46 protein-coding genes and 1 pseudogene (1 of these 47 running past the window's edge) are annotated in these 56702 nt (G+C 71.8%); 25 read left to right on the top strand and 22 right to left on the bottom strand.

What is annotated here, in order from left to right:
* Positions 1-1134, top strand: partial view of a putative bifunctional diguanylate cyclase/phosphodiesterase gene (locus ACFWBY_RS35875; protein ID WP_385341531.1) — the 3' portion only. Its footprint begins 1062 nt before the window's first position; 1134 of the gene's 2196 nt are visible here — the last part of the coding sequence; its start codon lies off the left edge, out of view; its stop codon occupies positions 1132-1134.
* Positions 1135-1242: 108 nt separating this feature from the next.
* On the opposite strand, the gene ACFWBY_RS35870 is transcribed toward ACFWBY_RS35875, so the two are convergent.
* Positions 1243-2310: an FAD-dependent monooxygenase gene (locus ACFWBY_RS35870; RefSeq protein ID WP_385341528.1), complete on the bottom strand. Its 1068-nt coding sequence runs from the start codon at positions 2308-2310 to the stop codon at positions 1243-1245.
* 106 nt (positions 2311-2416) lie between these two features.
* Here ACFWBY_RS35870 and ACFWBY_RS35865 point away from each other — a divergent pair, with 106 nt between their 5' ends.
* Positions 2417-3061, top strand: coding sequence for a TetR/AcrR family transcriptional regulator (locus ACFWBY_RS35865; RefSeq protein ID WP_385341525.1), 645 nt, complete (start codon positions 2417-2419; stop codon positions 3059-3061).
* 102 nt (positions 3062-3163) lie between these two features.
* Here the strand turns inward: ACFWBY_RS35865 and ACFWBY_RS35860 are convergent, their stop codons facing one another.
* On the bottom strand, positions 3164-4042 hold the full coding sequence (locus tag ACFWBY_RS35860; protein WP_385341522.1) for a LysR family transcriptional regulator: 879 nt from the start codon (positions 4040-4042) through the stop codon (positions 3164-3166).
* 95 nt (positions 4043-4137) lie between these two features.
* Between ACFWBY_RS35860 and ACFWBY_RS35855 the strand changes: the two genes are divergently transcribed.
* The 5 genes from ACFWBY_RS35855 to ACFWBY_RS35835 all read left to right on the top strand — a co-directional run bounded on the left by ACFWBY_RS35855 (position 4138) and on the right by ACFWBY_RS35835 (position 8990).
* Entirely contained in the window at positions 4138-4842 is a 705-nt protein-coding gene (locus tag ACFWBY_RS35855; protein WP_385341519.1) for a succinate dehydrogenase cytochrome b subunit, read from the top strand.
* A gap of 2 nt (positions 4843-4844) precedes the next feature.
* Entirely contained in the window at positions 4845-6899 is a 2055-nt protein-coding gene (locus ACFWBY_RS35850) for a fumarate reductase/succinate dehydrogenase flavoprotein subunit (RefSeq protein WP_385341517.1), read from the top strand.
* Positions 6896-7642: a succinate dehydrogenase/fumarate reductase iron-sulfur subunit gene (locus tag ACFWBY_RS35845; protein WP_385341515.1), complete on the top strand. Its 747-nt coding sequence runs from the start codon at positions 6896-6898 to the stop codon at positions 7640-7642. The genes ACFWBY_RS35850 and ACFWBY_RS35845 overlap by 4 nt, the downstream gene beginning before the upstream one ends.
* 247 nt (positions 7643-7889) lie before the next feature.
* Positions 7890-8540: a hypothetical protein gene (locus ACFWBY_RS35840; protein WP_385341513.1), complete on the top strand. Its 651-nt coding sequence runs from the start codon at positions 7890-7892 to the stop codon at positions 8538-8540.
* 78 nt (positions 8541-8618) lie between these two features.
* Positions 8619-8990 carry a cupin domain-containing protein gene (locus ACFWBY_RS35835; RefSeq protein WP_385341511.1) on the top strand — a complete coding sequence of 124 codons (372 nt, stop codon included), beginning with the start codon at positions 8619-8621 and terminating at the stop codon, positions 8988-8990.
* Positions 8991-8992: 2 nt separating this feature from the next.
* On the opposite strand, the gene ACFWBY_RS35830 is transcribed toward ACFWBY_RS35835, so the two are convergent.
* Together ACFWBY_RS35830 and ACFWBY_RS35825 are read right to left on the bottom strand one after the other, a co-directional pair.
* Positions 8993-11392, bottom strand: a complete 2400-nt coding sequence (locus ACFWBY_RS35830) for an ABC transporter (protein WP_385341509.1) — start codon at positions 11390-11392, stop codon at positions 8993-8995.
* A gap of 5 nt (positions 11393-11397) precedes the next feature.
* Positions 11398-12411 (bottom strand): MsnO8 family LLM class oxidoreductase, encoded by a 1014-nt coding sequence (locus ACFWBY_RS35825; protein WP_385341507.1) that lies wholly within the window; start codon positions 12409-12411, stop codon positions 11398-11400.
* Between the two features lie 86 nt (positions 12412-12497).
* Here ACFWBY_RS35825 and ACFWBY_RS35820 point away from each other — a divergent pair, with 86 nt between their 5' ends.
* On the top strand, positions 12498-12992 hold the full coding sequence (locus ACFWBY_RS35820) for a hypothetical protein (RefSeq protein WP_385341505.1): 495 nt from the start codon (positions 12498-12500) through the stop codon (positions 12990-12992).
* A 28-nt stretch (positions 12993-13020) separates the two neighbouring features.
* On the opposite strand, the gene ACFWBY_RS35815 is transcribed toward ACFWBY_RS35820, so the two are convergent.
* The gene (locus ACFWBY_RS35815; RefSeq protein WP_385341503.1) at positions 13021-13236 is read right to left on the bottom strand and encodes a dodecin; all 216 of its coding nucleotides are present in this window, start codon (positions 13234-13236) and stop codon (positions 13021-13023) included.
* Between the two features lie 165 nt (positions 13237-13401).
* On the opposite strand from ACFWBY_RS35815, the gene ACFWBY_RS35810 reads away from it, so the two are divergent.
* The 3 genes from ACFWBY_RS35810 to ACFWBY_RS35800 all read left to right on the top strand — a co-directional run bounded on the left by ACFWBY_RS35810 (position 13402) and on the right by ACFWBY_RS35800 (position 16685).
* Positions 13402-14661, top strand: a complete 1260-nt coding sequence (locus ACFWBY_RS35810) for an extracellular solute-binding protein (protein ID WP_385341501.1) — start codon at positions 13402-13404, stop codon at positions 14659-14661.
* A gap of 153 nt (positions 14662-14814) precedes the next feature.
* On the top strand, positions 14815-15648 hold the full coding sequence (locus tag ACFWBY_RS35805; RefSeq protein ID WP_385341499.1) for a GNAT family N-acetyltransferase: 834 nt from the start codon (positions 14815-14817) through the stop codon (positions 15646-15648).
* The gene (locus tag ACFWBY_RS35800) at positions 15645-16685 is read left to right on the top strand and encodes a lysophospholipid acyltransferase family protein (RefSeq protein WP_385341497.1); all 1041 of its coding nucleotides are present in this window, start codon (positions 15645-15647) and stop codon (positions 16683-16685) included. The genes ACFWBY_RS35805 and ACFWBY_RS35800 overlap by 4 nt, the downstream gene beginning before the upstream one ends.
* On the opposite strand, the pseudogene egtD reads toward ACFWBY_RS35800, so the two are convergent.
* The 4 genes and pseudogenes from egtD to egtA all read right to left on the bottom strand — a co-directional run.
* Positions 16583-17542 (bottom strand): annotated as a pseudogene (egtD, locus tag ACFWBY_RS35795) (L-histidine N(alpha)-methyltransferase); the annotation flags it as partial. The gene ACFWBY_RS35800 and the pseudogene egtD sit on opposite strands and share 103 nt — an antisense overlap.
* Positions 17539-18342, bottom strand: a complete 804-nt coding sequence (gene egtC / locus ACFWBY_RS35790; protein ID WP_385341495.1) for an ergothioneine biosynthesis protein EgtC — start codon at positions 18340-18342, stop codon at positions 17539-17541. The gene egtC and the pseudogene egtD, both read right to left, overlap by 4 nt.
* On the bottom strand, positions 18342-19664 hold the full coding sequence (gene egtB, locus ACFWBY_RS35785; protein WP_385341493.1) for an ergothioneine biosynthesis protein EgtB: 1323 nt from the start codon (positions 19662-19664) through the stop codon (positions 18342-18344). The genes egtC and egtB overlap by 1 nt, the downstream gene beginning before the upstream one ends.
* Complete coding sequence (egtA, locus tag ACFWBY_RS35780) at positions 19661-20974, bottom strand: ergothioneine biosynthesis glutamate--cysteine ligase EgtA (RefSeq protein ID WP_385341491.1); 1314 nt, start codon at positions 20972-20974, stop codon at positions 19661-19663. Before egtA ends, egtB begins: the two co-directional genes overlap by 4 nt.
* A gap of 108 nt (positions 20975-21082) precedes the next feature.
* Between egtA and ACFWBY_RS35775 the strand changes: the two genes are divergently transcribed.
* Entirely contained in the window at positions 21083-21913 is an 831-nt protein-coding gene (locus tag ACFWBY_RS35775; RefSeq protein ID WP_385341489.1) for a TIGR02452 family protein, read from the top strand.
* A 228-nt stretch (positions 21914-22141) separates the two neighbouring features.
* A complete protein-coding gene (locus tag ACFWBY_RS35770; protein ID WP_385341487.1) occupies positions 22142-22480 on the top strand; it encodes a hypothetical protein in 339 nt (112 codons plus the stop codon).
* 50 nt (positions 22481-22530) lie between these two features.
* On the opposite strand, the gene ACFWBY_RS35765 is transcribed toward ACFWBY_RS35770, so the two are convergent.
* The gene (locus ACFWBY_RS35765) at positions 22531-22992 is read right to left on the bottom strand and encodes a type II toxin-antitoxin system PemK/MazF family toxin (protein ID WP_385341485.1); all 462 of its coding nucleotides are present in this window, start codon (positions 22990-22992) and stop codon (positions 22531-22533) included.
* 301 nt (positions 22993-23293) lie between these two features.
* Between ACFWBY_RS35765 and ACFWBY_RS35760 the strand changes: the two genes are divergently transcribed.
* The 6 genes from ACFWBY_RS35760 (at position 23294) to ACFWBY_RS35735 (ending at position 30345) form a co-directional block, all read left to right on the top strand.
* On the top strand, positions 23294-24337 hold the full coding sequence (locus tag ACFWBY_RS35760) for a LacI family DNA-binding transcriptional regulator (protein ID WP_385341482.1): 1044 nt from the start codon (positions 23294-23296) through the stop codon (positions 24335-24337).
* Positions 24338-24495: 158 nt separating this feature from the next.
* A complete protein-coding gene (locus ACFWBY_RS35755) occupies positions 24496-25695 on the top strand; it encodes a thiolase family protein (protein ID WP_385341480.1) in 1200 nt (399 codons plus the stop codon).
* A 189-nt stretch (positions 25696-25884) separates the two neighbouring features.
* Complete coding sequence (locus ACFWBY_RS35750) at positions 25885-27324, top strand: aldehyde dehydrogenase family protein (protein WP_385341478.1); 1440 nt, start codon at positions 25885-25887, stop codon at positions 27322-27324.
* 131 nt (positions 27325-27455) lie between these two features.
* Positions 27456-27965 carry a thioredoxin family protein gene (locus ACFWBY_RS35745; RefSeq protein ID WP_385341476.1) on the top strand — a complete coding sequence of 170 codons (510 nt, stop codon included), beginning with the start codon at positions 27456-27458 and terminating at the stop codon, positions 27963-27965.
* Between the two features lie 40 nt (positions 27966-28005).
* Positions 28006-29433: a dihydrolipoyl dehydrogenase family protein gene (locus ACFWBY_RS35740; protein WP_385341474.1), complete on the top strand. Its 1428-nt coding sequence runs from the start codon at positions 28006-28008 to the stop codon at positions 29431-29433.
* Positions 29434-29580: 147 nt separating this feature from the next.
* Complete coding sequence (locus ACFWBY_RS35735; protein ID WP_385341472.1) at positions 29581-30345, top strand: phosphodiesterase; 765 nt, start codon at positions 29581-29583, stop codon at positions 30343-30345.
* Here ACFWBY_RS35735 and ACFWBY_RS35730 read toward each other — a convergent pair.
* On the bottom strand, positions 30318-30617 hold the full coding sequence (locus ACFWBY_RS35730; RefSeq protein WP_385341470.1) for a DUF2087 domain-containing protein: 300 nt from the start codon (positions 30615-30617) through the stop codon (positions 30318-30320). The genes ACFWBY_RS35735 and ACFWBY_RS35730 overlap by 28 nt on opposite strands.
* A gap of 144 nt (positions 30618-30761) precedes the next feature.
* Here ACFWBY_RS35730 and ACFWBY_RS35725 point away from each other — a divergent pair, with 144 nt between their 5' ends.
* Positions 30762-33512, top strand: a complete 2751-nt coding sequence (locus ACFWBY_RS35725) for a penicillin acylase family protein (protein WP_385341468.1) — start codon at positions 30762-30764, stop codon at positions 33510-33512.
* Between the two features lie 82 nt (positions 33513-33594).
* Here ACFWBY_RS35725 and ACFWBY_RS35720 read toward each other — a convergent pair whose 3' ends face one another.
* From ACFWBY_RS35720 to ACFWBY_RS35695, 6 genes are all read right to left on the bottom strand, one after another.
* Entirely contained in the window at positions 33595-34248 is a 654-nt protein-coding gene (locus ACFWBY_RS35720; protein ID WP_385344114.1) for a hypothetical protein, read from the bottom strand.
* Positions 34245-34763 carry a DUF6114 domain-containing protein gene (locus ACFWBY_RS35715; RefSeq protein ID WP_385344111.1) on the bottom strand — a complete coding sequence of 173 codons (519 nt, stop codon included), beginning with the start codon at positions 34761-34763 and terminating at the stop codon, positions 34245-34247. Before ACFWBY_RS35715 ends, ACFWBY_RS35720 begins: the two co-directional genes overlap by 4 nt.
* Complete coding sequence (locus tag ACFWBY_RS35710; protein WP_385344108.1) at positions 34754-35407, bottom strand: DUF6230 family protein; 654 nt, start codon at positions 35405-35407, stop codon at positions 34754-34756. The genes ACFWBY_RS35715 and ACFWBY_RS35710 overlap by 10 nt, the downstream gene beginning before the upstream one ends.
* A 119-nt stretch (positions 35408-35526) precedes the next feature.
* Positions 35527-36354 carry a MerR family transcriptional regulator gene (locus ACFWBY_RS35705; RefSeq protein ID WP_385344106.1) on the bottom strand — a complete coding sequence of 276 codons (828 nt, stop codon included), beginning with the start codon at positions 36352-36354 and terminating at the stop codon, positions 35527-35529.
* A 128-nt stretch (positions 36355-36482) separates the two neighbouring features.
* On the bottom strand, positions 36483-37733 hold the full coding sequence (locus tag ACFWBY_RS35700) for a methyltransferase (RefSeq protein ID WP_385344117.1): 1251 nt from the start codon (positions 37731-37733) through the stop codon (positions 36483-36485).
* Positions 37734-37858: 125 nt separating this feature from the next.
* Positions 37859-38209 (bottom strand): tetratricopeptide repeat protein, encoded by a 351-nt coding sequence (locus ACFWBY_RS35695; protein WP_385344103.1) that lies wholly within the window; start codon positions 38207-38209, stop codon positions 37859-37861.
* Between the two features lie 106 nt (positions 38210-38315).
* Here ACFWBY_RS35695 and ACFWBY_RS35690 point away from each other — a divergent pair, with 106 nt between their 5' ends.
* The gene (locus tag ACFWBY_RS35690; RefSeq protein WP_385344100.1) at positions 38316-39281 is read left to right on the top strand and encodes a pirin family protein; all 966 of its coding nucleotides are present in this window, start codon (positions 38316-38318) and stop codon (positions 39279-39281) included.
* A 154-nt stretch (positions 39282-39435) separates the two neighbouring features.
* On the opposite strand, the gene ACFWBY_RS35685 is transcribed toward ACFWBY_RS35690, so the two are convergent.
* The gene (locus ACFWBY_RS35685; RefSeq protein WP_385344097.1) at positions 39436-41892 is read right to left on the bottom strand and encodes a hypothetical protein; all 2457 of its coding nucleotides are present in this window, start codon (positions 41890-41892) and stop codon (positions 39436-39438) included.
* Between the two features lie 211 nt (positions 41893-42103).
* On the bottom strand, positions 42104-42820 hold the full coding sequence (locus tag ACFWBY_RS35680) for a DUF6333 family protein (protein ID WP_385344093.1): 717 nt from the start codon (positions 42818-42820) through the stop codon (positions 42104-42106).
* A 451-nt stretch (positions 42821-43271) separates the two neighbouring features.
* Here ACFWBY_RS35680 and ACFWBY_RS35675 point away from each other — a divergent pair, with 451 nt between their 5' ends.
* Complete coding sequence (locus ACFWBY_RS35675) at positions 43272-44888, top strand: MFS transporter (RefSeq protein ID WP_385344091.1); 1617 nt, start codon at positions 43272-43274, stop codon at positions 44886-44888.
* A gap of 155 nt (positions 44889-45043) precedes the next feature.
* Here ACFWBY_RS35675 and ACFWBY_RS35670 read toward each other — a convergent pair whose 3' ends face one another.
* Together ACFWBY_RS35670 and ACFWBY_RS35665 are read right to left on the bottom strand one after the other, a co-directional pair.
* Positions 45044-46459, bottom strand: coding sequence for a serine hydrolase domain-containing protein (locus ACFWBY_RS35670; protein WP_385344088.1), 1416 nt, complete (start codon positions 46457-46459; stop codon positions 45044-45046).
* Between the two features lie 172 nt (positions 46460-46631).
* On the bottom strand, positions 46632-46814 hold the full coding sequence (locus ACFWBY_RS35665; protein ID WP_385344085.1) for a hypothetical protein: 183 nt from the start codon (positions 46812-46814) through the stop codon (positions 46632-46634).
* 675 nt (positions 46815-47489) lie between these two features.
* Here ACFWBY_RS35665 and ACFWBY_RS35660 point away from each other — a divergent pair.
* The 3 genes from ACFWBY_RS35660 to ACFWBY_RS35650 are packed head-to-tail and all read left to right on the top strand — an operon-like array spanning position 47490 to position 51455.
* Entirely contained in the window at positions 47490-48902 is a 1413-nt protein-coding gene (locus ACFWBY_RS35660; RefSeq protein ID WP_385344082.1) for an alpha/beta hydrolase, read from the top strand.
* A 12-nt stretch (positions 48903-48914) separates the two neighbouring features.
* Positions 48915-50519 (top strand): alpha/beta fold hydrolase, encoded by a 1605-nt coding sequence (locus ACFWBY_RS35655; RefSeq protein WP_385344080.1) that lies wholly within the window; start codon positions 48915-48917, stop codon positions 50517-50519.
* 39 nt (positions 50520-50558) lie between these two features.
* Positions 50559-51455, top strand: a complete 897-nt coding sequence (locus ACFWBY_RS35650; RefSeq protein WP_385344077.1) for a DUF4436 family protein — start codon at positions 50559-50561, stop codon at positions 51453-51455.
* 126 nt (positions 51456-51581) lie between these two features.
* Here ACFWBY_RS35650 and ACFWBY_RS35645 read toward each other — a convergent pair whose 3' ends face one another.
* Positions 51582-56675: an amino acid adenylation domain-containing protein gene (locus ACFWBY_RS35645; RefSeq protein WP_385409751.1), complete on the bottom strand. Its 5094-nt coding sequence runs from the start codon at positions 56673-56675 to the stop codon at positions 51582-51584.
* Between the last annotated feature and the right edge of the window lie 27 nt (positions 56676-56702).

The following is a 56702-nucleotide window of genomic DNA, read 5'->3' as shown; positions in this document are numbered from 1 at the left end:
GAAGTCGCCGACCGGCTGCAGAGCTGCGCGACGGGCCCCGGCGAGGTGGTCGCCCGGCTCGGCGGTGACGAGTTCGTGGCGCTGACCACCGGGCCCGAAACCGAGGAGAAGGCCACCGAGCTCGCCGTCCGGATCTTGTCCGCCCTCTCGGTCCCGATCCGGCTGGAGGGGCGTGAGCTGACGGTCCGGGGCAGCATCGGCATCGTCGAGGGTGCGGCGCGCGAGCGGACCCCGGCCGAGGTACTGCGCAGCGCCGACATCACCATGTACCGGGCCAAGGCGGCCGGCGGCAACCGCTTCGAGTTCGCCGACGCGGAGGCCGACGCCCGCGCCATCACCCGGCACGGGCTGACCAACGCCCTGCCGGCGGCGCTGGAACGCGGCGAGTTCTTCATCGAGTACCAGCCGCTCGTGCACATGCACGACGGCAGCGTGCACGGAGCGGAGGCGCTCGTGCGCTGGTCGCATCCGCAGCACGGGGTGCTCGGACCGGACCGCTTCATCCCGCTCGCCGAACGCACCGGACTGATCGTGCCGCTCGGCCGGTGGGTACTGGAGGAGTCCGTGCGCCAGGCCCGCAACTGGCAGCACCAGCACGGCGGCGCCACCCTGCGGATCAACGTCAACCTGTCGCCCACCCAGCTCCACCACCCCGGCCTGGTCGCCGACACGATCCGAGTCCTGGAATCCTCGGGCCTGGCCCCGAGCACGCTGTGCCTGGAGGTCACGGAGTCGGCCCTGATCGGCGCCGACGACGAACTCCTCGAGCCGCTGCGCCGGCTCGCCGCCCTGGGCGTGGACATCGCCCTGGACGACTTCGGCACGGGCTACTCGAACCTCGCCAACCTGCGCCGACTGCCCGTCAGCGTCCTCAAACTGGATCGCTCCTTCACCAAGGGGATGCAGCAGGAGCCGGCCAACCCGGTCGACGTCAAGATCGTGGAGGGAATCGTGGCCCTGGCACACAGCCTCGAACTCGCCGTCACGGTCGAGGGCGTGGAAACCGGCGCCCAGGCCGCCCAGCTCCGCGCCCTGGGCTGCGACACGGCCCAGGGCTGGTACTACGCGCGCCCCGGAGCCCCCGACCGCATCCATACCCTGTCCCTCTCCGACGCGGTCCCGACGGGCACCTGACGGCCGGGCCGGCCGGGCCCCCCGACTGCGCCGACCGCCTCCGGCCGTGCGGGGGCCCGCCCCCGGCCGGGCAGGACCGAGTCCGCGCGCCCCGCCGCGCCGGGCCCGTCACCCCCGGCCCGCCTCCGTCCCGCGACCGGGCGTGCGCACGGCCGCCATGACCCGCTCGTGCCGCTGCTCGGTGTCAGCCAGCACCGCCGCGGCCGCCGGCAGCCGCTCGGCCTCGTAGGCGTCGAGGACATCGTCCCCGGCCGACCCGGCCAGTGCGGCGGCCAGCGTCCGGGCGAGCGCGGTGGCGTCCTCGACGCCGGTGTTCATCCCCAGCCCGCCGGCTATGGGGTGGACGTGCGCTGCGTCCCCGGCGAGGAAGACCCGGCCCTCGCGCATCCGCTCGGCCATGCGGACATTGACCCGCCAGAAGGAGAGCCAGCCGGCTTCCGCGAGCCGGATCCCCGGCATCCGAGCGTGGCGGTCGAAGAGCCGCTGGAAGCTCTCCACCGAGGGCGGCAGGGACTCACCCCGCTCGTCCTGCTCGGGCGAGGCCTGGAGCTGGAAGGTGTCCGTCCCCGGCATCGGGCACAGCAGGATCCCGCCGCCCTCCGAGGTGAACCACTGGTGCCAGAAGTCCCGGCTCAGCCCCGGCGCCCGCACGTCTCCGAGCACCATCGCCTGCTCCGGCGCCGTGTAACCCGCGAAGGGGATGCCGAGCAGCCCGCGGGTCGTGCTGCGGCCGCCGTCGCATCCCGCGAGGTGGCGGGCCCGGATCACGGTGCCGTCCGCGAGCTCCGCGTCGACCCCGGCGTCGTCCTGCGCGAGGGATGCGAGCCGTGCGCCGTGCTCGACCCGTACGCCAAGCAGGGCGAGCCGGTCGCGCAGCGCCTCCTCGACCTGCCACTGCCCTATGAGCAGCCCGTCGCTCACCGCGGTGTCGCTCACGTGCGCACCGTCGAAGTACTTGCGCAGGACCGTCTCCCGGCGGCCGACGGCCGTCAGGCGCTCGGCCGCCCCGAGTTCCTCGAAGATCTCCAAGCTGCCCGGGGTGAGCCCCTTGCCGCGGGATTCACGGTGTGGTGCGGACCGCTCGTCCATGACCCGCACGCCGATGCCGCGGCGGGCCAGGTCACAGGCGAGGGTCAGTCCGGTGGGGCCGGCTCCCGCGATCAGTACGTCGGTCATCGGAGGTCCTCTCGTCGTCGGTGTCTCAAGGAAAGCGCCTCCGACAAGAAAAAGCAACCCGGTCACGAAATTGACCGAGTCACTCATTCGTGCCAGGCTGTAGACCATGGAGAACATGACGGGTTTGCGCGAGAGCAAGAAGCTGCGTACGCGCCGCCAGCTGGCGGCCACGGCGCTGGAGCTGTTCCTGGAGCGGGGCTTCGATGCCGTGTCCGTGGCGGACGTCGCCGCCGCGGCGGAGGTCTCCAAGCCCACTCTCTTCCGGTACTTCCCGAGCAAGGAGGACCTCGTCCTCGACCGCTTCGCCGACCATCAGGACGAGGCGGCGCGCATCGTGCGGGAGCGGTCCGCCGGGCAGGGCCCGGTGGGGGCGCTCCGCGCGCACTTCCTGGCGGCCCTCGACGCGCGCGATCCGATCACCGGCCTGTGCGACCACCCGAACGTGCTCGCGTTCCAGCGACTGCTCTACACCACGGCAGGCCTCGCATCGCGAATGCAGCACTACACCGCCCGCGAGGTGGAGCTGCTCGCCGCCGTGCTGGAGGCGGAGGCGGTCCCCGCGCTGTCCGCGCGCCTGGCCGCCGCACACCTGGTGACGGTCCGGCACGAACTGGGCCGGGAGAACTGGCGGCGGATGGACTCCGGCCAGAGCGCGGACGAAGCCCACCCGGCCGCGGTGGCCGATGCCGGCGAGGCCTTCGCGATGCTGGCCGACGGGCTCGACAAGGCCCTGCCCATACGCCCGGCTTGACGGCCTGACGGATCGCGGGCCGGTCGAGGCGGCCGGGGCGCCCCCGCCGATGTGACGGCCGATGGGACGGCCGCGCGTCGAGGCCGGCCGGTCCCGGAGCGTTCAGCCCAGGAGCATGCGCTTGAGTTCGCGGGCCGCGCGCGGGGGTGCGACGTCCGTGCGGTGGGCCAGGGCGACCGTGCGGCGCAGGGGGGAGCCCGCCAGCGGGGTCGCTCGCAGGCCCGGGCCCGCGTGGTCGACCACCATCGCCGGGACCACCGCGATGCCCAGGCCCGCGCGGACGAAGCCGAGAACCGCGTCCATCTCGCCGCCCTCCACGGTGAACACCGGCTCGAAGCCCTCCGCCCGGCACGCCGCCACCGTGAGGTCCCGGAGGTCGTAGCCGTGCCGGAACATCACCATCGGCTCGTTGCGCAGCGCCCGTACGCTGAGCGGACCGCCGCCCGCGGGGGCCGGCAGGGCCGCGGAGGAGACCACCACCAGGTCCTCGGTCAGCAGCTCCACCGTGGTCAGCGCCGGAGCCGAGGGGGGCAGCGGCAGGGCGATCAGCGCGAGGTCCAGGGCCCCGCGCGCGAGCTCCCGTACGAGGTCCAGCGAGCCGCTCTCCTCGATCAGCAGCTCGATCCCGGGATGCGCGGCGTGGAAGGCCCGCAACACGCCCGGCAGCAAGCCCGTGCACACGCTGGGCGTGGCCCCCAGCCGGACCCGGCCGCGCCGCAGCTGCACCAGCTCCTGCACCTCCAGGCGCGCGGTGTCGGCGTCCGCGAGGATCCGGCGGGCCAGTGGCAGCAGGGTCTCGCCCGCGTCGGTGAGGGCGATGTTCCCGCGCGCCCGGCTGAACAGCTCGGCGCCGAGCTCGCGCTCCAGTGCCTTGATCTGCTGGGACAGGGACGGCTGGGCCACGTGTTCACGCTCTGCGGCGCGGGTGAAGTGCCGGGTCTCGGCGACGGCGACGAAGTACACGAGCTGCTGGAACTGCATCGTCCCAGCGTAGCGGTGTGCATAGGCTGCACCTATCGACTTGAGCTCCACCATGTCTTGGACCTTTCGGCATCCTCGTCCGTACGGTCGGTGCCATGGCTCTGGCAACGCGGACGGGTCGACGGCCGTCCACCACGCGAACGCTCTGGGACTCCTCCGTCGGCAAGAAGTCCGTCATGGCCGTCTCCGGCCTGATCATGCTCGGCTACCTCGTCGCGCACATGCTCGGCAACCTCAAGATCTTCTTCGGAGCCGAGGAGTTCAACGGCTACGCCCACTGGCTGCGCACCCTCGGTGCCCCCGTCCTCCACCACGAGTGGGCCCTGTGGATCGTCCGCGCGGCTCTGGTCGCCGCCGTCCTCGCACACGCAATCTGCGCCTACCAGCTCAGCCGCCGCGACATCAAGGCGCGCCCGGTCGCGTACGCCCGCAAGCGCCGGCGGGCCGGCTACGCCACCCGCACCATGCGCTGGGGCGGCGTCATCCTCGCCCTCTTCATCGTCTGGCACCTGCTCGACCTCACCACGCTCACCGTCAACGAGCGCGCCTGGGCAGGGCATCCGTACGAGAACGTCCTGGCCACCTTCTCCACCTGGTACGGCAACACCATCTACCTGGTGGCCATGGCCGCCCTCGGCCTCCACGTCCGCCACGGCTTCTGGAGCGCCGCCCAAACCCTCGGAGCGGGCAGCGCCCGGCGCGAGCGGACCCTGAAGTTCCTGGCCAACGCCCTCGCCCTCGTCCTCTTCGCGGGCTTCGTGTCCGTACCCGTCGCCGTCATGACCGGAGTGGTGAGCTGACCATGAGCGAGAACACGAACAAGCACACGCACACGAACGCGACCGGGAGCACGGACACGAGCGGGCACACGGACACGAGCGGGATCACGCACACGGGAGAGGACACGGGAGTCTCCTACGCCGACTACACCACCGGTGAGCCGATCGCCGACACGAAGGCCCCCGAAGGCCCCATCGCCGAACGCTGGGACCGCCGCCGCTTCGAGGCCAAGCTCGTGAACCCGGCCAACCGGCGCGGGCACACCGTCATCGTCGTCGGCACCGGTCTGGCCGGCGGCGCGGCAGGCGCCACGCTCGCCGAACAGGGCTACCACGTCGTCCAGTTCTGCTTCTCCGACTCCCCCCGTCGCGCCCACTCCATCGCCGCCCAGGGCGGCATCAACGCGGCCAAGAACTACCGCAACGACGGCGACTCCGTACACCGCCTCTTTTACGACACGGTCAAGGGCGGGGACTTCCGCGCCCGCGAGTCCAACGTCCACCGCCTCGCCCAGATCTCCGTCGAGATCATCGACCAGTGCGTCGCGCAGGGCGTCCCCTTCGCCCGCGAGTACGGCGGCCTCCTCGACACGCGTTCCTTCGGCGGCGTCCAGGTCTCCCGCACCTTCTACGCCCGCGGCCAGACCGGACAGCAGCTTCTGCTCGGCGCCTACCAGGCACTGTCGCGCCAGATAGCCGCGGGCAACGTGGAGATGCACGCCCGCACCGAGATGCTCGACCTGATCACCGTCGACGGCGTGGCCCGCGGCATCGTCGCCCGCGACCTCGTGACGGGCACGATCGAGACGTACTACGCGGACGCGGTCGTCCTCGCGAGCGGCGGCTACGGCAACGTCTTCTACCTCTCCACCAACGCCATGAACTCCAACGCGACCGCCGTCTGGCGGGCGCACCGGCGCGGCGCCTACTTCGCCAACCCCTGCTTCACCCAGATCCACCCCACCTGCATCCCGCGCACCGGCGACCACCAGTCCAAGCTCACGCTGATGAGCGAGTCGCTGCGCAACGACGGCCGCATCTGGGTCCCCAAGGCCAAGGGCGACACCCGCCCCGCCGCCGACATCCCCGAGGCGGAGCGCGACTACTACCTGGAGCGGATCTATCCCTCCTTCGGCAACCTCGTGCCCCGCGACATCGCCTCCCGCGCCGCCAAGAACGTGTGCGACGAGGGCCGCGGCGTCGGTCCCGGCGGCGAGGGCGTCTACCTCGACTTCGCGGACGCCATCCGGCGCATGGGCAAGGAGAATGTCGCCGAGAAGTACGGCAACCTCTTCGACATGTACGAGCGGATCACCGCGGAGAACCCGTACGAGGTCCCCATGCGGATCTACCCCGCCGTGCACTACACGATGGGCGGCCTGTGGGTCGACTACGACCTCCAGACCACGGTCCCGGGCCTGTTCGCGATCGGCGAGGCCAACTTCTCCGACCACGGGGCCAACCGCCTCGGCGCCTCCGCCCTGATGCAGGGCCTCGGCGACGGCTACTTCGTCCTCCCTTCCACCATCAACGACTACCTGGCCCGTCACCCGCACCGGGAGGCGGTCGGCGACACCCACCCCGAGGCCGCGGCCGCCGTGCGCGAGACCCGCGACTGCCTCGCGAAGCTGCTCGCCGTCGACGGGGACCGCACCCCCGACTCCTTCCACCGGGAGATCGGCGCACTGATGTGGGAGTACTGCGGGATGGCCCGGACCGAGGAAGGGCTGCGCAAGGCCCTCGCCCGGATCCCCGAGATCCGCGAGGAGTTCTGGAGGCGGATCAAGGTCCCGGGCAGCGGCGAGGAGTTCAACCAGTCGCTGGAGAAGGCCAACCGCGTCGTCGACTACCTGGAGCTCGCCGAGCTGATGTGCCTCGACGCCCTCCACCGCGCCGAGTCCTGCGGAGGACACTTCCGCGAGGAGTCCCAGACCCCGGACGGCGAAGCCGCCCGCCGCGACGAGGAGTTCGCTTACGCCGCCGCCTGGCAGTACACCGGAACCGGCGCCGCCCCCGTCCTGCACAAGGAAGACCTCGTGTTCGAGTACGTCCACCCCACCCAGCGGAGCTACGCATGAAGCTCACCCTGCGCGTCTGGCGCCAGCGGAACGCCGACGCCCCCGGCGCGATGGCCTCGTACGAGGTCGACGGCATCTCCACGGACATGTCGTTCCTCGAAATGCTCGACACGCTCAACGAGGACCTGATCCTGCGCGGCGAGGACCCGGTCGCCTTCGACCACGACTGCCGCGAGGGCATCTGCGGCGCGTGCAGCCTCGTCATCAACGGAGACGCCCACGGGCCGGAGCGCACCACGACCTGCCAGCTCCACATGCGCTCCTTCTCGGACGGCGACACGATCGACGTCGAACCGTGGAGGGCCTCCGCCTTCCCCGTCGTCAAGGACCTCGTGGTCGACCGGGGCGCCTTCGACCGGATCATCCAAGCCGGCGGCTACATCACCGCGCCGACCGGCGCCGCCCCGGAGGCGCACGCCACCGCCGTGCCCAAGCCGGTCGCCGACCACGCCTTCGAGCACGCGGAGTGCATCGGCTGCGGGGCGTGCGTGGCGGCCTGCCCCAACGGGTCCGCGATGCTCTTCACCTCCGCCAAGGTCAATCACCTCAACGTGCTGCCGCAGGGCTCGCCGGAGCGCGAGACCCGCGTGCTGGACATGGTGGCGACCATGGACGCGGAAGGCTTCGGCGGGTGCACCCTGGCAGGCGAGTGCGCGACCGCCTGCCCCAAGGGGATCCCGCTGCCGTCGATCGCGGCCATGAACAGGGAGTGGCTGAGGGCGGTGCGCAAGGGACCGCGCTGACCTGCGGTTCTCAGGCTCAGGGGCCCTTGGAGGAGGCCGCGCTCGTCTTGCGGGCCCTCCGGCGGCCTCCTCGCCGGATCCGGTGATCACGGGCCTCGACCGCCGCCTCCCCGACGAGACCCGCCTTCCCCTCGGCGTTCCCCCACCCGCGCACACGGCCGTGCGGCGTCCGCCGATCGGATGATCGGGGCGGGGCCCGTCGTGCCGTGACCGGCCGCCCTTCCGTACATGGGCGACAGTGGGCCCCATGCCCCCAGCCCCCACCGGCTTCGGCCCGCGCCGCCGCACCGTGCTGGCCGCCGCCCTCGCCCCCCTGGTGGTGGCCGGCTGCGCCGGGGAGGAGCGCCCGAGCACCCCGCGCCCGGGCCCCGAGGTCGCCAAGGACGCCCTGGTCATGCTGATCCGGCACGCCGAGAAGCCGTACGCCGGGGACGTCGGCGAGGACGACGAGGGCAACGAGGACCCCGGCTTCCTCTCGCTCCGCGGCCGGCGCCGGGCCCATGAGCTGCCGAGCCTCTTCCCGCCCGCCCGGGGCGCCGGCCTGCCCCGCCCCGAGGCCGTCTTCGCGGCCGGGGGCAAGGAAGGGACGACTCCCGCGCGCTGCCGCCAGACCGTCGAGCAGCTGGCCACCGCGCTCCGTACGCCCGTCCGAGCCGAATTCGGCCCGGGAGCCGAGCCGGCCCTGGCCCGCGCGGTGCTGGCGGCCCGGATGCCCGTGCTCGTCTGCTGGGAGCACACCGGCATGCCCCGCCTGATCCGCGCCCTGGGGGCGCAGGACGTCCTGGGGCTGCCCGCGGCCTGGCCCGACCGCTACGACCTGGTGTGGACGTTCACCCGCAGGCGTGGCGTGTGGAGCTTCCGCGAGCTGCCGCAGCATCTGCTCGCGGGCGACGCGTAGTCGCCGCGAGTCCCGCGCGGTACGGGCGTACGCTGATAAGTGGACTCGGGGACGTCGTGTGCCGGGAGGTCGACGATCATGTCTGGAATCGTGCGCAAAGGTTTCGATTCCGCCGATGAGACACGACAGTTCGAGGGCGGCATGGGTCGGCTCGACCTGCTCAACACCGACCACGGACCCGTCGGACGGGCCGTGTTCGAGCCCGGGTGGAAGTGGTCGCAGCACATCAAGCCCATTGCGGGGACCGACAGTTGCGAGGCGGCCCACGTCGGCTACATCGTCAGCGGCGCCATGAAGATCGTCATGGACGGTGGCGAGAGCATCGAGGCGCAGTCCGGGGACTTCATCCAGATCGACCCCGGCCACGACGCCTGGGTGCTCGGCGAGGAGCCGTGCGTCGTCCTCGACTGGCAGGGATACGGAAACTTCGCCAAGCCCGCCGGCTCCTGAACTCAAGGCCGCGCGGCCAGTGCCCGCGCCAGGTGGGGCGCCGTGCGGCTGCCGGTGGCGCGGGCCACGTCGCCGGGCGTGCCCGCGGCCAGCACGCGGCCTCCGTCCGCGCCGCCGCCCGGACCCAGGTCGATGACCCAGTCCGCGCCGGCCACGACCGCCATGTCGTGCTCCACGACCACCACCGAATGCCCGGCGTCCACCAAGCCGTGCAACTGCCCGAGCAGTACCTGCGCGTCGGCCGGGTGCAGCCCCGTCGTGGGCTCGTCCAGCAGGTACAGGGTGTGGTCGCGGCGCAGCCGCTGGAGTTCCGTCGCCAGCTTGATGCGCTGTGCCTCTCCGCCCGACAGCTCCGTGGCCGGCTGCCCGAGCCGCAGGTACCCCAGGCCGATGTCGGACAGGGCCGCCAGGCTCCGCTCCGCCGCCGGGACCCCGGTGAAGAAGGAGGCCGCCGCCTCCACCGTGAGGGCGAGCACCTCGGCGATGTTCAGGCCCGAGTAACGGACCTCCAGCGTGCGGGTGTTGTACCGGGCCCCCGCGCATTCGGGACACGGGGCGTACGTACTGGGCAGGAACAGCAGCTCCACCGAGACGAAGCCCTCGCCCTGACAGGACTCGCACCGTCCGCCCGGCACGTTGAAGGAGAAGCGGCCCGCCTTCCAGCCGCGCGCCTTCGCCTGCTCCGTCGACGCGAAGAGCCGGCGGACCACGTCGAACAGCCCCGTGTACGTGGCCAGGTTGGAGCGCGGCGTGCGGCCGATCGGCTTCTGGTCCACCTCCACCAGCCGCCGCACCGGGAACCGCGGATCGGCCAGCCGCTCACCGACCTCCCCAGCGAGCGCCTGGCCCACCAGCGTGGACTTCCCGGAGCCCGACACGCCGGTCACGGCCGTGAACACCCCGAGGGGGAACTCGACCGCCACGTCGCGCAGGTTGTGCCGGTCCACACCGCTGAGCCGGACGGCCCCGGTCGGCTCCCGCAGGGCCCGCGGGCCGGTCCCGTCCCGCCGAGAGTCCCGGAACAGGTGCAGGGCCGTCGCGGAATCCGCCACCGCGGCCAGTCCCGGGGGCGGTCCGCTGTACAGCACCTGCCCGCCGTGCTCGCCGGCCAGCGGCCCGACGTCCACCAGCCAGTCCGCGTGCCGCACCACGTCCAGATGGTGCTCCACCACGAACACGGTGTTCCCCGCCTCCTTGAGCCGGTCGAGTACGCCGAGCAGTGCCTCGGTGTCGGCCGGGTGGAGGCCCGCCGACGGCTCGTCCAGTACGTACACGACCCCGAACAGCCCCGAACGCAACTGCGTGGCCAGCCGCAGCCGTTGCAGCTCACCCGCCGACAGGGTGGGAGCGCCGCGGTCGAGGCTGAGGTAGCCGAGGCCGAGCTCGGTGACGGGTCCGATCCGGGAGCGCAGGTCCTGTGTCAGCACCCGGGCCGCTTCACCGCTTCCGCGCGCGGTGGCCAGTACGCCGTCCAGCTCGGTCAGCGCCAGCGCCGCCAGCTCCGCGATGGTGCGGCCCGCGAAGGTCACGGCCAGCGACTCCGGCCGCAGCCGGCGGCCCTCGCACACCGCACACGGCGCGTTCGAGAGGAACCGTTCGGCACGGGCCCGCAGGGTGTCGCTCTTGCTGTCGGCGAACGTCCGCATCACATAGCGCCGCGCGCTCATGTACGTCCCCTGGTAGGGGCGTTGGATCCGGTCCGCCTCCCGCACGGGATGTACGGTGACCACCGGCTGCTCCTCGGTGAACAGGATCCACTCGCGGTCCTTCGCGGAGAGCTCCCGCCACGGCGCGTCCACGTCGTAGCCCAGCGCCTCCAGGATGTCGCGCAGGTTCTTGCCCTGCCAGGCGCCCGGCCAGGCGGCGATCGCGCCCTGACGGATCGACACCTCGCGGTCGGGGACCAGGAGTTCCTCGCTCGTGCTGTGCACCCGGCCCAGTCCCTGGCAGGAAGGGCAGGCCCCGGCGGCCGTGTTGGGGGAGAAGGCGTCGGAGTCGAGGCGCTCGGCGCCCGGCGGATAGGATCCGGCCCGCGAGTAGAGCATCCGCAAGGAGTTCGACAGTGTGGTCACCGTGCCGACCGAGGAGCGGGACCCGGGGGAGGAGCGCCGCTGCTCCAGGGAGACCGCCGGCGGCAGCCCGGTGATCGAGTCGACCTTCGGCGCGCCGATCTGGTGGATCAGGCGGCGGGCGTACGGCGCCACGGACTCGAAGTACCGGCGCTGGGCCTCGGCGAAGACCGTGCCGAAGGCCAGCGAGCTCTTCCCGGAGCCGGAGACGCCGGTGAAGACGGTCAGCGCGTCACGCGGAATGTCCACGTCGACGCCGCGCAGGTTGTGCTCCCGGGCGCCGCGGACGCGGACGTAGGGATCGTGGGGGTGAGGGGTGCCGGACGGATGCATTCGTCCTAGTTTAGTGCCCGTGTTCCGGAGGGCAGGCCTACGAGGCCTGCGAGCTTCTCGAAGGAGTCCAGCAGCGCCGCCCGGTCGTAGGTGGACGTCGTGACCAGGAGCTCGTCCGCCCCGGTCAGCTCCGCGGCCTCGGCCAGCTCCGCCGCGACCTGCTCCGGCGTACCGTGCACGTGCCCGGTCAGGGCGCCCTCGTACAGCTCGCGCTCCTTGGGGGTCATCGAGAGGGCCTCGACCTCCTCGGCCGGGCGCAGCGGCGGGAAGCTGCCCCGGGTACGGGAGTGCGCGAGCGCCCACGCCTCGGGGACCAGGATCCGCCGGGCGGCCCCGGCGGTGTCGGCGACCGCGACCGCCCCGGAGACCACGACGTAGGGCCGGGCGCCCCACGGGGAGGGCCGGAACGCCGCGCGGTACCCCTCGATGATCCCCACGACCCGATCACGGGCCCGCAGGTCTCCGACCACCAGCGGCAGGCCGGCTCGGGCCGCGATGCCGGCCCCCTCGCCGGTGGCCAGCACGAAGGGCGGGATCCGCAGCCCCTCCGCCGGCCGGGCGTGCACCTCGGGATGTGCGCTCTGTGTGCCGTCGAGCCAGCCCAGGAGCTCCGCGAGCTGCTCCTCGAAGAGGTCGGCGTCCCCGGTGTCCCGGCCCAGCGCGCGCCGGATCCCTCCCGTGAAGCCCACCGAGCGGCCCAGCCCCATGTCGATCCGCCCGGGGAAGAGCGACTCCAGGACCCCGAACTGCTCCGCGACGACCAGCGGCTGGTGGTTGGGCAGCATCACCCCGCCGGTGCCGACACGGATCCGGCCGGTGGCCGCGGCCACGGCCGCGGCCAGCACGGTGGGCGCGGATCCGGCGACGCCCGGCACGCTGTGGTGCTCGGAGACCCAGAACCGGTGGTATCCGAGCCGCTCCGCGGCGCGCGCGAGGTCGACGGTGTCCCGCAGGGCCTGCGCGGCGGGGTGCCCCTCGCGGGTGCGGGACCGGTCGAGTATCGAAAGTTTCCGGATCACACCGTCCTCAACGCCCGGGGACCGCCAGGATTCCCGGGGGCCGCCCGCGGCCGGGCGCAGCGGCGGGGCGTGTCTACGCTGGCAGGGTGACCGGAACTCAGAACCTCAAGCCCCTGGCCGTCTTCGACATCGACAACACGCTGGCCGACACCGACCACCGCCAGCACTTCCTGGAGCGCCGGCCCCGCGACTGGAGCGGCTTCTTCGCGGCCGCCCCGGCCGATCCGCCGCTCGCCCGCGGGGTCGCACTCGCGGTGGAGAGCGCGGCCGAGTGCGAGGTCGTGTACCTGACGGGCCGCCCGGAGCGGTGCCGCGCGGACACCGTCGAGTGGCTCGCCCGGTACGGGCTGCCCGAGGGACGGCTGTGGATGCGCGGGAACCAGGACCGGCGGCCCGCCCGGACGACCAAGCTGGAGGTGCTGCGGCGGATCGCGCGGGGCCGCGAGGTGCGGATGCTCGTGGACGACGACGAGCTCGTGTGCCAGGCGGCCCGTGCGGCGGGCTTCCGCGTCGTCCTGGCGGACTGGTCGGCGGACGCGCCGGAGCTCCAGGACGCGCAGGAGCGCGAGGGCCGGACGTGAGCGCTGCCCGAGCGCTGTCCGGGCGCCCTCAGTCCTCGCCGTCGAGCCGGAAGCCGACCTTGAGCCCCACCTGGTAGTGCGCGATCTGCCCGTCCTCGATGTGGCCCCTGATCTGTGTCACCTCGAGCCAGTCCAGGTTGTGCAGGGTCTCGCCCGCGCGGGCGATTCCGTTGCGGATGGCCTGATCGATGCCCTCGTGGGACGTGCCGACGATCTCGGTCACCCGGTACGTGTGATTGGACATGGGGGTCTCCCGACACTGGGTGGCTGTTGCCTGGTTCTACGGTGCCCCAGTAAGTCCCGCTCCGCGAACTTTGTGAGCTCGATCCGGAGTGAAAGCCCCTTGACCCGCTCATTGGTCCATGCCAATTTCTAGCCATCTGAGATTCATCCCCAGAAGGTGACCTTCGTGAAGATGCGCTTCCTTGCCGTGTCCACCGCTCTCGCGGCGGCGACCGCCCTCACCGGCTGCAGCTCGGCCGGACCGGCGGGAGATCCGCAGAAGGTGACGCTCTGGCTGATGAAGGGCAGCGCGTCCGACGACTTCACCACGCGGTTCACGAGCAGTTTCGAGAGGGACCACCCCGGCGTCGACCTCGACATCAGGGTCCAGGAGTGGACGGGGATCGGGGACAAGGTCAACTCCGTGCTGTCCGGCAAGAGCACGGAGGGCGCCGACGTCATCGAGGTCGGCAACACCCAGGTCGCCCAGTACGTCGAGACCGGCGGCGTCTCCGAGCTCACCCTCGAAACCCTGCGCCTGTGGGACGGCAAGGACTGGCTGAAGGGCCTCTCCGACCCCGGCAGCGTCAACGGCGCCCAGTTCGGGGTCCCCTGGTACGCGGCCAACCGCGTGGTGATCTACAACAAGGACCTCTTCGCGAACGCCGGGATCAAGACCCCCATCAAGACCCGCCAGGAATGGATCCAGGCCACCCAGAAGCTCGACAAGGGCAGCCAGCAGGGCATCTACCTCGCCGGGCAGAACTGGTACGTCCTCGCGGGGTTCGTCTGGGACGAGGGCGGCGAGCTCGCCGTCGAGGGCGGCGGCCAGTGGCTCGGCACCCTCGACGACGAGAAGGCCCTGGCGGGCATGGAGTTCTACAAGCAGCTCCAGGACCTCGGCGACGGGCCCAAGGACGCGGACGAGGAAACACCCCCGCAGTCCGACGTGTTCGCCCGGGGCGGGATCGCGCAGATCATCGCCCCGCCCGGCCAGGCCGCCGCCATCGAGGCCGCCAACCCCGCGCTGAAGGGCAAGCTCGGGTTCTTCCCCATCCCCGGGAAGACCGCCGACAGGGTGGGCGCCGTCTTCACCGGCGGCTCGGACCTGATCATCCCCGAGAAGACGAAGCAGCGTAAGAACGCCGTCGACGTCATCACGGCCCTGGTCAGCGAGAAGTGGCAGACCGAGCTCGCCCGCACGATGAGCTACGTCCCCAACAAGACCACCCTCGCGCACGTCGTCGAGGGCAACGAGGGCGCCACCGCGATGGCCCCCGGCGCCGCCCAGGGCCGTGCCACACCGAAGTCCGCCCGCTGGGCCGAGGTCGAGGCCAAGAATCCGATCAAGCCGTTCATGACGGCCGTCCTCACCGGTCAGGACCCCAAGCAAGCCGCGAAGACGGCCTCCGACAACATCAGCAAGGTGCTCAGCTCCGACCGCTGACCTCGGCGGGGCGCGGGCCCCGACCGCCGAGTTCAGCGTTCGCACATCCGAGGGCCGCGAAGCGGCCATGTCGAATCCAGCCGGTCACGGAAGAAGTAAGGAACCAGGCCGCACAGCCGCCGGCCTGGTTCCGTGCCCGGACCAGGAGCCGCCATGACCATCGCACCCCTGTCCCCGTCCGCCCTCCGCCCCACCGCTGCCCCGGCGCCGACCACCCCCTCCGCCTCCGCCTCCCTCCGCTCCGTTCCCGGAGCCCCCGCTCCCCGCTACGCCGTACGCCTCGCCCGGGACGAGGACGAGGTGCGCTCCGCCCAGCGCCTGCGCCACCAGGTCTTCGCCGGCGAGCTCGGCGCCCGCCTCGACGGCCCCGAGCCCGGCCTCGACTCCGACTCCTTCGACGCCCACTGCGACCACCTCCTCGTCGTGGACGAGGAGACCGAACAGGTCGTCGGCACCTACCGGATCCTGCCTCCCGAGCGCGCCGCCGCCGTCGGACGCCTCTACTCCGAGGGCGAGTTCGACCTCTCCGCCCTCGCCCCCATCCGCCCCGACCTCGTCGAAGTCGGCCGCTCCTGCGTCCACCCCGACCACCGCAACGGCGCCGTCATCGCACTCATCTGGGCAGGCCTCGCCCGGTACATGGACCGCTCCGGGCACAACTGGCTCGCCGGCTGCTGCTCGGTACCGCTCGCCGACGGCGGAGTCCTCGCCGCCGCCACCCGCGAGTACGTCCTCAACCGCAGCCTCGCCCCCGCCGAGTACCGGGTCACCCCGCACCTCCCGTGGAACCCGGAGGGCGTCACCGTCCCCGGCCGCACGGAACTGCCCCCGCTGCTGCGCGGCTACCTGCGCCTGGGAGCCTGGGTCTGCGGAGAACCCGCCCTCGACGCCGAGTTCGGCTGCGCCGACCTCTACGTCCTGCTCTCCCTGCGCCGCACCGACCCGCGCTACCTCAAGCACTTCCTCTCGCTCGCCCCGGGCGCATGAGCGCCTGGCTCCCGGTCTCGCCCTGCACCCCGGCGCACTGCGCCGCACACGAGGGCCGCACCGCGAGCGTGCCGCAAGCCGCCCTGCGGCTCGCCGCCGCCGCCGTCCTGATCCTGCTCGGGATCCTGGGCGCTCCGCCGCTGGGCCTGCTCCCGCGGCGGCCCCGGCACGCGGTCGTACGGGCCTGGGCGGCAGCGCTGCCGCGCGCCCTCGGCCTGCGCGTCACCGTGCACGGCAGCCCCGGCCCGGCCGGCGGCCGCCTGATCGTCGCCAACCACATCTCCTGGCTCGACATCCCGCTCGTCGCCGCCGTCCTGCCCTCCCGGATGCTGGCCAAGAGCGACATCCGGAACTGGCCCTTACTCGGCCCGCTCTCCCGGCAGGCCGGGACCCTCTACATCGAACGGGACCGGATCCGCGCCCTCCCCGCCACCGTCGGGAGCGTCGCCCGCGCCCTGCTCGACGGGGACCGCGTCACCGTCTACCCCGAGGGCTCCACTTGGTGCGGGCGCGCCCAAGGCCCCTTCCGGCGGGCCGCGTTCCAGGCCGCGCTGGCCGCGCGGGTGCCCGTACAGCCCGTACGGATCACCTACCTGCGGGAGGACGGGGGCCGGGCCGGGGCGCCCGCCTTCGTCGGGGACGATCCGCTGACCGCTTCGCTGTGGCGGATCGCGAGGGCCCGCGGTGTACGGGCCGAGGTGCGGCTGCTGCCGCGGATCCCGCCGGACCGGTACGCGGACCGGCGGGATCTCGCGGCAGCCGCTCAGGCCGCCGTACTCGCGCCGCCGGAGTCGGAGCCGGAAGCGGAGCCGGATCCGGGGGCGTGGCCGGAGCCGGCGTCACGGCCGGTGGTGCCGTCGCCGCGCCGCCGGCCCTCCCGGCCGTCCGCGCCCTCCCCGTCGTCCGCGCCCGCCCGACCGTCCGTACCGACGCCGTCGGCCACCGACAGCGACAGGGCGAAGCGGCCGGCCGCGTCCGTCCACCAGTGCGTCAGCTCGAGTCCCGCGGACGCGAGCTCCGCGCGGAGCCCCTCCTGACGGAACTTCGCGGAGATCTCCGTCAAGATCTCCTCGCCCTCACGGAAGGGCACCTCCAGATCCAGCGCCCTGACCTTCACCAGCACGTGCGTCAGAGCGCGCAGCCGCATCTCGATCCACTCGTGCTCACGGTTCCACACCGCCACGTGGGCGAAGTCGGCGGTGTGGAAATCCCCGCCCAACTCGCGGTCGATCACCGCGAGTACGTTCTTGTTGAACTCCGCCGTCACTCCCTGCGAGTCGTCGTAGGCCGCCACCAGCGCGGCCTCGTCCTTCACCAGGTCCGTCCCCATCAGCAGCGCGTCCCCGGGTGAGAGCATCGCCCGCACGTCCGCCAGGAACACCGCCCGCTCCGCGGGCAGCAGGTTCCCGATCGTGCCGCCCAGGAACACCACCAGCCGCGGCCCGGGGGAGTCCGGCAGCCGCAGCGGCTTCGTGAAATCGGCCAGAAGCGCGTGGACCCGCAGCCCCGGATGAGCGTCGAGCAGCACCTCGGCCGCCCCGGTCAACGCGCTCTCGCTCACGTCCACCGGTACGTACGTGTCCAGCGCGGGCAGCGCGTCGATCAGATGCCGGGTCTTCTCCGACGAGCCGGATCCCAGCTCCACCAGGGTGCGGGCGCCACTCACCGAGGCGATCTCCTGGGCCCGCTCCAGCAGGATCTCCCGCTCGGCGCGCGTCGGGTAGTACTCGGGCAACCGGGTTATCTCCTCGAAGAGCTCGCTGCCCCGGGCGTCGTAGAACCACTTGGGCGGCAGCGTCTTCGGGGACCGGGTCAGTCCCTGGAGCACATCCGCGCGCAGCGCCGTGTCGGCGGCGTGCTCGTCGAGCGTGCGGGTCAGCCGGAAGTCGTTCACAGGGCTTCGTCTCCTTGCTGCGGGGCTCCTCGGTACGGGGCGCCGGTGGGGGTCTCCTTCAGGGAGACGAGGTCGATCCGAGTCGGCGTGGCGGTCAGCAGGGTCCCGTCGGGCACCTCGCACCAGCGCGGGTCGTCGTCGTAGGGCTCCGACGCGACCACCACGCGCGGCACGGCGGGATCGGCCAGATACCAGAGGGAATCCCCCCAGGCCGTCGCCGCGATCGCCCGGCCGTCGGTCAGCAACAGGTTCAGCCGGGAGCCGGGCGAGGCCTCGAGCAGCTCCCGCACCGACCTGGTGAGCGCCTCGCCGAGGGAGTCCCCGCCGCGCAGCCGCCGCAGGACCAGCGCCCAGATGAGGGCCGAGTCCGTGCGGGCGGCCAGCGACAGCAGATCCCGGGGCGACAGGGCAGCCGCGACGGGGGCCGCCGCGTCCGGCCAGTCCCGGAGCAGTCCGTTGTGGCTGAACAGCCAGGGACCGTCCGCGAACGGAGCCGCCGCCGCCTCCCCGTCGGCCCCGGGGCGCGTGGCGTCCCGCAGCGCCGCCAGTACGGCCCCGCTGCGGACCACCCGGGCGAGGTCCGCGAAGCCCAGGTCCCCCCAGATCGGCACGGCCCGGCGGTAGCGGGCGGGCACCGGATCGCCCTCCGCGTACCAGCCGATGCCGAAGCCGTCGGCGTTGACCGTGCCGTGCCGCTGCCGGCGAGGCTCCCAGGACTGGTGCACGAGGGAGTGCTCCGGCTCGCTGAGCACTCGGCCGAGGCTCACGGGCGGGCCCAGATAGGCGATGTGTCGGCACATCAGCGACCCCCCGTGGACCGGTCGTCGCGCGCGGTCCGGAAACCGGAGAAGATCTGCCGGCGCACCGGCAGGTCCCAGTTGCGGAAGGTGCCGCGGCAGGCCACCGGGTCCACGGCGAAGGAGCCGCCGCGCAACACCTTGTGCTCCGGGCCGAAGAACACCTCCGAGTACTCGCGGTACGGGAACGCCCGGAACCCGGGATAGGGAAGGAAGTCCGAGGACGTCCACTCCCACACGTCACCGATCAGCTGCCGCACCCCGAGCGGGGAGGCGCCGGCCGGATAACTGCCCGCGGGGGCCGGCCTCAGGTGGCGCTGGCCGAGGTTGGCGTGCGCCGGCGTGGGATCCGCGTCGCCCCACGGGTAGCGCGTGGAGCGGCCCGTCACCGGATCGTGCCGGGCGGCCTTCTCCCACTCCGCTTCGGACGGCAGCCTGCGCCCCGCCCACCGGGCGTACGCGTCGGCCTCGTACCAGCTGACGTGCAGCACCGGCTCGTCCCCGGGCACCGGCTCGGTGACCCCGAAACGGCGTCGTACCCACGTCCCGCCCTCGCGGTGCCAGAACAGCGGGGCCTCGATACCGTGCCCGCGGACCTCCTGCCACCCCGCCGGGGCCCACCACCGCTCCGCGCGGTAGCCGCCGTCCGCCATGAACTCCTGGTAGGCGGCGTTGGTCACCGGCGTCGTATCGATCCAGAACGCCTCCGTGTCCCGCAGGTGCGCGGGCCGCTCGTTGTCCAGCGACCACGGCTCGGCGGAGGTCCCCATCGTGAACGGTCCGCCGGGTACGAGGACTTCGGCCGCAGCGGGCGGCGGCCCCTGCGGGGGATCCGGCTCGGGCGCCGCCAGCACCGGAGCCCCCTGCCGCAGTTGATGGGTGATCAGCATCGTCTCGTCGTGCTGCTGCTCGTGCTGCGCGATCATCCCGAAGACGTAGCCGCCGTCCAGCAGCGCCGTGCCCTCCAGCGGGGTGCGCTCCAGCAGGTCGAAGACCCGCCCGCGCACCTCGGCCGCGTACCGGCGGGCCTCCTGCGGGCCCAGCAGCGGCAACCTCGGGCGCTCCGAACGGGGATGCTCGAAAGCGTCGTAGAGCGGGTCCATCTCGGGGCGCATGGACTCGCGTCCGGCCACGTTGCGCAGCAGCCAGAGCTCCTCCATGTTGCCGATGTGCGCGAGGTCCCAGACCAGCGGCGACATCAAAGGGGAGTGCTGGGCGGTCAGATCCCCGTCGGACACCGCGTCGGTGAGCCCGGCCGTGCGCAGCCGCGCCGCGGCCAGCGCGGCGGCGGCACGCTCGCGCAGGAGCTCCGGTTCGGCGGTCATGGGCGTACCTCCTCGCCGGCCTGCCGCGACCGCGGGTCCGGGTCCGGCTGTGCGGGCCGGTCGTCGGCGGGGCAGCGGCCGCGCGCGACGTACCGGTCGGTGAACTCGGCGACCGTGTCCCGGACGGCACCACCGGCGCCCAGTCGGGGCAGCGCCTCGGCGGCGGCCCGGAAACACGCCCGGGCTGCGGCCCGCAGCTCCGGATCGGACAGGCCCTGTCGCGCGGCGGTCCGCCAGAGCCGGTTGCGGGGGGCGGGCTGCGTCCCGTAGGTGTCGGCCAGCCCCTTCGACACCCGGTACGCGGTCTCCGCCGCCTCCGGGTCGTCGAACAGGGCGTGCACGACGGCCACCGGGACGAGCCAGCCGTCGTCGCCGGGCTGGGCGTCGATCATCCGCAGCTCGAGATGGCCGCGGGGCCGTACCGGCGGGAACAGCGTGGTCAGGTGGTAGTCCAGGTCCTCGGCGGTCGGCGGCCGCCGAGGACCGTTCGGCGGCTGCCGGTGGCCTTCCGAGCGCAGCCAGTCGCGGAAGGTCAACCCGCGCGGCACCGCCCAGGGCGCGCCTTCCCCGTCCGCCCGTACGCACATCACCTCGGTGTCCAGTGCCTGCCGGGTCCACGCGCCGCGCGGCTCCCCGTCCAGCGGTGGGGCGAGGGACCGACGGGTGTCGAGGTCGCTCCAGATGCCCTGACGGGCGCACCGCCAGCCGGCGTACGGCCCCTCGCGCGCGGGGGAGTTGGCGAAAGCGGCCACCAGCACCGCGCCGAGGAGGTGGGCCAGGAGCCACCGGCGGCCGTGGCCGAGCGGGCCCGGCTCCTCGTACCCGGCGTCCACGCACACCTGCACGGACGCGGAGGTGCACATCATGGCGCGCCCGGCGGGCCCGGTGCGGTCGAAGTAGGTCTCCATCGCGTCGTAGCGCGGGCTGGCCAGCATCCGGCGCTGCGGCCGGCGCGGGTCCTGGCCCAGGCCCCGCAGCACCAGGCCCTGGCCGAGCAGGGTGCTCCGTACGGCGGCCAGATCGGCCTGGAGGCCCTCCACGCACCCGGTGAGGGAGGTGGCGGGCGCCGAGCTGAGCTCCAGCTGACCGCCGGGCTCGACGGTGACGCTGGATCCGAGGGCCAGCTTGCCGGCCGCGTCGTGGGCGGCGGCCAGCCGCTCCTGGGATACGGGCAGAGCGGGGCGTTCGGCGTCGAAGAGCAGCCATTCGAGCTCCGCCCCGAGGAGGCGGGGCGGGCCGGTCTTGAAACATATGCCGTGGACCAGGTCCTCGGCGGCGGACTCGGTCAGGCGGGGTGGTTCGTCGTGCATGAACGGGCCCTCGTCTCGCGTCGTCGACTGTGACATCACCCGTGCCTACCCGTCCGTTGGGGCACAAATCCCTTGCCGCCGCTCGGGTGGAGCGCCGAAGATCACGGCATGAGCAGCAGGTTGCGCGAGATCGCGCGGGAGAACGCGGAGATCGTGGCGGCCGGTGGGTACCGGACGCGATCGGGGCGGCAGGTGGCGCTCGCCGCCGCCGTGGCGGAGGCCAAGGCAGGAACCAGAATATATGGACCAAACCGGGTCGTTCCAGGCGAACCGATCCCCGCGGGTACCGGTAGGACCGTCGTGGAGGTCACCGGCGAGAGCAGTACGGACGCGGCCCGCAGGCTCGCGGCGGACTACCCCGGGACCCCCGCGGTGGCCGTCCTGAACTTCGCCTCGGCCCGCAATCCCGGGGGTGGATACGTCCGCGGGGCCAAGGCGCAGGAGGAGGCGCTCTGCCGCGCCTCGGCCCTCTACGAGACCCTCCTGGAGGCCCCGGAGTACTACGAGATCCACCGCCGCGAGGTCAGCACCTTCTACACCGACCGGGTGATTCACTCGCCCGGGGTCCCCGTCTTCCGCGACGACCGCGGCGATTTGCTGGACTCCCCCTTCCGGGCCGGCTTCCTCACCTCCCCGGCCCCGAACGCCGGCACGATCCGCCGCCAGGAGCCGGAACGCGTTCCCGAGATCCCCGCCGCCCTCGTACGGCGCGCGGAGCTGGTCCTGGAGGTGGCGGCGCTGCACGGCTACCGGGGACTGGTGCTGGGCGCGTGGGGGTGCGGGGTCTTCCAGAACGACCCGGCCCAGGTGGCGGAGGCCTTCCGGGGACTACTGGCCGGACGGTTCCGGGGCGTGTTCGAACGGGTGGTGTTCGGGATCCTGGACCGCAAGCCGCAGACGCGGGAGGCGTTCGAGCGGGCGCTGGCGAATCTGGTGTGACGGCGCGGCGGGAGGGGCGCGGGGGCGGCGGGACGGCGCGAGGGGCGTGAGGGCGTCGGGACGGCGCGAAGCGCCTGAGGGGGGCGCGGGTCGCGCGCGGCGGGGCCTGCCGCGCACGCGCTCCCCGCATTCGGGTGACGGCCGCGCCCAGACCTGTAGCGCTCCCGCGGTGATCTCGACACTGGGTGCGACCGGACCCGACCACCGGTCACATCGAGGGGAAGTCGTATGCGGGCGATGAAGTACGTGGTGAAGAGCGCGGCGCGGACCACCGTGACGCTCGGCGCGGCCCTGGTCCTGTTCACGGGGCTCTCCACCAGTGCCCAGGCGGCCGGGGGCGCGTTCCAATACGTCAACGTGAACGCGGACGACTTCAGCCTCGAGAATCCGGTGAGCGGTGAGTGCTTCCTGCTGGTGAGCGGCGCGAGGGAGGCGGACAACTCCACCGACGCACGCGCTTCGCTCTTCGAGGAACGCGACTGCGAAGGGGCGCCCGCGCGGGTCATGCGGCCCGGCCAGTCCGCGACCTTCGGCGCTGCCGTCCCGCACAGCGTGCGCTTCGGCTGAAGGGCTGCGGACCGGGCGCGGCCCTGGCGGGTACGCCCGGCCCCGGCCGGCTACCGCCAGCCGTACCGCTCGCGCAGCCGGTCCACCACCAGCTGGAACCGCCCGCGGTCCAGCGCACACGCTTCGCGCCGCATGCCGGCCTCGTGGACGCGCAGCACCCGGTCCACATCCACCCAGGACTCCCGGCCGGCGCTGTCCCACGGGCCGGTCCCGATGGGAACCCACTCCCGGTCGTGATCGTGCCGCTTGCTGGACAGCTGTACGGCCAGGAGCGTGCCGCCCGCCTCGCGCGCCACGACCAGCACGGGGCGGTCCTTGCCCCGGCCGTCGTTCTCCTCGAAGGGGACCCACGTCCAGACGATCTCACCGGGATCGGGATCCCCGTCGCGATCGGGGGCGTACGAGGTCTGCACAGGCCCGATGGCCAGCGGATCGGCCTCGGCGGTCGCGGTGGCCCCGTCGCGGCCGGGCTGCTCGATGGAGCCATTGCTGTGGTGGGAAAGTGCCGTCATTCGGGCGAGGTTACCGGGTGGCACCGCCGGGGATCGGGGATCCGGACCGGCCGGACCCAGGCGGGGGCGGACGGCGGGGCGGGAGGGGTGCGCGCCGCCCTGTCGCGACGGCGGGGGTGCGTCGGAACGCGACAGGGCGACGGCACGGCTGGACACGGTGCGACACCGTGGAGGAGGCCGCCGGTGTGAGCGGCGAAACACCTGGGTTACACGTGTAAATCTGTGTGCACCACTGTCTAGCACCCGTTTCCGGCCATCCGCTAGTCCCTGGGCGCGACCGGTCTGGAAAGATGCCACGGCAATGTCTCAGTCATCGAAGCCGCCGAAGCCGTCCACGTCACCGTCCACCGCCGGGCCGCTCCCGCCCGTGCCGACCAGCGCGGACGTGGCCCGGCTCGCCGGAGTGTCGCGCGCGACCGTCTCGTACGTCCTGAACAACGCGGAGGCCGTACGCATCAGCGAGCCGACCCGCCGCAAGGTGCGTGAGGCCGCCGAGGAGCTCGGCTACGTACCGCACGCGGCCGCGCGCAGCCTGCGTGCCGGGCACACGCGGATCGTGCTGCTGCCCTCCTCGCACGTGCCGATCGGCCCGCTCTACAGCACCTTCCTCAACGAGCTCCAGTGGGCCCTGCGCGCCCTCGACTACACCGTGGTCCAGTACGGCAGCCTCGGCCTGACCGGGGACGAGGCCGCGCGCGCCTGGGCCGAGCTGCGACCGGTCGCGGTCATCTCCCTCGGGGAGATCACGCTGTCCGCGCACAACGTCGCCACGCTCAAGCGGGCCGGGGCGCGCGCGGTGATAACGATGGGACCGGTCAGCGTCCCCGGCGCGCACGCGCTGGTCATGGACCAGGCGGAGGTCGGCGCGCGGGCGGCGGCCCACCTGGTGGAGCGGGGCCGGCGCCGCATCGGCGTGATCGTCCCGCGGGAGGAGGGGCTGGAGCTGTTCTCCACGCCCCGGCTGGAGGGAGCGCGGTCGGTGGCGGGTGCCGAGGTCGTGGCCCTGCCGATGGCGTACGCGGAGGAGTCGGCCGCGGAACTGGCGGGGCGGTGGGCGTCGCTCGGGCTGGACGCGGCGTTCGCGTACAACGACGAGTACGCGATGCTGCTGATGCGGGCGTTCCAGGACGAGGGGCTTCGGGTGCCGCAGGACGTCGCCGTCATCGGTGCGGACGATCTGCTGATCGGGCGGCTGCTGCGGCCGAGGCTGAGCACGGTCCGGATCCAGATGCCGACGGGCGAGCGGCTGGCGGGGCTGGTGGACCGGGCGGTACGGGAGCCTTCCGCGGTGGTCCGGCGGCACGACCTGATGGCGGCGCTGGCGCTGCCGCGCGAGTCGACCTGAACCCACGGCCCGGCGGCGGCTTCGGGCGGGCGTTGACAGGCGGGGACGGACGGACGGAAACTGCGGGCGCGCCCCACCGGGCGCGGGCGGAGCGTGCGCCGTGCCGGACAGTGGCGCCGGCGTGCCGCGCCGCCACCCGCCCGTCCAGGAGGGACCCCATGAGCATCCGTACCGTCCGCGACGTCTACGTCGTCGACGCCGTCCGCACCCCGATCGGGAAGTTCGGCGGTGCCCTCGCCGGGATCCGCCCCGACGACCTGGCCGCACACGTGGTGCGCGCGCTCGTGGACCGTACGCCCGCCCTCGATCCGGCGCGTATCGACGACGTCGTCTTCGGCGACGCCAACGGCGCGGGCGAGGACAACCGCGACGTGGCCCGCATGGCGGTCCTGCTCGCGGGACTGCCGGTGAGCGTGCCCGGGGTCACCGTCAACCGGCTCTGCGGGTCCGGGCTCGAAGCCGTGGTCCAGGCGGCCCGTGCCATCGCCCTCGGCGACGCCTCCGTCGCCATCGCGGGCGGCGTCGAGTCGATGTCCCGCGCACCGTGGGTGGTGCAGAAGCCGGAGCGCGCGTTCCCGGCGGGGCACCAGCAGATGTGGTCCACCACCCTCGGCTGGCGGATGACCAACCCCCGGATGCCCGCCGAGTGGACAGGTTCCCTCGGCGAGGGGGCCGAGCTCGTCGCCGACAAGCACGCCATCACGCGCGAGGCGCAGGACGCCTTCGCGCTGGAGAGCCACCGCAAGGCGGCGGCCGCTTGGGCCGCCGGGCACTACGACGCCGAGGTCGTGGCGTACGAGGGTGTCGGCCTCCTGCGGGACGAGTGCATCCGGGAGGGCTCCACCCCCGAGGCGCTCGCGCGCCTGAAGCCCGCCTTCCGGAGCGACGGAACGGGCACGGTCACCGCCGGCAACGCCTCCCCGCTCAACGACGGCGCCGCCGCACTGCTGTTGACCGACGAGGAGGGGCTCGCCGCCACCGGGCGCGAGCCGTTGGCGCGGATCAGCACGTCCGCCGCCACCGGGATCGAGCCCCAGCTCTTCGGACTGGGTCCGGTGGAAGCCGTCGAGCGCGCGCTCGCGAAGGCGGGACGCACTTTCGCCGATCTGGCCGCCTTCGAGCTCAACGAGGCCTTCGCAGCGCAGGCGTTGGGGTGTCTGGCCGCCTGGCCGGAGCTGGACCCGGCGGTGGTGAACCCGCGCGGCGGGGCGATCGCCATCGGCCACCCGCTCGGCGCCTCGGGAGCCCGCCTCGCGGGCTCGGTGGCGCACCAGTTGGCGGCGGCCGGGTCCGGTACCGGAGTCGCGGCGCTCTGCATCGGTGTGGGTCAGGGCATCGCCCTCGTCCTGGAGCGCTGATCCGCGAGGGCGCGGAACCCTGTGCGCCGCCTCCGCCCGTCGCCCGCCGCGGCCGATCGAATCCGGTCATCCTCGGCGGGCGACCGCTGTGCGAGGGCGGAGAATCGAAGCCTGCGGCCCGGTGCGATGACACGATGGCGCGTGCTGCCGCCCCCCGCCCCGCCCACCCGCATCCGGAGGCCTCGCGCCATGCCGCTCCTCGATCCGACGTTCTGGCAGGACGGACCCACACTCACCGGCGGAACCGCCCCGGTCACCGAACCCGCCACCGGCCAGACCCTCGCGACCATAGACCTGGCGGCCCCCGGCGACGTCGCGGAGGCCGCCGTACGGGCCCGGGCGGCCCAGCGGGACTGGGCCCGGGCCACCCATCAGGAGCGGGCCGCCGTGCTGCGCCGCGCCGGGGACCTGTTCGCCACCCGCCCCGCCGAGCTGCGGGACTGGCTGGTGCGGGAGTCCGGTTCGATCCCCGGCAAGGCCGACTTCGAGCTGCACATCGCCGCGCAGGAGTGTTACGAGGCCGCCGCGCTCGCCTCGCGTCCGGCCGGCGAGGTGCTGCCCAGCGAGGCGCCCCGGCTGTCCTTCACCCGCCGCGAGCCGGCCGGGGTGGTCGGTGTGGTGGCGCCCTTCAACGCCCCGCTGATCCTCGCGATCCGCTCGGTGGCGCCGGCGCTCGCCCTCGGCAACGCGGTGCTCCTGAAGCCGGATCGGCGTACCGCGGTCTGCGGGGGGCTCGCGCCGGCCGCCGTCCTCGCGGCGGCCGGCCTGCCGGGCGGACTGCTGCACGTCCTGCCCGGCGGCGCCGGGACGGGGGCCGCGGTGGTCGCCGATCCCCTGGTCCGGGTCGTGTCGTTCACCGGGTCCACCGCGAGCGGCCGTCTCGTCGGCGAGCTGGCGGGCCGTCACCTCAAGCGCGCCCATCTGGAGTTGGGCGGCAACTCGGCTCTCCTCGTGCTCCGGGACGCCGATGTGGAGGCGGCCGTCGCACAAGCCTCCTGGGGGTCGTTCTTCCACCAGGGCCAGATCTGCATGACGGCGGGCCGCCACCTGGTCCACGCCTCGCTCTACGACGAGTACGTGGAGCGGCTCGCCGCGCGAGCCGACGAGCTGGTGGTCGCGGACCCCTACCGCGAGCAGGCGCACCTGGGCCCGCTGATCGACCGGGCCCAACTGGAGCGGGTGCGGGGCCTGGTGGAGGCCAGCACCGACATGGGCGCCAAGCTGGTCACGGGCGGGTCGGACCGGGCCCTCTTCTACCGGCCCACGGTGCTGGCGGGCGTCGACGACGACACCCCCGCCTACCGCGAGGAGGTCTTCGGTCCGGTGGCGCCCGTACGGTCCTTCGCGACGGAGGACGAGGCCGTGGAGCTCGCTTCGGCCGGCCCCTACGGGCTCGCCCTGGGGATCGTGACGGGCGACGCGGGGCGCGGGCTGGACCTGGCGGGACGGATCCCGACGGGGATCGCGCACGTCAACGACCAGACGGTGAACGACGAGGCGGTGGCCCCCTTCGGCGGCGTCGGCGCGTCCGGTACCGGCGCCCGTTTCGGGGGCGGGGCCAATCTGGACGCCTTCACCGAACTGCGCTGGACGACGGTCCGCACGACCCCGGGCGGCCACCCGTTCTGAGGCACCGGTTCCGAGGCGACCGCTCCGAGGCGTCCCGCCCGGGCCGGATCCGGCTCCGGCTCCGGAGCCGTTAGGGGTCATGCGCCCATGGTGCGCGGCCGGGGTCAGGAGATCGCCGGGCACGCCCAGGAATGCTTCGAGGCGGCCGTTCGTTCACGGGACGGAAGCGAAACACCACTCAGGAGGACTGGATAACCGTGGCTACTGTCGAACTCACCAAGGAGAACTTCGACCGGACGGTGAGCGAGAACTCCTTCGTCCTGATCGACTTCTGGGCGGGCTGGTGCCGCCCCTGCCTGCAGTTCGCCCCCGTCTACGAGAAGGCCGCCGAGGCCAATCCCGACCTGGTCTTCGCGAAGGTGGACACCGAGGCGCAGCAGGAGCTCGCCGGGGCTTTCCAGATCAGCTCGATCCCGACCCTGATGATCGTCCGCGACCAGGTGGCGATCTTCGCCCAGCCCGGCGCGCTGCCGGAGGCGGCCCTCACGGACCTCATCGCGCAGGCCCGGGCCCTGGACATGGACGAGGTGCGCTCGAAGATCGCCGCGGAGAAGAACGGCGCGGCGGAGGGCTCCACCGACGCCGACGCCGAAACAGGCACCGACGGCGCGCCCGGGGAGCCCGGCACGCCGGGAGCCTGATTGCGTGACGGGCCCCCGCCCCGGGGTGAGACTGGCCCGTATGAATGAAGCGGTGGAGTACGACGTAGTGGTGCTCGGCGGGGGACCGGCCGGCGAGAACATCGTGGACCGGACCCGCGCCGCCGGGCTCAGTACGGCCCTCGTCGAGAGCGAGCTGGTCGGCGGCGAGTGCTCGTACTGGGCCTGCGTGCCCAGCAAGGCGCTGCTGCGCCCGGTGCTGGCACGGGCCGGGGCGCGCCGTGTCCCCGGTCTCGCGGGGGCCGTGGCAGGGTCGCTGGACGTGGAGGCGGTGTTCGCGCACCGCGACTACTGGACCGGCAGCTGGAAGGACGACGGCCAGATCGACTGGCTGGAGTCGGTCGGCGCCCACGTCTACCGGGGCCACGGGCGGCTCTACGGAGTCCGGAAGGTCGCCGTCACCAGCCCCGAGGGGGAGCACCACGTCCTCACGGCCCGGCACGCCGTGGTCGTCGCCACCGGCACCCGGGCCGTGATCCCCGACGTTCCCGGCCTGGCCGGGGCCAGGCCGTGGACCAGCCGCGAGGCCACGTCCGCGCAGGCCGCGCCGGACCGGCTGCTGATCGTCGGGGGGTCGGTGGTGGCCGCCGAGATGGCGACGGCCTGGCAGGCGCTCGGCTCCCGGGTGACCGTGCTGGTACGGGGCCGGGGGCTGCTGCCGCGCATGGAGCCGTTCGCCGGGGAGCTGGTCGCGGAGGCGCTGCGCGAGGCCGGCGCGGTGGTTCGTACCGGGGTGGCCGTCGAGTCCGTCGTACGGGAGGGTTCGACGGGGCCCGTCAGTGTGGTGCTGGCGGGCGGCGAGACGCTGGAGGGCGACGAGCTGCTGATGGCGACGGGCCGTGCGCCGCGCACCGAGGACATCGGGCTGGACACCGTCGGCCTCGAGCCGGGCGGATGGATCGCGGTGGACGAGGGGTGCCGGGTCCCGGGGACCGATTGGCTGTACGCCGTCGGTGACGTCAACCACCGGGCGCTCCTCACGCACCAGGGGAAGTACCAGGCGCGGATCGCGGGCGCCGCCATCGTCGCGCGCGCGGGCAACACACCGCTCGACACGGGGAGTTGGGGCGCACACGCGGCGACCGCCGATACGCAGGCCCTCCCGCAGGCCGTCTTCACCGATCCGGAGGCGGCGTCGGTGGGTCTGACCCTGGCGGAGGCGGAGCGGGCAGGCCACCGGGTCCGGGCCGTCGACTACGACCTCGGCAAGGTCTCCGGCGCGGGACTGTACGCCGACGGCTACCGGGGCCGGGCCCGCATGGTGGTGGACCTGGACCGCGAGATCCTGCTGGGCGTCACCTTCGTCGGGCCGGGCGCGGCCGAGCTGTTGCACGCGGCGACCGTCGCGGTCGCGGCGCAGGTGCCGATCGAGCGGCTGTGGCACGCGGTTCCGGCGTTTCCGACGATCAGCGAGGTCTGGCTCAGGCTGCTGGAGACGTACCGCGGTTGAGGTCGAGGGGGGCGGCCGAACGGCCGCCCCGGCTCTCCGCACGACCGCCTTCCGGTCCGGTGCCGAACAGGAAGACCCCCGCGGGAGGTTCACCTCCGCCGTCGGGGCCCGTTAGATTTGGCGGCTCGGACCGAAGGAGCCGCCGCCGTGATCGTCATAGCCCACCTGAGCGACGTACACCTCGACGGCGGCAGCCGGGCCGCCGAGCGGACCCGCACCGTCATGGAATACCTGGAGGGGCTCCCGTACGAGCTCGACGCGGTGCTGGTCAGCGGGGACATCGCCGATCACGCGACCACCGAGGAGTACGAGGAGGCGCGCAAGGCCCTCGGCTCGCGGCACCCGCTGATCGTCTGCCCCGGGAACCACGACGACCGCGCCGCGTTCCGGCGCGGTCTGCTGGGGGAGGAGCGCCCGTCCGCGGCCCCCGTCGACCAGGTCCTGCGCGGTGACGGTTTCGTGCTCGCGGTGTGTGATTCGTCGGTGCCCGGCGAGCACCGGGGGTACCTGGAGGACTCGACGATCACCTGGCTGGACGGGGTGCTCGCCGAGACCCCGCGGGAGGTGCCCGTACTGGTCGCCTTCCACCACCCGCCGGTCCCCCTGCACATCCCGTACGTGGACGGGATCCGGCAGTTCGGGGAGGAGCGGCTGGCGGCTCTCGCCGAGCGGCATCCGCACCTGACCGCGTTCCTGTGCGGGCACGCCCACACCGGCGCGGCGACCACCTTCGCGGGCCGGCCGCTGCTGGTGGCTCCGGGCGTGGTCTCCACGACCCGGCTCCCGTGGGAGGCGGCGTCCGGGGCGAGCGCGTACATCCACGTGGACGAGCCGCCCGCCGTCGCCTTCCACGTCATCGGCGCGGACGGCCGTCTGACGACGCACTACCGGGTGGTCATGGCCCGCCGGTAGCCGGAGCCGTCACGGGTCCTGGTGAGGTGCCCGGCGATGACCAGGTAGCGCCGCAGTGCCGCGCAGTCCTCGTGGACGGTGAGCAGGAGCCCGTTCACCTCGGGCTCCGTGTAGTCGCGGTCCGCCGCGAAGAGGGTCTCGGTGAGGTGGACGAGCAACTGGTCGCGGCGGGCGGCCTTGCGCGGGATGACCGTGAGGCGGCCGCCCGCGGTGAAGAGGTCGGCGACGCCGCCTCGTGTGCGCGCAGGGCCTTCCGCGGAGTTCTGTGACATGTCGTGGAGCTTCACCCGTCCCGGTGGCCCCGGGCAAGGGATTTTCGCTCCGGCGAAAAGTGACGGTCGTTCATCTTACTGAGAAGTAGTGACTCCCAGTACCCTCCCCGTGACCGGTTCCTGCCCCCCCACGGAGGAGCACGCATGCGACGCCCCACCTCTCGCGTCACAACAGCCGCCGCCACCGCGCTCATCGCCCTCGCCGCGGCCCTGTCGGGCCCGGCCGCCTCCGCCGCCGGGGCCGACGCCCCGGCGGCGCTGCCCGTCGCCGACTACTGCGGACAGCAGTGCGCCGACATCCTGCCGCCCGGGCAGAGCGGCAACGCGACCCTCGCCCAGATCCTCGCCCACAAGGCGTTCGGCACCATGCCCGCCCATGCGTCCGACCAACTGGCGCGCTACGACTCGCTGGTGGCGGGCTATCCCGGCCTCACCGACGCCAAGCTCAACGACTTCTTCAACGACGCCTCCTTCGGCGTGCCCGGCGACCAGGTCGAGTCCACCACCAGCCCCCGTTCCGACGTCACCATCACGCGGGACAAGAAGACCGGCGTCCCGCACATCAAGGGCACCACCCGGTACGGGACTTCCTTCGGGGCGGGTTATGCCGCCGGCCAGGACCGGCTCTGGCAGATGGACCTCTTCCGGCACGTCGGCCGCGGCGACCTCACCCCCTTCGCGGGCGGCGCCCTCGCCAACCAGGGCCTGGAGCAGCAGTTCTGGCCGCAGGCCCCCTACACCGAAACGGACCTCCAGGCACAGGTGGACCGGATCCGCACCACCGAGGGCGAGCGCGGACGGCTCGCGATGGAGGACGCCCAGGCCTACATCGACGGCATCAACGCCTACCGCGTCCAGTCCAAGAACGGCCGGTACTTCCCCGGTGAGTACGTGCTGACCGGCCACATCAACTCCATCACCAACGCGGGGGAGATACAGCCCTTCAAGCTCACCGACCTGATCGCCCTCGCCTCCGTCGTCGGCGGCCTGTTCGGCGGCGGCGGTGGCGGCGAGGTGCAGGCCGCGCTGTCCCTGCTGTCCGCGCAGCAGAAGTACGGGCTGGAGGAGGGCACCCGCGTCTGGGAGTCCTTCCGCGAGCGCGAGGACCCGGAAGCCGTGCTCACCGTGCACGACGGCGCGAGCTTCCCCTACGCCGGCAAGCCCGCGGACCCGCAGGGAACGGCCCTGCCCGACGCCGGCTCGGTCACCGCCGAACAGCTCGTGTACGACCGTACGGGCGCGGCCGCAACCGCCGCCGCGGCCGATCCGCCCAAGCCGATCAAGCAGAGCATGTCCAACGCCCTGCTCGTTTCCGGTGCGAAGACCGAGAGCGGTCACCCGGTCGCCGTCTTCGGCCCGCAGACCGGCTACCTCGCCCCTCAGCTCCTCATGCTCCAGGAGCTCCAGGGCCCGGGCATCAGCGCGCGCGGCGCCTCCTTCGCGGGCGTCAGCATGTACGTACAGCTCGGACGCGGCCAGGACTACGCGTGGAGCGCCACCTCCGCCGGCCAGGACATCACCGACACCTTCGCCGTCGAACTGTGCGAGCCGGGCGGCGGCGCCCCCGCCAAGGCGAGCACCTCGTACCTCTACCGGGGTACCTGCACGCCCATGGAGAAGCTGGAGCACACCAACGCCTGGAAGTCGTCCGTCGCCGACCCCACACCGAACGGCTCCTACCGGATGCAGGTCTGGCGCACCCACTACGGCATCGTCACGCACCGGGCGACCGTCGGGGGCAAGCCCGTGGCCTACACGTCGCTGCGCTCCACCTACCGCCACGAAGCCGACTCGATCATCGGCTTCCAGATGCTGAACGACCCCTCCTACGTGAAGGACGCCCGCACCTTCCAGGAGGCGGCCCGGCACATCGGCTACGCCTTCAACTGGTTCTACGCCGACTCGCGCGAAGCGGCCTACTACAACAGTGGATCGAATCCGGTCCGGGCCACCGGAGTCGACGCCGCGCTGCCCGTGCACGCGAAGCGGCAGTACGAATGGCAGGGCTTCGACCCGGCCGCCAACACCGCCGCCTACACCCCGTCCGCGGAGCACCCGCAGTCCATCGGCCAGGACTACTACATCAGCTGGAACAACAAACAGGCCAAGGACTACGGCGCGGCAGGCTTCGGGATGGGCTCCGTCCACCGCGGCGACCTCCTCGACCGGCGCGTCGCACCGCTCGTCGCGGCGGGCGGCGTGACCAGGGCCAAGCTCACCCGGGCCATGGCGGAGGCCGCGGTCACCGACCTGCGCGCCGAGAACCTGCTGCCCGAGCTGCTCGCCGTGCTGCGCAGCGCACCCACCACCGATCCGGCCGTCGGCGCGGCGATCGACAAGCTGTCCGCCTGGCAGGCGGCGGGCTCCCGGCGCAAGGAGGCCGCACCCGGTTCGAAGGCCTACGCGCACGCGGACGCCATCCGCGTCATGGACGCCTGGTGGCCGCTGCTCGTCGAAGCCGAGTTCAAGCCCGGCCTCGGAGCCCCGCTCTACGACGCCCTGCGCGCCTCGCTCACCGTCGACGAGGCCCCCAACGCCGGTCACGGGCCCACCGGTTCGCACGCCGGATCGGCCTTCCAGTACGGCTGGTGGAGCTACGCCGACAAAGACCTGCGTACGGTGCTCGGCCGCCCCGTGTCCGGACCGCTCGCCCGGGCCTACTGCGGCGGCGGCACCCTCTCCGGGTGCCGGGACGTCATGACGGCGACGCTCAAGCAGGCGGCGGCCGCCACGCCGGCCGCCGTCTACCCGGCGGACGGGACCTGCGCCGCGGGCAACCAGTGGTGCGCGGACTCGATCGTGCAGCGGCCGGTGGGCGGCCTGGCACACCCGCAGGTCAACTGGCAGAACCGGCCCACCTACCAGCAGGTGGTGGAGTTCCCGGCCCACCGCTGAGTCCCCTCGCGCACGTGGCAGGGCCCGCCGGCCCCGGAGAGCTCCGGGGCCGGCGGGCCTTCGTGCGGGGCGCGGCGGGCCGTCAGGGGCCGACGGTGATCTGCTGAGCCGGGTCGGTGGTGTCGGTGACCTTGTACACGGCGTTGAAGGTGGACGAGGTCGCGCTCGTCGGGCAGCCGAAGCCTCCGGTCACCGTGACCGGAACCGAGGCGTTGGTGAAGGTCAGGCTCGACGGGGCGCCGTTGGTCCAGGTCCCGCCGACGTTCGCGGGGCCGGAGGGGGCCGCGGTGACCGTGCAGACCGCCAGGCCGGTGGTGTGCACGACGAGCCCGCCCGTCGGCACGGTCATGGTGGCGGTGATGGGGGAGCCGTTCTGCATCGACACCGACCAGGCTCCGCTGGTGGTGACGGTGGGGGTCACGCCCCAGATGCTGGAGGTGCAAGAGCTGTACGTGGGCGGCGAGATGGGGGAGGAGACGGGACCCGCCGGGTTGTTGTTCCCGGGGGCGGCCGGCACGGTCCCGGTGGAGACGGAGACCGTACAGGTCACCGTCACGGATCCGGCCTTGAGGGTGGCCTTGCCGCTGAGCGTGGCCTTGAAGGCGTGCCCGGCCGGGGTGACGGTGGTCGACCCGGCCAGGGGTAACGGCGCGGCGGTGGCCGAGACCGAGGCGAGGGACAGGGCTGCGGCGGCGGTGGCCGCGGCGAGCGCGAGGGTGGTCCGGGTTCGGCTCATGGCTGTGCTCCTTGGGGATCGTGGTGCGGTGGGGGAGCGGGGGAGCGTGCGGGGGTGGTCGTGGGGGTGACCGTGAGGGACGGGAACGCGGCGTCGTCGGGTTCGGGACCGGACCCTGCCCGGCCCTCGGGCGGCTCCGGCTCCGGGTCCTGTGCGGCGCCGGGGCGCGAGACGGCGTACGGCTGCCAGGCGAACATCAGGCCGCCGCCGAGGATGCCGAGCAAGGTGCCGATCAGGAACCCGCCGAGGTTCGACAGGACCAGCGCGGCGGTGGCGATGAGGGTGGTGAGTACGCCGGCCAGACTGCGCTGGGACGGCGAGAACCAGGCGGTGAGACCGAGCACGATCATGACGAGGCCCATCAGGACGGACGGGATTCCCGCGACTCCCTGCTGGAGCATGATCTTCAGCGGCGCCAGCGGCAGGGCGCAGATCTCGGCCCCGGCGAGGATGGCGAGGAGCCCGCCCCAGAACGGTCGGCCGCGCCGCCACCGCCGCCAGCGGCTCAGAAGCATTCCTTCTTGCCCTTGCTGATGTTCATGTTCAGCCCGGAGAGCTTGAAGGTGCCGGCGTTCGTGGCCCAGGCCGTCTGGTGGAGATCGGTGATGCTGACGGTGTCGGCCTGCTGGGCGAACAGGTCCTGCATGCCGACCGCGTCCGCCGGGCCCTTGTCGAGGGTGGAGGCGTCCCGGCCGATCTCGATGTTGGTGAAGACGGCGTCGCCGGAGAGCTGTGTGGCGTCGACGAAGAGGTTGCTGGCCTCGACGGGGGTCTTCTGGCCGGCGGTCAGGTTGAGCGAGATGTCGCCGATGATCGGGAGGGTCGTGACCACCGACTGGCAGAGGCTGTTGAGCTTGGCTTCCCTGATGGCGGTGACCGCCACCGGGATGAGCTCCTCGCGGGCGTTGACGTCGACGCTGCCGTACTGGGCGAAGCCCTCGCCCTCCAGGCTTTTCGCCGACACCTTGAACTGCTGCCCCGATACCGCGAAGGAGGCGGCGAGCGCGCCCTGGGCGAGGGCGATGCCGAGGCCGGCCGTCACGGCGATGGCCGGGACGGTCAGTACGGCGAACCGGCGCCAGCGGACGCGGCCCGTGCCAACGGCTCTCTCGCCTTTCTCGTCGACGGCCGTTTCGGGTAACTTCGGGGAATCTGCCATGAGATCGTCCCTTGTGTTCGGCTGTGCACCGTTGTTACCGACGAGTTGAATGTAAGAGTGCCAATGGGGGTTGGCAAGGTTGCTCGGGCGTACCTTTTCGGCCGACTCCTACTGACCGGTTACGCCCCTGGAGTCTCACTGCGCATCAGCTCCGCGACCTCGGCATCCACCCGCTCGGCCATCGCCCGCGCGAACTCCGCGGCCACGACCCCGCCCGCCAGCGGACGCAGGGCCGCGACCGCCTCGGTGATGTGGCGCAGCCGCGTGGCCGAAAGCTGCTCCAGCCCTTCCGCGCCGATCACGTGCGTCCTGAACAGCCCGACGAACCGGTCCGCGACCGCCGCCGCCTGCGTCTGTACGAAGTCCCCCGCCTCCAGGACCTCCCCGAGCGGCACCCCCGCCCGGACCAGGGTCGTCGTCGCCTCCAACAGGCGCCGGCTGCGGTGCGTGACCAGGTCGCCGTCGATGGTCACGTAGCCCAGCTCGGCCGCCCGACGGGTGTCCTCGGGAGAGGCCGTCGGGCCGAACAGCTCGCGCAGCTCGGCCCGTGACATGCGGACCGACTCCTCCTGCTCCCAGCCGCGGGTCATCTCCCGCTCCAGGCCCAGCAGTTGGGAAATCCCGCCGCCCTGTTCCCAGGCGGCCAGCAACTCCGCGATGCCGTTGACGGTGTAGCCGCGCCCCAACAGGTCGCTGATCAGGCGCAGTCGGGTGAGGTGGTCGTCGGAGTACCAGGCGATCCGGCCCTCGCGGCGCGGCGGCGGAAGCAGCCCGCGTTCCTGGTAGTAGCGCAGGTTGCGCACCTTGACGCCGGCCGCGCGGGCCACGTCCTCCCGGCGGTAGCGCCCGGAGGCGGCCGTCCCGCCGCTCCGGTCGGTACTCCCGTCCGCCCGCTCCTCGCGCCCCGCCTGCTCCGTCTGCTCCGCCTGGTCCACTTGGCTGCTCACGCGGCCGAGTGTAGGGCGAACGGAGGGGCCTACCGGCGGGTGTACCGGCAGGTCACATGGGACATCACGAGCCGCACCCGCGGACGGGTCACCGTCCGCGGGTGCTCGGCGCGGCTTTCGCCGCGGCCCTAGCCGCGGTTGTCGCCGCGGTTGTCCCCGCGACCGTCGCCGCGGTTGTCGCCGCGGTTGTCTGTGCGGGGCTGCTCGCGCTTGATCGCGCGCAGGACCACGAACTTCGGTTCGCTCGCGGCCACTTCGCTGTTGCCGAAGAGGCGGCGCAGGTGCGTGTGGTAGCCCATGTGGCGGTTGGCGACCACCCACAGCTCGCCGCCCGGGCGCAGCGCCTTGCGCGACTGCGCGAACATGCGCAGCGCCGTCGCGTCCGTCGTCGCCTGATGGGAGTGGAAGGGCGGGTTGCAGAGGATCAGGTCCACCGACCCGGGCGGCAGCATCGCGACGCCGTCCCCGACGATGAACTCGGCGCGGTCCAGCCGGCCCCGCACGTTCGCGCGGTACGTGGCCTCGGCCGAGGCCACCGCCTGGTACGACTCGTCCGTGAAGACGACCTCGGCGTCCGGGTCGGCCACCGCGACCGCCGTGCCGACGATGCCGTTGCCGCAACCCAGGTCGACGACGCGGGCCCCGTCCGTGTTGGTCGGGATGCTCTGGAGGAAGAAGCGGGTACCGACGTCCAGCCGGTCGGCGCAGAAGATCCCGGCGTGGTTGACGACCGTGAGACCGGAGCCCGATCCCGCGTCCTGGTCCACCGTGTACGTGACCGGCCACGGCCCGGCTGTCGTGGGGTGCGCCGCGCCGGGGTTCCCCGGCGTGCAGAAGATCAGCCGGGCCTTCTTCTCCGCCAGGGAGGTCTTGGTCGGGCCGAGGATCTTCTCGAAGAGCCGCAGGGTGGAGGTGTGGATCTCCTTCACCATGCCGGTGCCCACGACGACGGTGCCGGCGTGCACGTGCGGGGCCAGCCGGTACAGCTGGTCCTCCAGCAGCGCCAGGCTCTTGGGCACCCGCACGAGGAGGACGTCGATCCGCTCCGGCGGCGCGTCCTGCGTGGTCAGCAGCGTGACGGTGCTCTTGCTCGTCCCGATGCCGTTGCGGTCCAGGTTGGCCGCGGTGGCGGAACGGGTCAGGCTGGAGTCGGTGATCTGCGTGGGGTGATGGGCGGCCAGCGCCGTCGTCAGCGCCCCCCACCGGTCCCCGATCACGGTGATCTGCCCGGCGCCGGCCAGATCCACCGGGCCGCGTTCACCCGTACCGGATTCGAGGTGGTGCAGCAGGTACTCGTCGGCGGCGTCCCATGCGCGGAGCCGGTCGCGCGGGTCCTCGGGGAAGCGGGCGAGCTCGAAGGAGCCGAAGGGCGTGGTCAGACGGTTCATATTGCCCCCAGGCTAACCGAGGGGCCGCCCCGGTCCCGCATGGGCGGGGCCGGGGAGCGTCCGACGGAGCGTGCCGCTCCGCGATCGCAGGGGCCCGCTCCAGGAACTCGGGCGGCCTACTCGGGGAAGTCCCCGGCCATCGCCGCGGCGATCCGCAGGTACGGCGCCGCCGCGGCGGCCCGACCCCGGCGCTCCAGGGTCCGGCCGAGCATGAGCTGCGCGTAGTCCTCCACGGGCCACCGCTCCAGGATGGCGCGCAGCTCGTCCTCGGCCCGGGAGAGCTGGGCGGAGTGGTAGTAGGCGCGGGCCAGCAGCAGCCGGGGCGCCAGCAGCTCGGGGGCCTCGGCGGCCACGCCGTCCAGGACCACGGCGGCCTTCGCGTACTCCTTGGCCTCGAAGAACAGCCGGCCGCGGTCCCAGCGCTCGGCCGCGGTCCCGTGCCCCAGATAGTCCTGCCGCGCGTCCATCGGATCCCTTCCGCCGTTCAGGTGCTGTGTCTGCCCGCTCCAACACGTGGAACCGGACGTACATTCCAATGACCGCGGCGACGGTGGCGGGACTAAGTTGTGCGGTATGAGCAATCTCGATCGCCAGCCCGCTCTCTCCGCCTGTGGTGGCCGCGGTTTCGTCGTGGCCGAGCCCGTGCGCGAGCTCCTGAGTCCGCGCACCGTCAAGCTCGGTGAGTCCACCGACGTGCGCCGCCTCCTGCCGAACCTGGGCCGCCGGATGGTCGGCGCCTGGTGCTTCGTCGACCACTACGGCCCGGACGACATCGCGGAGGAGCCCGGAATGGCGGTGGCACCCCACCCCCACTCGGGACTGCAGACCGTCAGCTGGCTCCACGAGGGCGAGGTGCTGCACCGCGACAGCGTCGGCAGCCTGGCGACGATCCGCCCGCGCGAGCTCGGCCTGATGACCTCCGGCCGCGGCATCAGCCACTCCGAGGAGAGCCCGAGCCCGCACCCGCGCTTCCTGCACGGCGCGCAGCTGTGGGTGGCCCTGCCGGACGCCCACCGCGAGGTGGACCCGCACTTCCAGCACCACGCGGAGCTCCCGCGGGTCACCGCCCCCGGCCTGGAGGCGACCGTCATCCTGGGCACGCTGGACACGGCGACCTCGCCCGGATCCACGTACAGCCCGATCGTCGGCGCCGACCTGACCCTGGCGGCGGGCACGCAGACCCGGCTCCCGCTGGACCCGGACTTCGAGTACGCGGTCCTGTCGATGTCGGGCGAAGCCCACGTGGACGGCGTCCCGGTCCTCCCGGGCTCCATGCTCTACCTCGGCTGCGGCCGCACGGACCTCCCCCTGCGCGCGACCTCGGACGCCGGCCTGATGCTGCTGGGCGGCGAGCCGTTCGAGGAGGAGATCGTGATGTTCTGGAACTGGATCGGGCGCAGCAACGAGGAGATCGTCCAGTTCCGCGAGGACTGGATGAACGGCACCCGCTACGGCGAGGTCAAAGGCTACGACGGCCCCCCGATCCCCGCTCCCAAACTCCCGCCGGGGCCGCTGAAGGCGCGTGGGCGGGTGCGCTGACCTGCACGTTTCATCTATCGGATGAGCGGCGGTGGGGTACGCGCCTATCAGCTGCGCTATGAGGCGAGTTCCCTCTCGCGTGCCTGAGGACAGCGGAGACTCCGGTCTCCCCGCGGGTGCGGGGAGACCGGCAGGTGGTTCATTCGGCAGGAGGCTACTCCTGCGCGGTGCGGCGGCGCCGCATCCACCACGTCAGGGTGACGCCGGCCGCTGCGAGGGCAGCGGCGACACCGGCGATGAGGCCCACCGGTGTGTTGGAGCCGGTGTCGGCGAGGTCGCCCTCGGGGTCCTCCGGTGTGGGCGGCGTGTTGTCACCGCCGCCGGGGTTGGTGGGGTCCGGGGCCGGGGTCGTCGGGGGGTTGGTCGGCTTGCCGGTGCCCGACGGGGTCGGTGTCGGGGTGGGGTCGTCGCCGGGGTCTTCGCCGCCCGGGTCCTCGCCGCTGCCGTCTGTGGCCGGGCCTCCGCCGAGGTACAAGGTGTCGAGGTCCCGGTAGGAGGCGTCATCGGACTTGCCGGAGTTGACGGTGGTGTTGTCCAGGTCCTGGTTCTGGGTGTCGAACTGGGCCTTGGGGATGTTCTGCTTGGGCTGCTTGGAGAAGTCGACGCCGCCGACGCCCTGCTTGTACAGCTTGCCGCCGTACTCCAGCTCGAACCACTCGATGCCCTCCTTGATGGACTGCATGTACGCGTCCCAGACCTTTTCACGGGTCCAGTCCTCATGCGGAGCGCGGATCGGCCAGGCCGAGACGTCGTTCGAGTCGATGATGTCGTGGAAGTCCGTCGGGGACTTGGCGTCCTGCTGACGGATGTACTCGGCGGCGACGCGGGCGTTGTAAACGGCGCGCAGCTCGGCGTACTTGGGGTCCGTGTTGACCCGCTCCTGGATGACCGGGACGATGTTGGCGTTGACCGACCGTTCGATGGCCTTCTTCTCGGCGTCCGAGAGGTCGGTGCATTCGGTGGAGCCGGGGACGGTGTAGTCGACGTCCAGCCACTGGGCGGAGACGTCCATTGGCGATTCGAGGATGTAGATCCCGCCGTCCTGCTCGCGGACCTTGGCCTCGTCGGGCTCGATCCAAAAGCGGGTACCGGGGAAGCAGGGGATGCCGTTGCGGCGCGGCGCGGTGTCCCAGTACAGCTTGCCCCCGGGATGCTTGTCGGGGTTCAGGGCCTCGGAGAAGTCGTGCTTCATGACCAGGTCGGCGTCGAGGAGGACGCGGCCGGCGTCGGTCTTGCCGAACTTGGCATCCATGACCTTGCCCGGCTGGTCCGGGTTCAGGTTGACCCAGAACTTTTCGGGGGTCAGCGCGAGCCAGGTGAACAGGGCGTCGGAGGAGAGCTGCATCCGGGCTTCGCCGCCGAAGCCGGGGTTGTTGTCCGGGTCGGGCATCTGGTCAGCGCGCATGGAGTAGCTCATGCCCTTGCCCTTTTCGAGGCCGCCGACGTACCGGAGTTCCATGGTGGTGAAGTCGACGCCGCCCGGGCCGCCCCTGGGGAGGGTGCCCCTCGGGTCGAGGCGGTTGGCGTCCCGCTGGTAGCGCTTCGCCTCTTCCAGGGTCTTCCCGGAGGACAGGGCCCGGTCGTTGGCGGGTCCGCGGGTGCCGCACGTGTTGGCACCGACCGCCGCGATCTGCGCTGTGCCGCTCTGGCAGGCGGGCGCGAACCACCGCTGATGGTCCGAATACCCCTTGATCGGGGTGGTCTTGGGCACCGGGTTGTACATGCGCTGGTTCCCGCGCACCTGCCCGGTCTTCCCATTCCGCATGGTGCGGACGTCGCGCTCCAGGTCGTCGATGAGCTTGACCTGGCCCTTGGTGAAGGGCTTCGCGCCGGTGAAGCGGAACTTGTGGTCGGGCATCGACTTGGCGACGACCCGGTCATTTGCAAGCTGCTTCGACGTCAGCTTCGAGTTCGACTTGAACTCGTTGAACTCTTTGCTCTTCTGGTTGTAGGCGTCGTACCGGCGCTCGCCGACCTTGTCGCCGTTCTTGTCGAACAGCTCGACGGTGACCTCACACAGCCAGTCCGGGCCGATCAGCTTGTAGTCCTTGACGAGCTGCCGTTCGAAGCCCGAGCCCTTGTGGTTGTTGATCTGGTTGCGGATGTACCGCTTGTCGAACCAGTGCTTGAACCCCAGGTTCTCCTTGTTCGCGAAGTACCGGGCGTAAATCTCCATCGCCCGGTCCGCAGGCTTCCCCGACGCGTTGGCTATCTTCTTCCACGCGTCGACGTTCTTGTCCAGGTCCCCGGGGACCTTCGACAGGGCCTCGGTCTTCTGGGCGGCTGTCGGTGTCTGAAGGCCGTCGTACGCCTGTCCCGGAAGGTCGAAGTCGAAGTTCCTGGGGAGGGCAGTGTCCTTGTACAGGTTCCCGGCCGGATTGTCGGGGAACCCGGAGTCCGGCGGTGTCGTCGGGGCGGTCGGGAGGCCGTTGCGGGTGTCGCAGCGCTTCCCGGATCCCGCCTTCATCTTCGCCGAGACCGGCGGCAGCTTCGGTGGTGCGGCCTCGACGGCCTGGAGCCCGGTTGTGACGATCGCGGCCGTCAGGCCGACAGCGGCCGTGAACCTGGCCGCGAAGCGCCACTTGGACGGTAAACGAATGTGTTTGTTCAAGAGCTCGTCTTTCCCTCTCCGGTGGGGCCTTGAGGGGGTGTGGGCGGCGCGTGGGCCCCCGTGACGTGTACGCGCCACCCGACCACCATAGCCCCCACCCGCCACGAACAAAGACGAGTTAAAGCGTGTCGACGAAGCGTCAACACCACGGCGCGGGGCGCCAGTTCACATGTCGCTTCCCCCGGCCCCAGGGGCACCCGCCGGCTTGCGCCTAGACGAAGTACAAGCTCTCCATGTCCCTGACCGCGTCTTCGGAGTGCCGCACACGGAACGCCGTCGTCTCCATCTCCTCCCACCCCCACGGATCCGAATGCCCGAGCGCCAAGCCCCCCAGGCCCGCCCAGTAGACCTCGTTCGCGGGCACGTCCAGGTCGACGCCGGCGTTGTCCACCATCCACCCCCTGAGATCCAGGGACGCGATCACCGCACGCGGATCGCCCGAGATGACGAACGGTTCATCATCCGGCCATCCCGATGCGTGGAACATCGCTCCGTCCGGCAACCACACGATGTTCTCGGTGTGCTCCATCCCCCCGTGGTAGGAGACCCGTCCCACGATCCGCGCATCCGGGAACCGCTCCCGCAACTCCTTCGCCGCCGACCGGAGCGGCTCGTCGTTGCCGTCGGTCGCGAACGCGGGAGTCACGATGCTCAACATGCCGCCCCACGCGGCAGCGTGCACGATGTCCAGATCAGACCGTGCTGCCGATGGGAGCGGGGTCTGCGCGGAGCGCGGCCCGAGGTCCTCCAGGACGGCCTCGATGCCCTCGAACGACTCGACGAACGCGCGTGCGCGCTCAGGGTCGTTGGGGGGCAGGTTGCGGGCGTCGACGTTGAATGGCGCCTCGAACGCTGTCAGGTGGCACAGGCTCATCGAGCCGCGCACGATCCGCTCCGGCGCAGAGGTCCAGTAGGTGTTCTCGTTCATGCGGGCCACCGTAACGGCCGGCGATGACAGAAGCGCCGCCGCCCAGCAGAAGGCAGCGCACGTCCTGATCCACGAGCTGCTCGCTCAAGGCCACTCACGCCGGGCGATCGCCCGGCACCTGGGTGGGGGCCTCAACACCGTGCTCCGATACACGAACGCCGGCCGCCGGCCGGACATCATCCGCGAGAACCAGCCGCGGCCAGCAGACCCGACCCCTACAAGCCCTACTTTCGGTGGTCTGCCACCCGGTGGCGACGGGCGCCATGACGACCTTCGGGTTGAAGCGGCCGACTACGACGCGCCGAGTGCCGGCACCTCCACGGCGGTTGCCGCACATGCTTGGGATGCGGTCGGCGGGGTCGTTCTACATGGAGTGGGCAGTCCGCCAATCGGTTGATCTGTGCGGCGGGTCGTGGATGCGCCCGCCGGGTTTGCTGGGACGATCCCGCCCATGGCATCGAGGGCAGGCTCTGTCGAGAGTTCGGCAGCATCGCGGGTCGTCTTGCTGACGCTCTCGGCCGGTCAGTTCCTGATGGCGCTCGACAGCTCGGTCATGAACGTCTCGATCGCGACGGTGGCCGAGGACGTGGGCACGACCGTGTCGGGCATCCAGGGCGCGATCACCGCCTACACCCTCGTGATGGCGATGTTCATGATCCCCGGCGGCAAGGTCGGGGCGCTGATCGGCCGCAAACGCGCGTTCCTGATCGGCTGCTGCATCTACGGGGCCGGCTCTCTCACCACGGCGCTCGCACCGAATCTGCTCGTACTCCTGCTCGGCTGGGCGCTCCTCGAAGGCATCGGGGCGGCTCTGATCCTGCCCGCGATCGTGGCGCTGGTGGCCGGCAACTTCGTACCCGAACGCCGTCCCGCCGCCTACGGACTCGTCGCGGCGGCGGGAGCCGTGGCGATCGCGGTCGGGCCGCTCATCGGCGGTGTTGCGACGACGTACTTCTCCTGGCGGTGGGTCTTCGCAGGAGAAGTGCTGGTGGTGCTCGGCATCCTGGTCCTGGCCCGACGCATCGCCGACGCCCCGGTCGGCGAACGCAAGCGCATCGATCTCGTCGGCGCCGTGCTGTCCGCGCTCGGGCTCGGGCTCTTCGTCTACGGAGTGCTCCGCTCTGACGAATGGGGCTGGTTCCAGCCGAAGCCCAACGCGCCCTCGTGGCTCGCGGTCTCGCTGGTCGTGTGGCTGATGCTGGCAGGTCTGCTGCTGATCTGGCTCTTCCTGCGCTGGGAAGCCCGCCTCGTGGAACATCGCAGGGACCCGCTCATCGACCCGGGGCTGCTGCAGAACAAGCAGCTCACCGGCGGGCTGACGATGTTCTTCTTCCAGTACCTCGTGCAGATGGGCGTGTTCTTCGTCGTACCGCTCTACCTGTCGGTCGCCCTCGGCCTGTCCGCACTGCAGACCGGTGCCCGCCTCCTGCCGCTGTCGGTGACCCTGCTGGCGGCCGCGGTCCTGATCCCCCGCTTCCTCCCGGACGTCTCGCCGCGGCGGGTGGTACGGCTCGGGGTCCTCGCCCTGCTCGCGGGGGCGGTGGTCCTTATGGCCGCGCTCGACGTCGGCGCCGGTGCGGAGGTCGTCACCGTCCCCCTGCTGCTGATCGGGCTCGGGATGGGCGCGCTGGCGTCCCAGCTCGGGTCGGTCACCGTGTCCGCGGTACCGGAAGAGAAGAGCGCAGAGGTCGGCGGCGTCCAGAACGCCGTCACCAACCTCGGCGCCTCGATCGGCACGGCACTCGCCGGATCAGTCATGATCGCCGCGCTCGCGAGTTCCTTCCTGACCAGCATCCAGCAGAATCCGGCGATTCCGGACAGCGTCAAGAGCGAGGCCACCGTCAAGATCCAAAGCGGCGCGCCGTTCCTGTCGGACGCGCAGCTCAAGACGGCCCTCGACGAAGCCGGCACCAGCAGCGAGGTGACCCAGGACGCGCTGGACGCGAACGCCGCGGCACGACTCGACGGGCTCCAGGCCGCGCTCGCCATCCTCGCCCTCGCCGCCCTGCTCGCGTTGTTCTTCACCCACCGCATCCCGACGACCCAGCCCCGCTCGACACAGCCCTAGACGGCGTGGCAGGTCGAAAACCTCGCAGTCCGGCTACCGTGGCAGGTGGGGCCCAGGGTGATGCGGCCGATGCCCGTGAGCGTCGCCGGCCGGCCTCCCGGCCAGGCTGGCGCCGATCCACCACGCCCAGCGTCTGGTGACCTCGCTCAATACACCTAGCGGGACTCCCGGCTCTGCGGGCCGGGGTCGTCGTGGTCGGTGACGGTGGGGTAGGAGACCCCCGCGTAGACCTGGTTGAGGATCGTGGGCAGCAGGGCCATGGCCGCCGCCTTCGCGTCGAGCGAGACGGTCAGGTTCGCCCAGACGACCAGGGTGACGTCGTTGTCCGGGTCGTGGCCGATGAAGGAGTTGAAGCCGGGGAGCTCGCCTCCGTGGAAGTACATCGAGGCCTGCGGGGTGAAGCGCTGGTAGGCGATTCCGTAGCCGTAATTCTGGGCTTCGGGAGCGGCCGGATCCTGGGGCCGCGGGCTGTCCAGCCAGCGTTTCTGGGAGGCGGGGTCGAGGACCTTGCCCGTAACGAGCGCTTTGATCCAGGTGGCCATGTCGTCCGCCGTGGAGATGACGCCGCCCGCGGCGGTGGCATAGGAGGAGTTCTGGTGGGTGTAGTCCAGCGGTTTCAGCTTCCCCGAGCGTGCCGCGGCCCGTACGTCGGCGGGGTAGGGCTCGTCGGTCATGGCGTGCGCGGAACCTCCGTACATGTAGCCGTGCGCGTACGGCGCGGGCAGGGAGGTGTCGTGGGTGTCCGGGAGCGAGGTGCCGGCGAGGCCGAGCGGGGTGAACAGCCGGTCCCGGAACTGCTGGGCGAGCGGGCGGCCGCCGGCCTTCTCCGCGACGAGGCCCAACAGCGCGTAGTTGGTGTTGTTGTACGCGTACTCCGCGTCGGGGGCGGCGTCCGGGGCGTGGCGGAAGGCGATGTCGAGGACCTCCTGCGGGGTCCACGCCTTGCCCGGGTCGGCGTCGAGGGCCGCCGAGAACTCGGGCGCGTCGGTGTAGTTGTACAGCCCGCTGCGCATCTCCAGCAGCTCGGCGATGGTGATCCTCGCGCCGTCGGGCACACCCGGCACGTAGTCGGACACCGGGTCGGTGAGGCGGACCTTGCCGTCCTGGACGAGGAGTTGGATCAGCGACGAGGTCATGGTCTTGGTGTTGGAGGCGATCCTGAAGTGGTCGGCGGTGGTGGGGGGCCGGTCCTTGCCGAGTTCGGCCGTGCCCGTGAGCACGCGGAAGGTGCCCTGCGGGGTGCGGAGCAGGACCACCACGCCCGGCACCATCAGCTCCTTCGCCGCCGCGTCGACGGCGGACCGCAGCGCGGCCGGATCGATGGGCTTGAGGGCCGGCCCGGCCGTGGGAGCGGACGGGTCGGACGGGACTGGTGCGGGATCGGCCGCGCCGGCGGCGAAAGGAGGTGCGGCAGCCGACGCCTCGGGAGCCGCCAGGGGCATCCCGCAGACCGCGATGAGCAGCGCCGCCCCCGGGGCGAGCACGGCGGACCGGACCCGGGCGCGGCGGGCGCGGCGGGCGCGGTGCGCGGTGGCGGGGTCGGTCGTCGCGTCGGCGTGGAAGGTCCTCATGCCGGATCACACCTCGGGCTCGGGGCTCGGCGGTCGGGTACCGCGGCGAGGGGGAGGGCGAGGGAAGAGCAGGGCGCGGCGGACGCGGCACAGCCGAAAGACATCACCTAGTGAGCGTGAGCAATGTCCTATTTTAGCAGCCGTGGCCCCATCGACTTGGTGGGGCCACAAGTCAGAGGTTGTCCCAGAACCGGCGCCAGAAGTTGGCGCGCACGTCGCTGATCCAGTGCGCGGTGTCGCAGTGGAGCTTGCGCACCACCGGGAAGCGCTGCGGTACGGGGCGTCCGCACCACTGGCACGGCCTCGTGCGCCGTGCCGAGGGGCCCGGCGCGCCTGCGGGGTCGGTCTCGGTCATGGCCCCAGTGAACAGGCCCCCGGCGCGCGGTACCACGGTGCCCGTACTCAGGCCCCCTGTGCGTGATACTCACACCGCGCCCCCAATCCATCTCGCGACGACGCCTGGCGCGCCGTCGGCTCGGGAGCCAGGGCCTCGCTCGTGCCGGCCGGCGGTCACTGCGGTGACCGTGGTCAGTCCTGGGTCCAGTCGCCGCGATGTACCAGGCTCTTGTCGGGGAAAGGGAGGACTCCCGCCCCGTACCGCCCTTCTTCGATTCCACGCGCGCAGGACGTCGCCCACACTCACCGCTCCCTCCGTGACCCCGGCGAGCAGTTCCGGTCCACCGATGCGGCCGGTGCGGTAATTGCCGGCGAAAATGCTTGCCCGGAGGGTCTTGTGGCTGTGAGACGGGGGGGCGGCCCTGGCCACGGGCCGCCACTACCCCGGGTGCGCGCAGAGCAGCCACCCGGTAGCGTCGAGAGGGTACGTTCCGCCCAAACGCTGCGGCCTGGCCCGGCAGGGCCGCCGCCGATGTCGGCAGAAGAACGAGACCACATGCCAAAGCACAGAATCCCCGCAGTGAGTGCCGGGGCAGCTCTGGTCTGCCTGGCAGCATTCGGCCCCACACCCGGTAGCACCGCGTCAGCACCTGCCCAGACCGCCGGGGAGCCCAGCGCGGTAGCCTCCCGGTTCGTGGCGGGCGCCTGTCCGAAGCCGCCCGAGCCCATCGAAGCGCTGAGTGACGCACAGTGCGGCTTCCTCGAGGTCCCCGAGAACCGCTCCCGCCCCGACAGCCGCACCATCAAGCTGGCGGTTGCGCGCATCCCGGCCACCTCGGCGAAGCCCGCACAGGATCCTGTGGTGTTCATGGCGGGCGGCCCCGGTGCCGACACGTTCGACGACATTCCGTTCCTCGTCGACTCCGGCCTGAACAAGGACCGCGAACTGATCATCATGGCCCAGCGCGGCAACCTCTACGACCAGCCGAACCTCGCCTGTCCGGAGATCGACCGGTTCAACGCGCAGGCCGTGGGCCTGGGCTATGACGCACAGCAGGCGGAACAGATCATGCTGAAGGCGGTCACGGACTGCCGGGCCCGCCTCGTGGACGACGGAGTCGACCTCAGCGCCTACAACAGCACGGAGAACGCCGCAGACTTCGCCGATTTGCGCAACGCGCTGGGCATCTCCCAGTGGAACGTCTACGGGTACTCCTACGGCAGCAACCTGGCCCTCACGTACCTGCGCCTGCACCCCGAGGGAATCCGCGCGGTGGCGATCGACTCGGTCGCACCTTCCCAGTTCGTGACCCTGCCGTGGACATGGGGCAGCACCGCCGAGGGAATCCACAACATTTTCGAGGCGTGCGCGGCGCAGCCCGCCTGCAAGGACCGGTACCCGGACCTTCCCGGACTCCTGACGGAGCAGGTCCGCAAGCTGGAGGCGCAGCCCCTGACGCTGAACGTGGTGCCGCCGGACGGTGGGAAGGCGGTCAAGACCGTCCTCGACGGGGGCGCGCTGCTGAATCTGATCGTCGCCTTCACTCCCCGGCCCAAGGACATGCCCGCAGCGCTCGAGGAACTCAGCAAGGGGAACCCGGAGCGCTTCGCGCAGGCCCGCGCGGCCGGCTCGGTCCAGAAGGTCGGCGATTTCGCGCACGGCCTGACGAACTCGATCGCGTGCAGTGAATGGGCTCCGGGGTACTCGGAATCCGACGTGCTGAAGGCGGGGCAGAAGGCCTTCCCCGGCTGGCCGGACACGGTCCTGGCCCAGGCTCCGCAGCTGCCCTTCCAGTACCCGATGTGCGGGATCTGGAACGTTCCGGACCGCGCGTCCGTCCAGCGGGTGCCCACGTTCAGCTCGGTGCCGGCCCTTGTCGTCTCCGGCACGTTCGACGTGAAGACCGGAGCGAGTTGGGCGCAGGGCGTGGCCCGCAACCTGTCCAACTCGACCTCCGTGCAGGTCCCCGGAATCGGCCACTGGGTGGTCCCGCAGTCGCCCTGCGCGCAAAGCGTGCTGGCTTCGTTCCTCGCTCGCCCGACCGCGCCCGACACCGGTTGCGTGGACGATCTCGAGCCCCAGCCCTTCACGATCATCCCGAAATAGCCGGGAGTGCAGATGACCCGCCACCAAGCGCCCCGTCGTCGGCGCACCGCACGACGGCTCCTGGCCACGTCGGCCGGCGTGGCGACAGGTCTCCTCGTCACCGGCCTGCTCACCGCGCCCGCCCAGGCGCAGGCCCGCACCGACGACGGCACCGCAGCGCCGACCGGCACGGTCGCCCGGACGGTGGGGGACGCCGGCTTCACACCGGGCCCCTGCCCGAAGACGGCGGAACCGATCGAGGAGCTGAAGGAGGCCCGCTGCGGAACGCTCACCGTGCCCGAGAACCGCGCCAAACCAAGCAGTCGAACGATCAGACTCGGTGTCGCGATCGTGCCGGCCGTGGCCGGCACACCGAAACCCGACCCCATCGTGTGGCTCGCGGGCGGACCCGGAGACGATGCGGTGGGAGAGGCGAAGATGGCCGTCGACGCCGGCCTGAACCGCGACCGGGACGTGATCTTCATGTCCCAGCGCGGAACGTACTCCGCCGACCCGGAGCTCCTCTGCCCCAACATCGACGAGTTCAACGGACAGGTGGTCAGCCTCGTCTACGACGCTCCGTCCACCCAACGCCTGCACGTCGATGCCACGAAGACCTGCCGCGACAAGCTGGCGGCCCGCGGGATAGACCTCAGTGCCTACAACGACACGGAGAGCGCCGCCGATTACGCGGACCTGCGCACCGCACTGGGCATCGAGCAGTGGAACCTGTACGGCATCTCCTACGGCACCCACCTGGCGCTGGTCTCCATGCGCCTGCACCCCGAAGGTCTCCGCTCGGTGGGCATCGACGGCATCCTGCCGCCGTCCAGGTCCGGGTCGGCCTCGACCTGGAGCAGCTTCCGGCAGGGCGTCGACGGCCTGTTCAAGGCCTGCGCGGACCAGCCTGCCTGCAACAAGCGCTACCCGAACCTGCCGGCCACCTTCGAGAAGCTCGTCAGCGACCTCGAAGCCAAGCCGGTCACCACCACCGTCACGGTCCCCGGCAACGACAAGCCGGTGAAGGTCGTGCTGGACGGCGGGACCTTGGTGAACTGGCTCACCTCCGCCACCCACACGGCGGAGGCCGTACCCCTCTCCATCGACGAGCTGGCGAACGGCAACCCGCAGCGGATCGCCCAGCAGTGGGCGGGCTGGCGGCTCAACCCCAAGGGCATCGGCGTGGTTTCGCACGGTCTGGCCTACGGCATCTTCTGCAGTGAGTGGACGCCGTACGAGAGCAAGGACGCGGCGCTCCAGGGCGGACAGGCAGAGTTCCCGTCGTTCCCCCGCTCGGTGCAGGCCCAAGCCCCGCTGCTCACCTTCCTCCATCCGGACTGCGATGTCTGGAACGTTCCCCCGGCTGCGCCCTCGATCCGCGACGTCACGCGCAGCGACATCCCCACCCTCGCCCTGTCGGGTGCGTTCGACGCCCAGACCGGGGCGGACAACGGACCGTACGTCGCCCGCACGCTGAGCAAGTCCAAGGTCGTCACGATCCCCTACGAGCCGCACGTGGTGATCGCCACGTCGGAGTGTGCCCAGGAGATCGCCGTCTCGTTCTTCGAGAACCCGGACGCCCCGAAGACCGAATGCCTGAAGAGCCTTGAGGCGCCGGAGTTCAAGACCGCGCCCTGAAACCGCTCGTGCTCCGCTTCCCACCTCGTCGGAGTCACCATGGCCCCAACCTGGGAATCACGTCGCCCACGCCGCTCCGGGGCCTCGATCCTGCCGGTCCTGCTTCCCATCGCGGTCCTGATCCTGGTGGCGGTGTCCGTGGGGTCGTGGCTCCAGTTCTCCGAGCGGCAGGCGATGGACACGGTTCACTCGGTCGGATCCCAGGCCGCCGACAGGGTGGACGTGGAGGCCACCGTCCAACACGTCGATGCCGCGGCCAGAGAGCTGGTGCTGCGGGTCCGGGTCACCCCGCGCGGGACCCTCGGCGAGGAGGAGGGGACCGCCCCGGTGGCCGATCTCGGCCTCCAGACTTCCGCGCAGACCGTCGGCGACCTTGAGTTCGAGGCGCACGAGCGGCTCACGATCAGAGACGTGCAGGTCGCGATCACGGATGGATCGATCACCGACTACCCGTTCGACACCTACGAGACCGACATCGAGTTCCGGGCCCAGCTGGGCGGCAAGGAGGTGCCGGTGCGGATGCTGTTCTCCAACAACGACACACTCTTCTCGGTCTCCGCGACACCCACGCCGTCCGAGCAAGAGGCTGCCGGCGTGGCGCTGGGGCTGGGACTGGCCCGATCGGGCAGCCTGCTCGTCTTCGCGGTCTTCATGATGATCGTGATGTGGGCGCTGGCGGCATCCGTGCTCATCGGGGCCTGGTACCTGACGACCCGCCGAGAGGGCCTGGTCTGGGCCGCCCTCGGCTGGATGGCCGCCACCCTGTTCGCCCTCTCGGCCTTCCGCAACAACGCCCCCGGCACACCCCCGATCGGCTGCGTGATGGACTGGTTCGCCTTCCTGTGGGCCGAGACCGTCATCGCCCTCTGCCTGATCGCCGTGGTCGTCACCGGCGTCCGCACCGCCCTGCGACACGACGACATCCATCCCACCTGAACGTTGCTGCGGAAGGGTGCCCGCACTGGTCTCCCGGCCGGAACGGCATAGTGACCGCTGGTGCCACGGCAGTCCGCCGGGCGCGGGGCCGGATGGGAACCTGGCCCCGCGCCGGTCAGACGGCGGTCAGCGACCCGCGTCCCCGGACTCCCTGCTGTAGGCGTCCTCGATGACCTCGCAGATGGTGCGGACCGGCTCAGGCCCGAACACACCCGTGTGGTCGGATGCCACGGGGTGACGGAACACCTGCCCGCCGATGTACGGGGCCCAGGCCAGCGCCTTGTCGATGCCGTACATCGGATTGTCTACGGCGTCGAAGAGCACCGCGTCTCCGTCGAAGACACCTGGTTCGAACTCGGTGATCAGGCGGACGTGGTTGAGATAGACGTCGACGAGCCGCTCCACGACCGCCGGCTCGAAGTGGGCCCCGCCGCCGGTCTCCTGGCGCACCGCCTGCGCGGCCTCCTCCCGCGTCGGCCGCCACCTGGCTTCCGCGGCCTGCTTCTCGGGCAGCGGTATGACGTCCAGCAGGCCGAGAAGGGACACTTCCTCGCCCTGCTGCTGCAGCTGTACCGCCATGGCGTGGGCGACGAGGCCACCGAAGGACCAGCCGAGCAGGTGATATGGACCGCTCGCCTGCACGGAACGGATCCGGGTGACGTAGTCCTCGGCCATCTCGTCGAGTGTGCGGGCCGGCTCTTCGTGTTCGCCGACGCCGCGTGCCTGGAGCCCGTACACGGGGTGGTCGACGCCGAGCTCCCTGCCGACCGCGTAGTACGACCAGCTCAGACCGCCGGACGGGTGGATGCAGAAGAGCGGGGCGCGGGTACCGCTGGTGCGGATCGGGAACAGCGTGCTGTAGTCGTCCGACCCCGAGGCGGTGTCGATGATTTCGGCGAGCGCCGCCGGGCTCGGCGAGCGGAACAGGTCCTGGACTCCGACCCTGGTGTCCAGGACCTGCTGGATGCGGCGTAGCAGCATGGTGGCGAGGAGGGAGTGGCCTCCGAGGTCGAAGAAGCTGTCGTCGACGCCGACGTGTTGCACGCCGAGGATGTCGGCGAACAGGCCGCACAGGATTTCCTCCCGTACGGTGCGGGGGGCGCGGCCCTTGCCGTCGGCCGTGGTCTCGGGTGCCGGCAGGGCGCGGCGGTCCACTTTTCCGTTCGCCGTCAGAGGGAATGCGTCCAGGACCACTACCGCCGACGGTACGCAGTACTCGGGCAACAGCCCCGCCGTGAACTCGCGCACGGTCGGGGCTTCGACTTCGGTGCCTGTGGCGGGGGTGACGTAGGCGACGAGTCGGCGGTCGTCGGTGTGGTCTTCCCGGACGCAGACCACTGCTTGGCCGACGCCGGGGCAGGATGCTACGGCTGCTTCGACTTCGCCCAGTTCGATGCGGTGTCCGCGGATCTTGACCTGGTCGTCGATGCGGCCGACGAACTCCAATTGGCCGTCCGCGCGCCACCGTACCTGGTCGCCGGTGCGGTACATCCGGGCGCCCTCGGCCGAGAACGGATCGGCGACGAACCGTGAGGCCGTCACTGCGGCGCGCCCCACGTAGCCGCGTGCCAGGCCGGCGCCGCTCACGTACAACTCACCGACCATTCCCACGCCCACCGGCCGCAGCCCGCCATCCAGTACGTAGACCCGCGTGTTCCAGATCGGCCGGCCGATGCCGGGTTGTCCTGTCCCGGTGAGCGGCCGGCTCATGGTGGCGCACACGGTCGTCTCGGTGGGGCCGTAGGCGTTGATCAGACGACGGTCGGACCAGATGCCGGCGGTCTTCTCGGACAAGGCTTCGCCCGCCGCGATCAGTGTCCGGAGCGTGCCGTGCTCGGCCGGGTCGAGCACGCCGAGCACTGCGGGCGGCAGGGTCGCGTGGGTCACCTCGTGCCGTGCGATGAGCTCCGTGAGCCCGGGGCCGGGGAGCATGCCGTCGGGCCGCAGGACGAGTGAGGCGCCGGAAAGCAGGGCCATGGCGATCTCGGAGACGGACGCGTCGAAACTCAGGGACGCGAACTGCAGCACACGGCTGGCGGCGTCCACCTGGAAGCGGTCGATCTGCGCGGCGGCGAGAGCGGCGAGACCGGAGTGCTCCACCATGACGCCCTTGGGGGTTCCGGTGGAGCCGGAGGTGAAGATGACGTACGCGAGCTGGGACGAGGTCAGCCGGCCGCCACGCTCGTCGTCCGTGAGGTCGCTGCCGGGCCGGGCCGCGATGGTCTCCTCGGTGCGCGGGTCGTCGATCACCACGATGCTCGGGACAGCTTCTGCGCCGTCCGGGCTTCCGTCGTGACCGCGTGCTGCCAGGGCCTTCTCCAGCAGCGGTGCCGAGCCGGACAGGGTGAGGACGGCGACCGCGTCGGTGTCCTGGACGAGCTGGGTGATCCTGGCGGCCGGGAGGCCGGGATCAACGGGCAGGTAGACGGCTCCGGCCTTCATCACGCCGAGCAGTGCCGCCAGCGCGTCCACGGACCGTGGCAGGGCGACGGCCACGACGTCTTCGCGCCCGCCGCCCAGGGCCCTGAGATGCCGTGCGAGGCGGTTGGCGCGTTCGTTCAGCTGCGCGTACGTGGTGTCGACGGCCCCGCGTACGGCGATGGCCTGCGGGGTGCGGCGCACCTGCTCCTCGAAGAGTGCGGGCAGGGGCCGGGAGTCCACCTCCTGCCCGGTGTCGTTCCAGAGCCGCACGACGGATTCGAGCTCGGGCGCGTCCAGCAGGTCGAGGTCGGTGATCCGCCGCTCCGGGGCGCCGACGGCGGCGCGCAGCAGGCAGCTCAGCCGGACGCCGATGCGGCGGACGGTCTCCGGGTCGAAGAGGTCCACTGCGTATTCGAGGGCGCCGTCGATGCCCGCGGGGGTTCCGTCCTCGGCCTGTCGCTCCCGGAGGTGGAAGCTCAGGTCGACCTTCGCGGTGCCCGCGTCGGTCAGGTCCTCGTCGATGTGGGCGGTGAGGTGCGGGAGGGTGAGGGGCGGCCGTTCGGTGCCGTCGAAGTTGAGGACGACTTGGAACAGGGGGTGGTGGGATGCCGAGCGGTGGGGGTTGACGATCTCGACGAGGCGCTCGAAGGGGAGGTCTTGGTGGTCGTAGGCGGCCAGGGCGGTGGTGCGGGTGAGCTGTACGAGTTCGCGGAAGGTGGGGTCGCCGTCCCATTTGACGCGCAGTGGGAGCTGGTTCACGAAGAAGCCGACCAGCTCGTCGAGCGACTCGTCGGGGCGTCCCGCGACCGGGGTGCCGATCGGGATGTCGCTGGAACCGGTCAGCTGGGACAGCAGCGCCACCACGGCGGCGTGGACCACCATGAAGGGCGTCGCGTTGGCGTCCCGCGCGAACTGGAGCAGTGCGCCGTGCAATTCGGCATCCAGGGCGAACTCCTCCCAGGCGCCACGGTTGGAGGGCGCCGCGGGGCGCATCCGGTCCAGCGGGAGGTTGAGTTCTTCCGGCGCTCCGTCGAGGGCGGTGCGCCAGTACGCGACCTGCCGCGCCAGTGCGCTGTCCGGGTCCTCCTCCGCACCGAACCATTGCTGCTGCCAGACGGCGAAGTCGGCGTACTGGGCGGGCAGTTGACCGAGAGGAGATGCGTGCCCCTCGGCTCGGGCGGTGTAGGCGGTGGACAGGTCGCGGAACAGGGGTCCCATCGACCAGCCGTCCGCGGCGATGTGGTGCAGCAGCAGGAGCAGTACCCATTCGCCCTCGCCGGCCGAGAACAGGGTGGCCCGCAAGGGCCGGTCCCGGCGGAGGTCGAACCGGTGTCCCGCCGCGTCCCGGACCGCGGCTTCCAGTTCTGCGCCGTTCACGTGCACGACCGGCAGTTCGACGTCCGAGGCGTTCAGGATCACCTGCCGCGGCACCCCCGCCTCCTCGGGGAGTACGGTCCGAAGTACCTCGTGCCGCAGGACCACATCGCCCAACGCGGCGCGCAGTGCCGACACGTCGAGCTCACCCGACAGCCGCAACACGATGGGCATGTTGTAGGTCGGGCTCGGTCCTTCGAGCTGCTGCATGAACCACAACTGCCGCTGCGGGAAGGAAAGCGGCAGCACATCCGGCCTCTCACCCTCCCGCACCCGCGACCGGACCGCCCGCGCACCCTCCAACCGCTCCGCCAGACCCGCGACGGTGCGTGCCTCCAGCAGCGCACCGATCGACACGTCCACGCCCAGAACGGAACGCACACGGCCGACAAGCCTGATGGCGAGGAGGGAGTGGCCTCCGAGGTCGAAGAAGCTGTCGTCGACGCCGACGTGTTGCACGCCGAGGATGTCGGCGAACAGGCCGCACAGGATTTCCTCCCGTACGGTGCGGGGGGCGCGGCCCTTGCCGTCGGCCGTGGTCTCGGGTGCCGGCAGGGCGCGGCGGTCCACTTTTCCGTTCGCCGTCAGAGGGAATGCGTCCAGGACCACTACCGCCGACGGTACGCAGTATTCCGGCAACAGCCCCGCCGTGAACTCGCGCACGGTCGGGGCTTCGACTTCGGTGCCTGTGGCGGGGGTGACGTAGGCGACGAGTCGGCGGTCGTCGGTGTGGTCTTCCCGGACGCAGACCACTGCTTGGCCGACGCCGGGGCAGGATGCTACGGCTGCTTCGACTTCGCCGAGTTCGATGCGGTGTCCGCGGATCTTGACCTGGTCGTCGATGCGGCCGACGAACTCCAATTGGCCGTCCGCGCGCCACCGTACCTGGTCGCCGGTGCGGTACATCCGGCCTCCCTGGGTCGAGAACGGGTCGGCGACGAACCGTGAGGCCGTCACTGCGGCGCGCCCCACGTAGCCGCGTGCCAGGCCGGCGCCGCTCACGTACAACTCACCGACCATTCCCACGCCCACCGGCCGCAGCCCGCCATCCAGTACGTAGACCCGTGCGTTGTGGATCGGTCGGCCGATGGGAACGACGGCGCCCTCGACGACGTCATCGGGCTCCGCCACGAAGGCCACACAGCCCACCGTGGTCTCCGTGGGACCGTACTCGTTCACCACGCGAACACCCGGTGACGAGGCGCGCCACTGCTCGAGCACGGCCGATGTCAACTGCTCACCGCCCACGACCAATTCGGCGGCCGAAGAGACGCGCTCGGGCCATCCCTCCAGCAATGCCGCGTGGCTCGGCGTCACCTTCAGCCAGTCGACGTGGTCTCCCGCGGGAATCCGTCCTTCTTGCAGGGACACCAACTCGACGCGGCCGCCCGACACCAACGGCACGAACAGGCTCGTCACCGACATGTCGAACGCGGCCGAGGAATGCACCAA

It is taken from the genome of Streptomyces sp. NPDC060049, assembly GCF_042736715.1.
Classification (GTDB): Bacteria; Actinomycetota; Actinomycetes; order Streptomycetales; family Streptomycetaceae; genus Streptomyces.
Note: the sequence above shows the minus strand (reverse complement) of the source record. Positions and strands in the feature narration are given on the sequence as shown.

What these genes read in the sequence shown, in the direction of transcription:
- ACFWBY_RS35870 (WP_385341528.1), bottom strand. Translation starts at nt 2,310, where the DNA reads ATGACCGACGTACTGATCGCGGGAGCCGGCCCCACCGGACTGACCCTC.
- ACFWBY_RS35865 (WP_385341525.1), top strand. Translation starts at nt 2,417, where the DNA reads ATGGAGAACATGACGGGTTTGCGCGAGAGCAAGAAGCTGCGTACGCGC.
- ACFWBY_RS35860 (WP_385341522.1), bottom strand. Translation starts at nt 4,042, where the DNA reads ATGCAGTTCCAGCAGCTCGTGTACTTCGTCGCCGTCGCCGAGACCCGG.
- ACFWBY_RS35855 (WP_385341519.1), top strand. Translation starts at nt 4,138, where the DNA reads ATGGCTCTGGCAACGCGGACGGGTCGACGGCCGTCCACCACGCGAACG.
- ACFWBY_RS35850 (WP_385341517.1), top strand. Translation starts at nt 4,845, where the DNA reads ATGAGCGAGAACACGAACAAGCACACGCACACGAACGCGACCGGGAGC.
- ACFWBY_RS35845 (WP_385341515.1), top strand. Translation starts at nt 6,896, where the DNA reads ATGAAGCTCACCCTGCGCGTCTGGCGCCAGCGGAACGCCGACGCCCCC.
- ACFWBY_RS35840 (WP_385341513.1), top strand. Translation starts at nt 7,890, where the DNA reads ATGCCCCCAGCCCCCACCGGCTTCGGCCCGCGCCGCCGCACCGTGCTG.
- ACFWBY_RS35835 (WP_385341511.1), top strand. Translation starts at nt 8,619, where the DNA reads ATGTCTGGAATCGTGCGCAAAGGTTTCGATTCCGCCGATGAGACACGA.
- ACFWBY_RS35830 (WP_385341509.1), bottom strand. Translation starts at nt 11,392, where the DNA reads ATGCATCCGTCCGGCACCCCTCACCCCCACGATCCCTACGTCCGCGTC.
- ACFWBY_RS35815 (WP_385341503.1), bottom strand. Translation starts at nt 13,236, where the DNA reads ATGTCCAATCACACGTACCGGGTGACCGAGATCGTCGGCACGTCCCAC.
- ACFWBY_RS35805 (WP_385341499.1), top strand. Translation starts at nt 14,815, where the DNA reads ATGACCATCGCACCCCTGTCCCCGTCCGCCCTCCGCCCCACCGCTGCC.
- ACFWBY_RS35800 (WP_385341497.1), top strand. Translation starts at nt 15,645, where the DNA reads ATGAGCGCCTGGCTCCCGGTCTCGCCCTGCACCCCGGCGCACTGCGCC.
- egtC (WP_385341495.1), bottom strand. Translation starts at nt 18,342, where the DNA reads ATGTGCCGACACATCGCCTATCTGGGCCCGCCCGTGAGCCTCGGCCGA.
- egtB (WP_385341493.1), bottom strand. Translation starts at nt 19,664, where the DNA reads ATGACCGCCGAACCGGAGCTCCTGCGCGAGCGTGCCGCCGCCGCGCTG.
- egtA (WP_385341491.1), bottom strand. Translation starts at nt 20,974, where the DNA reads ATGCACGACGAACCACCCCGCCTGACCGAGTCCGCCGCCGAGGACCTG.
- ACFWBY_RS35775 (WP_385341489.1), top strand. Translation starts at nt 21,083, where the DNA reads ATGAGCAGCAGGTTGCGCGAGATCGCGCGGGAGAACGCGGAGATCGTG.
- ACFWBY_RS35770 (WP_385341487.1), top strand. Translation starts at nt 22,142, where the DNA reads ATGCGGGCGATGAAGTACGTGGTGAAGAGCGCGGCGCGGACCACCGTG.
- ACFWBY_RS35765 (WP_385341485.1), bottom strand. Translation starts at nt 22,992, where the DNA reads ATGACGGCACTTTCCCACCACAGCAATGGCTCCATCGAGCAGCCCGGC.
- ACFWBY_RS35760 (WP_385341482.1), top strand. Translation starts at nt 23,294, where the DNA reads ATGTCTCAGTCATCGAAGCCGCCGAAGCCGTCCACGTCACCGTCCACC.
- ACFWBY_RS35755 (WP_385341480.1), top strand. Translation starts at nt 24,496, where the DNA reads ATGAGCATCCGTACCGTCCGCGACGTCTACGTCGTCGACGCCGTCCGC.
- ACFWBY_RS35750 (WP_385341478.1), top strand. Translation starts at nt 25,885, where the DNA reads ATGCCGCTCCTCGATCCGACGTTCTGGCAGGACGGACCCACACTCACC.
- ACFWBY_RS35745 (WP_385341476.1), top strand. Translation starts at nt 27,456, where the DNA reads ATGCTTCGAGGCGGCCGTTCGTTCACGGGACGGAAGCGAAACACCACT.
- ACFWBY_RS35740 (WP_385341474.1), top strand. Translation starts at nt 28,006, where the DNA reads ATGAATGAAGCGGTGGAGTACGACGTAGTGGTGCTCGGCGGGGGACCG.
- ACFWBY_RS35730 (WP_385341470.1), bottom strand. Translation starts at nt 30,617, where the DNA reads ATGTCACAGAACTCCGCGGAAGGCCCTGCGCGCACACGAGGCGGCGTC.
- ACFWBY_RS35725 (WP_385341468.1), top strand. Translation starts at nt 30,762, where the DNA reads ATGCGACGCCCCACCTCTCGCGTCACAACAGCCGCCGCCACCGCGCTC.
- ACFWBY_RS35720 (WP_385344114.1), bottom strand. Translation starts at nt 34,248, where the DNA reads ATGAGCCGAACCCGGACCACCCTCGCGCTCGCCGCGGCCACCGCCGCC.
- ACFWBY_RS35715 (WP_385344111.1), bottom strand. Translation starts at nt 34,763, where the DNA reads ATGCTTCTGAGCCGCTGGCGGCGGTGGCGGCGCGGCCGACCGTTCTGG.
- ACFWBY_RS35710 (WP_385344108.1), bottom strand. Translation starts at nt 35,407, where the DNA reads ATGGCAGATTCCCCGAAGTTACCCGAAACGGCCGTCGACGAGAAAGGC.
- ACFWBY_RS35695 (WP_385344103.1), bottom strand. Translation starts at nt 38,209, where the DNA reads ATGGACGCGCGGCAGGACTATCTGGGGCACGGGACCGCGGCCGAGCGC.
- ACFWBY_RS35690 (WP_385344100.1), top strand. Translation starts at nt 38,316, where the DNA reads ATGAGCAATCTCGATCGCCAGCCCGCTCTCTCCGCCTGTGGTGGCCGC.
- ACFWBY_RS35680 (WP_385344093.1), bottom strand. Translation starts at nt 42,820, where the DNA reads ATGAACGAGAACACCTACTGGACCTCTGCGCCGGAGCGGATCGTGCGC.
- ACFWBY_RS35675 (WP_385344091.1), top strand. Translation starts at nt 43,272, where the DNA reads ATGGCATCGAGGGCAGGCTCTGTCGAGAGTTCGGCAGCATCGCGGGTC.
- ACFWBY_RS35670 (WP_385344088.1), bottom strand. Translation starts at nt 46,459, where the DNA reads ATGAGGACCTTCCACGCCGACGCGACGACCGACCCCGCCACCGCGCAC.
- ACFWBY_RS35665 (WP_385344085.1), bottom strand. Translation starts at nt 46,814, where the DNA reads ATGACCGAGACCGACCCCGCAGGCGCGCCGGGCCCCTCGGCACGGCGC.
- ACFWBY_RS35655 (WP_385344080.1), top strand. Translation starts at nt 48,915, where the DNA reads ATGACCCGCCACCAAGCGCCCCGTCGTCGGCGCACCGCACGACGGCTC.
- ACFWBY_RS35650 (WP_385344077.1), top strand. Translation starts at nt 50,559, where the DNA reads ATGGCCCCAACCTGGGAATCACGTCGCCCACGCCGCTCCGGGGCCTCG.
- ACFWBY_RS35645 (WP_385409751.1), bottom strand. Translation starts at nt 56,675, where the DNA reads ATGTCGGTGACGAGCCTGTTCGTGCCGTTGGTGTCGGGCGGCCGCGTC.